60 protein-coding genes (1 of these 60 running past the window's edge) are annotated in these 55473 nt (G+C 66.1%); 34 read left to right on the top strand and 26 right to left on the bottom strand.

Going from position 1 to position 55473, the window contains the following annotated elements:
- Positions 1–80 precede the first annotated feature (80 nt).
- The 7 genes from F468_RS0102130 to F468_RS0102100 all read right to left on the bottom strand — a co-directional run bounded on the left by F468_RS0102130 (position 81) and on the right by F468_RS0102100 (position 7068).
- Positions 81–473 (bottom strand): hypothetical protein, encoded by a 393-nt coding sequence (locus F468_RS0102130; protein ID WP_018175232.1) that lies wholly within the window; start codon positions 471–473, stop codon positions 81–83.
- A gap of 229 nt (positions 474–702) precedes the next feature.
- On the bottom strand, positions 703–1395 hold the full coding sequence (locus tag F468_RS0102125) for a hypothetical protein (protein ID WP_018994543.1): 693 nt from the start codon (positions 1393–1395) through the stop codon (positions 703–705).
- Between the two features lie 19 nt (positions 1396–1414).
- The gene (locus tag F468_RS0102120) at positions 1415–3550 is read right to left on the bottom strand and encodes an adenosylcobalamin-dependent ribonucleoside-diphosphate reductase (protein ID WP_026296488.1); all 2136 of its coding nucleotides are present in this window, start codon (positions 3548–3550) and stop codon (positions 1415–1417) included.
- 108 nt (positions 3551–3658) lie between these two features.
- Positions 3659–4378, bottom strand: a complete 720-nt coding sequence (locus tag F468_RS0102115) for a 2OG-Fe(II) oxygenase (RefSeq protein WP_026296487.1) — start codon at positions 4376–4378, stop codon at positions 3659–3661.
- 118 nt (positions 4379–4496) lie between these two features.
- Positions 4497–5276 carry a molybdopterin-binding protein gene (locus F468_RS0102110; RefSeq protein ID WP_018994540.1) on the bottom strand — a complete coding sequence of 260 codons (780 nt, stop codon included), beginning with the start codon at positions 5274–5276 and terminating at the stop codon, positions 4497–4499.
- A gap of 6 nt (positions 5277–5282) precedes the next feature.
- Entirely contained in the window at positions 5283–6377 is a 1095-nt protein-coding gene (hemH, locus tag F468_RS0102105) for a ferrochelatase (protein ID WP_018994539.1), read from the bottom strand.
- Positions 6378–6486: 109 nt separating this feature from the next.
- Positions 6487–7068, bottom strand: a complete 582-nt coding sequence (locus tag F468_RS0102100) for an HNH endonuclease (protein ID WP_018139016.1) — start codon at positions 7066–7068, stop codon at positions 6487–6489.
- Between the two features lie 390 nt (positions 7069–7458).
- Here F468_RS0102100 and F468_RS0102095 point away from each other — a divergent pair, with 390 nt between their 5' ends.
- The 8 genes from F468_RS0102095 (at position 7459) to F468_RS0102060 (ending at position 20490) form a co-directional block, all read left to right on the top strand.
- Positions 7459–8592 carry an NAD(P) transhydrogenase subunit alpha gene (locus F468_RS0102095; protein WP_018649190.1) on the top strand — a complete coding sequence of 378 codons (1134 nt, stop codon included), beginning with the start codon at positions 7459–7461 and terminating at the stop codon, positions 8590–8592.
- Entirely contained in the window at positions 8589–8900 is a 312-nt protein-coding gene (locus F468_RS0102090) for an NAD(P) transhydrogenase subunit alpha (RefSeq protein WP_012981664.1), read from the top strand. The genes F468_RS0102095 and F468_RS0102090 overlap by 4 nt, the downstream gene beginning before the upstream one ends.
- Positions 8897–10285 carry an NAD(P)(+) transhydrogenase (Re/Si-specific) subunit beta gene (locus F468_RS0102085; protein ID WP_018139014.1) on the top strand — a complete coding sequence of 463 codons (1389 nt, stop codon included), beginning with the start codon at positions 8897–8899 and terminating at the stop codon, positions 10283–10285. The genes F468_RS0102090 and F468_RS0102085 overlap by 4 nt, the downstream gene beginning before the upstream one ends.
- A 377-nt stretch (positions 10286–10662) precedes the next feature.
- The gene (locus F468_RS0102080; RefSeq protein ID WP_018994538.1) at positions 10663–12858 is read left to right on the top strand and encodes a primosomal protein N'; all 2196 of its coding nucleotides are present in this window, start codon (positions 10663–10665) and stop codon (positions 12856–12858) included.
- A 75-nt stretch (positions 12859–12933) separates the two neighbouring features.
- The gene (argS, locus tag F468_RS0102075) at positions 12934–14697 is read left to right on the top strand and encodes an arginine--tRNA ligase (RefSeq protein ID WP_018993443.1); all 1764 of its coding nucleotides are present in this window, start codon (positions 12934–12936) and stop codon (positions 14695–14697) included.
- Positions 14698–14700: 3 nt separating this feature from the next.
- Positions 14701–15285, top strand: coding sequence for an SPOR domain-containing protein (locus tag F468_RS0102070; RefSeq protein WP_018139011.1), 585 nt, complete (start codon positions 14701–14703; stop codon positions 15283–15285).
- The gene (gene hrpA, locus F468_RS0102065; protein ID WP_018994537.1) at positions 15285–19208 is read left to right on the top strand and encodes an ATP-dependent RNA helicase HrpA; all 3924 of its coding nucleotides are present in this window, start codon (positions 15285–15287) and stop codon (positions 19206–19208) included. Before F468_RS0102070 ends, hrpA begins: the two co-directional genes overlap by 1 nt.
- Before the next feature lie 25 nt (positions 19209–19233).
- Positions 19234–20490, top strand: a complete 1257-nt coding sequence (locus tag F468_RS0102060; RefSeq protein ID WP_018994536.1) for an FAD-dependent oxidoreductase — start codon at positions 19234–19236, stop codon at positions 20488–20490.
- A gap of 117 nt (positions 20491–20607) precedes the next feature.
- Here F468_RS0102060 and F468_RS0102055 read toward each other — a convergent pair whose 3' ends face one another.
- The 3 genes from F468_RS0102055 to F468_RS0102045 are packed head-to-tail and all read right to left on the bottom strand — an operon-like array spanning position 20608 to position 23010.
- Positions 20608–21930: a HAMP domain-containing sensor histidine kinase gene (locus F468_RS0102055; protein ID WP_018139008.1), complete on the bottom strand. Its 1323-nt coding sequence runs from the start codon at positions 21928–21930 to the stop codon at positions 20608–20610.
- Between the two features lie 40 nt (positions 21931–21970).
- Entirely contained in the window at positions 21971–22687 is a 717-nt protein-coding gene (locus F468_RS0102050) for a response regulator transcription factor (RefSeq protein WP_018139007.1), read from the bottom strand.
- Positions 22684–23010: a PepSY domain-containing protein gene (locus F468_RS0102045; protein WP_018139006.1), complete on the bottom strand. Its 327-nt coding sequence runs from the start codon at positions 23008–23010 to the stop codon at positions 22684–22686. Before F468_RS0102045 ends, F468_RS0102050 begins: the two co-directional genes overlap by 4 nt.
- A gap of 96 nt (positions 23011–23106) precedes the next feature.
- On the opposite strand from F468_RS0102045, the gene F468_RS0102040 reads away from it, so the two are divergent.
- Both F468_RS0102040 and F468_RS0102035 read left to right on the top strand, forming a co-directional pair.
- A complete protein-coding gene (locus F468_RS0102040) occupies positions 23107–23421 on the top strand; it encodes a DUF2288 domain-containing protein (protein ID WP_018139005.1) in 315 nt (104 codons plus the stop codon).
- A gap of 7 nt (positions 23422–23428) precedes the next feature.
- Positions 23429–23824 (top strand): DUF3775 domain-containing protein, encoded by a 396-nt coding sequence (locus F468_RS0102035; RefSeq protein WP_018139004.1) that lies wholly within the window; start codon positions 23429–23431, stop codon positions 23822–23824.
- Positions 23825–23853: 29 nt separating this feature from the next.
- Here F468_RS0102035 and F468_RS0102030 read toward each other — a convergent pair whose 3' ends face one another.
- Positions 23854–24165 carry a PilZ domain-containing protein gene (locus tag F468_RS0102030; protein WP_018139003.1) on the bottom strand — a complete coding sequence of 104 codons (312 nt, stop codon included), beginning with the start codon at positions 24163–24165 and terminating at the stop codon, positions 23854–23856.
- Positions 24166–24393: 228 nt separating this feature from the next.
- Here F468_RS0102030 and F468_RS0102025 point away from each other — a divergent pair, with 228 nt between their 5' ends.
- Together F468_RS0102025 and F468_RS0102020 are read left to right on the top strand one after the other, a co-directional pair.
- The gene (locus F468_RS0102025) at positions 24394–24708 is read left to right on the top strand and encodes a c-type cytochrome (protein WP_018139002.1); all 315 of its coding nucleotides are present in this window, start codon (positions 24394–24396) and stop codon (positions 24706–24708) included.
- A gap of 18 nt (positions 24709–24726) precedes the next feature.
- Positions 24727–26022 (top strand): NAD(P)/FAD-dependent oxidoreductase, encoded by a 1296-nt coding sequence (locus F468_RS0102020; RefSeq protein WP_018139001.1) that lies wholly within the window; start codon positions 24727–24729, stop codon positions 26020–26022.
- A 78-nt stretch (positions 26023–26100) separates the two neighbouring features.
- Here the strand turns inward: F468_RS0102020 and F468_RS0102015 are convergent, their stop codons facing one another.
- The gene (locus F468_RS0102015) at positions 26101–26301 is read right to left on the bottom strand and encodes a YdcH family protein (RefSeq protein ID WP_017926214.1); all 201 of its coding nucleotides are present in this window, start codon (positions 26299–26301) and stop codon (positions 26101–26103) included.
- An 89-nt stretch (positions 26302–26390) separates the two neighbouring features.
- On the opposite strand from F468_RS0102015, the gene F468_RS0102010 reads away from it, so the two are divergent.
- Positions 26391–27161: a carboxylesterase gene (locus F468_RS0102010; RefSeq protein WP_018139000.1), complete on the top strand. Its 771-nt coding sequence runs from the start codon at positions 26391–26393 to the stop codon at positions 27159–27161.
- A gap of 102 nt (positions 27162–27263) precedes the next feature.
- On the opposite strand, the gene F468_RS0102005 is transcribed toward F468_RS0102010, so the two are convergent.
- Positions 27264–28004 (bottom strand): ferredoxin--NADP reductase, encoded by a 741-nt coding sequence (locus tag F468_RS0102005; RefSeq protein WP_018994535.1) that lies wholly within the window; start codon positions 28002–28004, stop codon positions 27264–27266.
- 149 nt (positions 28005–28153) lie between these two features.
- Here F468_RS0102005 and F468_RS0102000 point away from each other — a divergent pair, with 149 nt between their 5' ends.
- Together F468_RS0102000 and F468_RS0101995 are read left to right on the top strand one after the other, a co-directional pair.
- A complete protein-coding gene (locus F468_RS0102000) occupies positions 28154–28735 on the top strand; it encodes a thioredoxin family protein (RefSeq protein ID WP_018138998.1) in 582 nt (193 codons plus the stop codon).
- 81 nt (positions 28736–28816) lie between these two features.
- The gene (locus F468_RS0101995; RefSeq protein ID WP_018138997.1) at positions 28817–29347 is read left to right on the top strand and encodes a hypothetical protein; all 531 of its coding nucleotides are present in this window, start codon (positions 28817–28819) and stop codon (positions 29345–29347) included.
- Positions 29348–29553: 206 nt separating this feature from the next.
- Here the strand turns inward: F468_RS0101995 and F468_RS0101990 are convergent, their stop codons facing one another.
- Entirely contained in the window at positions 29554–29910 is a 357-nt protein-coding gene (locus F468_RS0101990; protein ID WP_018175182.1) for a hypothetical protein, read from the bottom strand.
- Between the two features lie 86 nt (positions 29911–29996).
- Between F468_RS0101990 and F468_RS0101985 the strand changes: the two genes are divergently transcribed.
- Positions 29997–30203 carry a hypothetical protein gene (locus F468_RS0101985; RefSeq protein WP_018649187.1) on the top strand — a complete coding sequence of 69 codons (207 nt, stop codon included), beginning with the start codon at positions 29997–29999 and terminating at the stop codon, positions 30201–30203.
- Positions 30204–30291: 88 nt separating this feature from the next.
- Here the strand turns inward: F468_RS0101985 and F468_RS0101980 are convergent, their stop codons facing one another.
- From F468_RS0101980 to nadA, 3 genes are read right to left on the bottom strand one after another with little or no spacing between them, the layout of a single operon-like run.
- On the bottom strand, positions 30292–30633 hold the full coding sequence (locus F468_RS0101980; RefSeq protein ID WP_018994534.1) for a DUF86 domain-containing protein: 342 nt from the start codon (positions 30631–30633) through the stop codon (positions 30292–30294).
- A gap of 4 nt (positions 30634–30637) precedes the next feature.
- A complete protein-coding gene (locus F468_RS0101975; RefSeq protein WP_026296405.1) occupies positions 30638–30949 on the bottom strand; it encodes a nucleotidyltransferase family protein in 312 nt (103 codons plus the stop codon).
- A gap of 44 nt (positions 30950–30993) precedes the next feature.
- On the bottom strand, positions 30994–32076 hold the full coding sequence (gene nadA, locus F468_RS0101970; RefSeq protein ID WP_018993434.1) for a quinolinate synthase NadA: 1083 nt from the start codon (positions 32074–32076) through the stop codon (positions 30994–30996).
- A 135-nt stretch (positions 32077–32211) separates the two neighbouring features.
- Here nadA and F468_RS0101965 point away from each other — a divergent pair, with 135 nt between their 5' ends.
- Entirely contained in the window at positions 32212–32643 is a 432-nt protein-coding gene (locus F468_RS0101965) for a hypothetical protein (protein WP_018175180.1), read from the top strand.
- On the top strand, positions 32640–33179 hold the full coding sequence (locus F468_RS0101960) for a protein disulfide oxidoreductase (protein ID WP_018994533.1): 540 nt from the start codon (positions 32640–32642) through the stop codon (positions 33177–33179). The genes F468_RS0101965 and F468_RS0101960 overlap by 4 nt, the downstream gene beginning before the upstream one ends.
- Positions 33180–33276: 97 nt before the next feature.
- On the opposite strand, the gene F468_RS0101955 is transcribed toward F468_RS0101960, so the two are convergent.
- The 4 genes from F468_RS0101955 to F468_RS0101940 form a co-directional block, all read right to left on the bottom strand.
- A complete protein-coding gene (locus F468_RS0101955) occupies positions 33277–33576 on the bottom strand; it encodes a HigA family addiction module antitoxin (protein ID WP_012981638.1) in 300 nt (99 codons plus the stop codon).
- A 24-nt stretch (positions 33577–33600) separates the two neighbouring features.
- On the bottom strand, positions 33601–33879 hold the full coding sequence (locus F468_RS0101950) for a type II toxin-antitoxin system RelE/ParE family toxin (RefSeq protein ID WP_012981637.1): 279 nt from the start codon (positions 33877–33879) through the stop codon (positions 33601–33603).
- A 139-nt stretch (positions 33880–34018) separates the two neighbouring features.
- The gene (locus tag F468_RS0101945) at positions 34019–34885 is read right to left on the bottom strand and encodes an SUMF1/EgtB/PvdO family nonheme iron enzyme (RefSeq protein WP_026296486.1); all 867 of its coding nucleotides are present in this window, start codon (positions 34883–34885) and stop codon (positions 34019–34021) included.
- Between the two features lie 171 nt (positions 34886–35056).
- The gene (locus tag F468_RS0101940; protein ID WP_018994531.1) at positions 35057–35464 is read right to left on the bottom strand and encodes a type IV pilin protein; all 408 of its coding nucleotides are present in this window, start codon (positions 35462–35464) and stop codon (positions 35057–35059) included.
- A 216-nt stretch (positions 35465–35680) separates the two neighbouring features.
- Between F468_RS0101940 and F468_RS0101935 the strand changes: the two genes are divergently transcribed.
- The 13 genes from F468_RS0101935 (at position 35681) to F468_RS0101880 (ending at position 47654) form a co-directional block, all read left to right on the top strand.
- Entirely contained in the window at positions 35681–36181 is a 501-nt protein-coding gene (locus F468_RS0101935) for a GspH/FimT family pseudopilin (protein WP_018994530.1), read from the top strand.
- Positions 36178–36951, top strand: coding sequence for a PilW family protein (locus F468_RS0101930; protein ID WP_255349411.1), 774 nt, complete (start codon positions 36178–36180; stop codon positions 36949–36951). The genes F468_RS0101935 and F468_RS0101930 overlap by 4 nt, the downstream gene beginning before the upstream one ends.
- Before the next feature lie 18 nt (positions 36952–36969).
- Positions 36970–38205: a pilus assembly PilX N-terminal domain-containing protein gene (locus F468_RS0101925; protein WP_018994528.1), complete on the top strand. Its 1236-nt coding sequence runs from the start codon at positions 36970–36972 to the stop codon at positions 38203–38205.
- Positions 38202–39092, top strand: a complete 891-nt coding sequence (locus F468_RS14625; protein WP_018994527.1) for a prepilin-type N-terminal cleavage/methylation domain-containing protein — start codon at positions 38202–38204, stop codon at positions 39090–39092. Before F468_RS0101925 ends, F468_RS14625 begins: the two co-directional genes overlap by 4 nt.
- A 139-nt stretch (positions 39093–39231) precedes the next feature.
- A complete protein-coding gene (locus F468_RS14620; RefSeq protein WP_231373168.1) occupies positions 39232–40074 on the top strand; it encodes a hypothetical protein in 843 nt (280 codons plus the stop codon).
- 142 nt (positions 40075–40216) lie between these two features.
- Positions 40217–40741: a GspH/FimT family pseudopilin gene (locus F468_RS0101915; protein WP_018994525.1), complete on the top strand. Its 525-nt coding sequence runs from the start codon at positions 40217–40219 to the stop codon at positions 40739–40741.
- Between the two features lie 92 nt (positions 40742–40833).
- Complete coding sequence (locus tag F468_RS0101910) at positions 40834–41352, top strand: GspH/FimT family pseudopilin (RefSeq protein WP_018994524.1); 519 nt, start codon at positions 40834–40836, stop codon at positions 41350–41352.
- A gap of 9 nt (positions 41353–41361) precedes the next feature.
- Entirely contained in the window at positions 41362–41832 is a 471-nt protein-coding gene (gene pilV, locus F468_RS0101905) for a type IV pilus modification protein PilV (protein ID WP_038048868.1), read from the top strand.
- Positions 41829–42863, top strand: a complete 1035-nt coding sequence (locus F468_RS0101900; protein WP_018862866.1) for a PilW family protein — start codon at positions 41829–41831, stop codon at positions 42861–42863. The genes pilV and F468_RS0101900 overlap by 4 nt, the downstream gene beginning before the upstream one ends.
- 2 nt (positions 42864–42865) lie before the next feature.
- Positions 42866–43363, top strand: coding sequence for a PilX N-terminal domain-containing pilus assembly protein (locus F468_RS0101895; RefSeq protein WP_018649173.1), 498 nt, complete (start codon positions 42866–42868; stop codon positions 43361–43363).
- Between the two features lie 31 nt (positions 43364–43394).
- Positions 43395–46919 carry a pilus assembly protein gene (locus F468_RS0101890; RefSeq protein ID WP_231373167.1) on the top strand — a complete coding sequence of 1175 codons (3525 nt, stop codon included), beginning with the start codon at positions 43395–43397 and terminating at the stop codon, positions 46917–46919.
- A gap of 13 nt (positions 46920–46932) precedes the next feature.
- Entirely contained in the window at positions 46933–47244 is a 312-nt protein-coding gene (locus F468_RS0101885; protein WP_018649171.1) for a hypothetical protein, read from the top strand.
- Positions 47241–47654 carry a type IV pilin protein gene (locus tag F468_RS0101880; RefSeq protein WP_018649170.1) on the top strand — a complete coding sequence of 138 codons (414 nt, stop codon included), beginning with the start codon at positions 47241–47243 and terminating at the stop codon, positions 47652–47654. The genes F468_RS0101885 and F468_RS0101880 overlap by 4 nt, the downstream gene beginning before the upstream one ends.
- A gap of 123 nt (positions 47655–47777) precedes the next feature.
- On the opposite strand, the gene typA is transcribed toward F468_RS0101880, so the two are convergent.
- The 3 genes from typA to speA form a co-directional block, all read right to left on the bottom strand.
- Positions 47778–49598 (bottom strand): translational GTPase TypA, encoded by a 1821-nt coding sequence (gene typA / locus F468_RS0101875; RefSeq protein ID WP_018175170.1) that lies wholly within the window; start codon positions 49596–49598, stop codon positions 47778–47780.
- Positions 49599–50015: 417 nt separating this feature from the next.
- Complete coding sequence (locus F468_RS0101870) at positions 50016–50264, bottom strand: YcgL domain-containing protein (RefSeq protein WP_018138978.1); 249 nt, start codon at positions 50262–50264, stop codon at positions 50016–50018.
- Between the two features lie 4 nt (positions 50265–50268).
- On the bottom strand, positions 50269–52173 hold the full coding sequence (gene speA, locus F468_RS0101865; protein WP_018994521.1) for a biosynthetic arginine decarboxylase: 1905 nt from the start codon (positions 52171–52173) through the stop codon (positions 50269–50271).
- Between the two features lie 314 nt (positions 52174–52487).
- Between speA and speE the strand changes: the two genes are divergently transcribed.
- From speE to F468_RS0101850, 3 genes are all read left to right on the top strand, one after another.
- Positions 52488–53339 carry a polyamine aminopropyltransferase gene (gene speE / locus F468_RS0101860; RefSeq protein ID WP_018994520.1) on the top strand — a complete coding sequence of 284 codons (852 nt, stop codon included), beginning with the start codon at positions 52488–52490 and terminating at the stop codon, positions 53337–53339.
- Positions 53340–53656: 317 nt separating this feature from the next.
- Positions 53657–53884, top strand: a complete 228-nt coding sequence (locus F468_RS0101855) for a ParD-like family protein (RefSeq protein ID WP_012981615.1) — start codon at positions 53657–53659, stop codon at positions 53882–53884.
- Positions 53884–54168, top strand: a complete 285-nt coding sequence (locus F468_RS0101850; RefSeq protein WP_018994519.1) for a type II toxin-antitoxin system RelE/ParE family toxin — start codon at positions 53884–53886, stop codon at positions 54166–54168. The genes F468_RS0101855 and F468_RS0101850 overlap by 1 nt, the downstream gene beginning before the upstream one ends.
- A gap of 288 nt (positions 54169–54456) precedes the next feature.
- Here F468_RS0101850 and fetB read toward each other — a convergent pair whose 3' ends face one another.
- The gene (gene fetB / locus F468_RS0101845) at positions 54457–55263 is read right to left on the bottom strand and encodes an iron export ABC transporter permease subunit FetB (protein ID WP_012981613.1); all 807 of its coding nucleotides are present in this window, start codon (positions 55261–55263) and stop codon (positions 54457–54459) included.
- On the bottom strand, positions 55254–55473 hold the 3' portion of the coding sequence (locus F468_RS0101840; RefSeq protein ID WP_018994518.1) for an ATP-binding cassette domain-containing protein. 401 nt of this gene lie beyond the right edge of the window; the window shows 220 of its 621 coding nt (coding positions 402–621); its start codon lies beyond the right edge, outside the window — the gene reads right to left on this strand; its stop codon occupies positions 55254–55256. Before F468_RS0101840 ends, fetB begins: the two co-directional genes overlap by 10 nt.

Below are 55473 nucleotides of genomic sequence, written 5' to 3'. Positions count from 1 at the left end.
CCTGGCCTGCCGGCAAACGCCACGCAGCTGAATCGGACAGGAGGGCGCCGGCGCGCCACAGATGGAGAGATCGATGCGGATCAGGGCCAGTAGCAGGGCTCGCCGCACTCGATCTCGTGTTCCACCCCGTCGTCACCGTCGAAATAGGTGATCGTGATGTCGTTCGACAGGTAATCGCGGTTGGGAAAACGGGACTGAAAGCGCACCACATTGGGTGACTCGCCATCCAGGTTGTACACGTATTCGTGATACCAGCCGTCCCATTTCAGATCCGTTCGCGCCCCCGGGGCGAGATTAAAGGAACGCTCGGTGTAGCTGGAGAGTTCCAGCACCGAGCCCTGGATCGACTCGCTGGAGCGATTGTCGACCTCAACCACCGAGGAATCGGCCGCGGCGATCGCGCCGACGCCCAACATCGCCGCACCCACGGCAACCGCCGCACCCCACTTCGCCTTCCGCCCCACATTATTCATGCGCTGTCCTCGTTGCCTGAAATGTGCCCCCACGAACCGAGACTGGGCGACCAGGACCGTTGCACCCCTGCCGCCGCGTCTGCACCCGAATCGGGGATCCCGGACCCTGTGTATCACCCGGCCGTGGGTGGGCGCAAAACGCGGCATCACGACGGGCTAACGTCCGCCGTAGGCGGCCGCCCCCCAACGACCGATAACGCGCCGGGTAATCCTTACCCAGGAACCATGCTCAGCACTTCGAGTAGCCGCAGTCGCGACAGGTGGGGCAGCCGTCGATGATCTCGAGATGGCCATCGCACTGCGGGCAAGGGGTGGCTGTGGCCACCAGGTACGGGGCTTCCAGGATGCCGGAGGCTTTCGGGGTCCGGTCGCGGTAGTTGGCGACCAGTTCGCGTAGCGGGCGGGGGTGGCCGTCGGGATCCAGGAAGCCGCGGCGCTGGAGGATGCGCTGCAGGGCGTGGGCGATCGCGGCGACCTCGGAGGGGTGGTACAGCGGTTTGCCGTATTCGTTCTCGCCGCAGCGAACCGGGCCGCGGTCCCAGGTGACTTTGCGCAGGTCGCGCAGGGCGCGGGCGGCGTAGCCGCCACGGGCCGCCAGCGACAGGCTGCGCATGGTCGCGGAGATCCACTGGTAGGACTCGGAGTGCTGCCCGGTGGGCAGGAAGAATTCGATCGGGCGCTCGATGGTCACGCGCTCGCCGCTGACCGTGCCGGAGACGGCGACGAAGCTGACCACCAGATAGACCGTCTGCGGCCCGTCCTGGGTCCAGTAGCGCACCTTCTCGGTGACCGACTCGAGTTCGCCCTCGGGGCGCGACGGGATGCGCTTGCCCAGCGGGTGGTCGTCACCGCTAGACGCGCCCTCGCCCTGCGGGGTGTCCGAGCGGCGAAAGGCGATGATGGGCTGGTCGATCCGGTGCATCGTGTCCTCCCCGGCGGCGTCAGACGTCGTCGTAGTAGCCCTCGTCCAGCGCGGCGAAGAGATTGGCGGCGGTGTGGATCTGGCCTTCGTACTCGACCTCTTCGTCACCGCGCAGGGTCAGCTCCCGGCCATCCGCCAGGGCGAAGGTATACCAGGTACTGCGCAGGCGTTCGGGGTCCATCAGCACGCCCATCTGCGCCTGCGGGTTGGGCCGGTAGGTGGTGCAGCCCTTGAGGCCAGCGCGCCAGGCCTGCAGGTAGACCTGCTGGAAGTCCTCGAACGGGATATCGGTCGGGACGTTGAGCGTCTTGGAAATGGCCGAGTCCACCCAAGGTTGCGCGGCGGCCTGCATGCGGATGTGGGCGTCCACACTGACCTGGTCCGCAGTGATCGCGTGGGCGGGCAGATCCCACGGTCCCGCCTCGGCATCGACCCAGGCGCGGTAGGCCAGCAGCTCAAACGAGTAGCAGTCCACGGCCTCGCGGGTGCGCCGCCCGGGGCGGCGGATGTTGCGCGTGGTGTGATGGAGAAAGGTCGGTTCGATGCCGTTGCTCGCGTTGTTGGCGACCGAGAAGCTGATGGTCCCGGTGGGCGCGATGGAGGTGGCGTGGGTAAAGCGCGCGCCTTCCTCGGCCAGCGCCGCAACCAGCGCCGGGTCCTCCTCGGCGATGCGCTGCATGTAGGGGCTGAAGCGGGCATGCAGCTCCCGACCCTTCAGCACGTCGCCCACCTGATAGCCGGCCTCGGCCAGCGCCGGCTGACGCCGGAGCATGTCCGCGGTCAGCGTGAAGTCCTCGTCCATGATCGGCGCCGGCCCCTTCTCGCGCGCCAGCTCCAGCCCGGCCCGCCAGCTCTCCAGCGCCAGGCGGCGACAGACCTCTGCGGTGAAGTCGGCGGCCGACTCCGAGCCGTAGGTCTCCCCCAGCATCGCCAGGGCGGACCCGAGCCCGAGGATGCCCATGCCGTGGCGGCGCTTGCGCAGCATCTCGGCGCGCTGTTCCGGCAGAGGCAGCCCGGAGATGTCCGCGACGTTGTCCAGCATGCGCGTGAACACGCGCACCACCCGCTCGAAACGCGCCCAGTCGAAGGCGGCGTCTGCGGTGAACGGCGCGGAGACGAACCGCGTCAGGTTCACCGACCCCAGCAGACAGGCCCCGTCCGGTGGCAGCGGCTGCTCCCCGCAGGGGTTGGTGGCGCGGATTACCTCGTCGAACCAGGCGTTGTTCTGGCGGTTGACCTGGTCGATCAGGATGACGCCGGGCTCGCCGACGTCATAGGTGCTGCGCATCAACGTGTCCCACAGCTCGCGGGCACGCACGCGGCGGTAGATACGGCAGGCGACCCGGCCCTGGTCGTCCACGCGGTAGCCGTCCTCGACCACCGGCCAGTCGCGATAGACAAGCTCGGAGGCGGCCACCGCGTCCTGTTCCACGGGCAACAGCGGGAAGGCCAGCGCCCATTCGTCGTCGCGCTCGACCGCCTCCAGGAAGGCATCGCGCACCAGCACGGACAGGTTGAACTGGGTCAGCCGCCCCTTGCGGCGCTTGGCGAGGATGAAGCGTTCGATATCGGGATGGCCGATATCCAGCGTCGCCATCTGTGCCCCGCGGCGACCTCCGGCCGCGCCGATGGTGCGGCAGGTCTGGTCGAAGATCTGCATGAACGCGACCGGACCGTTGGTCGGCGCGCCCGCACCCGCGACCAGCGCACCCTTCGGGCGCAGGGTGCTGAAGTCATAGCCGATGCCGGCCCCGGCCTTGAGCGTCAGCCCGGCAGCCGTATTGGCATCGAGGATGGCCTGCAGCGAATCCCGGATCGTGCGCGAGACGGTGCAGTTGATCAGTGTGGTCTGCGGCTTGTACGCCTCGGCCCCGGCATTGGCCAGTATCCGCCCGGCCGGGATGGCGCCGTTGTCCAGCGCCCAGCGGAACTCGCGCTCGATCGACGCGCGCTTGTCCGGCGCCTCGACCGCGGCGAGGGCCCCGGCGACACGGTCGAACATCGCCCCGACCGAGGCATCCACCGGCTCGCCCCGGGCGTCACGCAGCTGATAGCGCTCGGCCCAGATCGAAGCCGACGAGGGCTGCAGGGGCACGTCGGGCGACGTGTCTCGTGAGGTGCGATCGTTGTCCTGCCATTGCCGGATCTTGCCCATATTGGCCCGCCGCATTGCGCTCGACCGAAGGGCGCGGAGCGCCCTTCCCCGATCATGGGCGCCGTCGCCGCAGGCTGCAAGAACGCGCCGCGGCCGGTGTCAGAAGCGTCAGAAGCGGTCGAGCCCGGCGAGCGGGTTGGCAAGCTCGCGCACACGCATCCAGGAGGCGATGCTGGCGCGCCAGCGGCGGGTGGGCAGCACTGCGTGCGGCACGGTCTGGCTGAGGAACATCACCAGGGTACCGGCCGTCGGCTGAATGCGCTGGCATTCGCGGTCCGCATCGTCGTAGATCGCGAGCTGGCCGCCGTCCTGCTCGCGCCAGTCGCGGTTCAGATAGAACACCAGCGACAGCCGGCGGCAATTGCCAGCCTGGAAGGCATCTACATGGCGCTCGTAGTGGGTCCCGGGCGGGTACAGGGCAAAGTGCGATTCGGTCTCGAACAGCCCCGGGATCAACGACCGGCTCACCTGCAGACGGATCTCATCCAGGCGTGCCATGAACGCCTGCTGCGCCGGGCTGGCGCCATCCAGCCAGTGGATCCAGTCGCCGCGGGTGGATCGGTCGCGATGGCGCTCGCCACCCCGACCGATCCGCGCCTGCGCCAGCTGCGCGGCATCACGCAGGGCATAGACCTCGTCGTGCAGCGCATCGACCGTCTCCGCAGGCAGGAAGTCAGGCCAGACGCACCGCTGATCGTGCACCAGCGCATCCAGCCAGCCCTCCGGCTCGCAGGCTTCGGGCACTCGGGATTCGATTACACCCGGCGCACGCGCCGGAAGCGTCTCGACAGGGTCCGACCACATGGGGTCAGGAACAGGCAGGTTCACGGGCGGGGTCTTCCATTCGGGCCGCGAACGCGGCACGCAGGCAAGTGCCTGCCCAATGCAATATACCGGGAAAGCAGGGGCGCGCAAGCCCCCCACTGGACCGCGCGACACTACCCTGTCAGTGGCTCAGAAAGCCCCCGGAAATTAGCTGCTGGCGCAGCGCGGCCAGCCCCTCGGTGACGCGGGCGCGGGGGCCGCGCAGACCCAGCTCGACCTGCGGGGCCTGGCGGTCCATCCGTGGCAGACAGGAGATGCGCAAATCGGGGAATGCCGCCTCCATGGCCTCGAGCACCGGGACCAGGCGGCTCTCGGTCATGTTCTCGAGCACCAGCACCTCCTCGACCGAGCCGGCGGCGGCATCGCGCCCGGGGAAACGCTGGTCCAGCACCCAGCGCACCATCGGTTCGGCCATGACCGGGAATCCCGGCACGCAGTGATGCCGCTGGCAGCTGAGCCCCGGGATGCCGTTGACCGGATTCGGGATCAGGCTGGCCCCTTCCGGCAATTCGGCCATGCGCACGCGATGCGGCCAGGCCTCTGCGCCAAAGCGTTCCTCGAGGATAGTCATGAAATCCGGGTGCGGCCGCAGGGGAAGCCCAAGCGCCTCGGCGAGGCAGGCGCGGGTGCGATCATCCGGCGTGGCCCCGATCCCGCCAAAGCTGAAGACCTCCGCCCCGGTTGCCAGCGTCTCGCGAAAGGTCTGCGTCAGGCGGCCGGCGTGGTCCCCGACAATACGGATCCAGGCCAGCTCTAGCCCCTTCTCCGCCAGGGCCGCGGTGAGGTGTTCCTGGTGCCGGTCACGGCGCTTCCCGCTGAGCAGCTCGTCGCCGATGATCACGGCGCCGATCTCGGTCTCGCCGGGTTCGCCGACTCGCCCGGGCGCGGTGGTCTCGTCCATCGCGGCCTACTGCTGCGCGCCCAGGGCCAGCGCCCGTTCGCGGGCGGCGGCGCGTGCCTCGGGGGCATTGTCCGGATCGTCCAGCCACGGGGCGATGTGCTGGCGGGCCAGTCCGGCCAGGAAGTCGAGGTGGTCGGACCGGTCGTTCAGCGCCGGGATGTAGTGGAAGCGTTCGCCACCGGCCTTGAGGAAGATCTCGCGGTTCTCGTCGCCGATCTCCTCGATGGTTTCCAGGCAGTCGGCCGAGAAACCGGGGCAGATCACGTCCACCGTGCGCACGCCCTCCCTGGGCAGCGCCTTCATCGTCTTGTCGGTATAGGGCTTCAGCCACTCCTCGCGGCCGAAACGCGACTGGAAGGTCACCTGCCACTGGTCGTCGTTCAGACCCAGCCTTGCAGCCAGTTTCTGGCCGGTGGCATGGCACAGGCAGTGGTACGGGTCACCCTTGAGCAGATAGCGCTTCGGGATGCCGTGGAACGACATCACCAGGCGGTCCGCCCGGCCGTGCGCATTCCAGTGCTCGCGCACGCTGCTGGCCAGTGCTTCGATATAGCCGGGCTCGGCGTCGTAGGCGGCGACGAACTGAAGATCCGGGACCCAGCGCCAGCCCTTCAGTACGTCGGCCACCGCGTCGAAGGTGGAGCCGGTGGTGCTCCCGGAATATTGCGGGTACAGGGGCAACACGATCACGCGGCGAACGCCCTGGCGGCGCAGCTCGTCCAGGCCCGCCTCGATGGAGGGGTTGCCGTAGCGCATCCCCAGCGCGACCGGTACCTCCTCGCCGACCTGTTCGGCCAGACGCTTGCGCACGCCCTCGGCCTGGCGCCGCGAGATGGCCAGCAGCGGTGAGCCGTCGTCGGTCCAGACGGTGGCGTACTTGGCGGCCGAACGCTTCGGGCGGATATTGAGGATGATGCCGTTGAGAATGAGCCACCACAGCGGGCGCGGGAACTCGACCACGCGCGGGTCCCAGAGGAATTCCTTCAGATAGCGCTTGAGCGCCGGGGCGGTGGGCTCGTCCGGCGTACCGAGGTTGGTCAGCAGTACGCCCGCTTTGCGCGGCTGGCCGTGGCGGTAATCCGCTTCTCCGAAGTACTTCATGGTGCTCCCTGCGGCAATAGAGGGTGGATGACTCCTGTCGGAGTCACGCCAGTTGCGTTGGTTCCCTGCCAAGGATAGCGCGAGCCGCGCACGAGGCGCGCGGGTGCGATCAGCCGAGGCGGCCGCGCAGGGGGCTGGTCCGGGGGAAATGCGCCAGCAGGAACTCCATCTGGTCGGCCAGCACCCGCTTGCCTTTCAGATAGATGTACTCCGCGTGGGTGGGCGTGAATGGAATCGCCAGCAGCTGCATGTCGGCCTGCTCGGGGGTGCGCCCGGCCTTGTGGTTGTTGCAGCGTTTGCAGGCGGTGACCACGTTGTTCCAGGTATCCGCCCCGTTCTGGCTGATCGGGGTGACGTGGTCGCGCGAGAGATCACGCTCACAGAAGTGCTGGCCGCAGTACAGGCACAGATGTGCGTCGCGGCGAAACAGAGTGGTGTTGTTGAGCGGCGGGATGTAGTGATTGAAGCGGGACTGGCGGGTGCCGAAGGTGGCGATGATCGAGTTGACCTCGACCCGGGACTGCAGCCCGGTACGGGCGTTGATGCCGCCGCGCACGCGATACAGCAGACTCCCGCAGGCGTAGGCGACCTGCTCGGTGTAATAGAGGCGCACGGCCTGTTCCAGGCCGATCCATTCCAGTGGCATGCCCGCAGCGTCCGTACGCAGGACCTGATGCTCGGTCGGCAACATGACCTCGTCCCGTCTCCAAGGAAACACGGATTTGCTCACGCGGAATTTGAGCAGGCCCGACGCCCCGGGCGTGAGCAAATCCATGTCCCCTTCGCCGAGTCGACCGCTGGCGCGGCGCGGGATCGCACGAAACTTGCTTGACAATAAACAGGCCGGGCGTTCAACGCAATTACAAGGGCATAAATACCGGTTTGAGCCGCCGGCGGTGGCCCGGAATTCGCGACAAATGGGTGGGCTGTTTAAGCGCGAAGGCGATTCCGCTACACTTGCTGGCCGTTTTTTCCGCCGAATGGGCCACAAAAGCCTTATTCGGCGTCCTTATTACCACCCGCGAGCGCGGCCGAACGTCCCGGAGGGATTGCGGGAACGCTTGGCCCGGGGAGAGAGCGCATGGCAATCAAATTATCCGTTCCCAAGGAGAGTGCCAGCGGCGAGCGCCGCGTGGCCCTGGATCCGACGGTGGCGGCCAAGTTCGCCCAGTTGGGCGTCACCGTGCAACTGGAGAAAGGGGCTGGCACCAACGCCCATTTCCCGGATGACTCTTACGAGTCGGCTACCGTAGTCGACACCGAAGCGGCCTACGGCCAGTCGGACCTGATGGTCCGCGTGGCGCCGCCGACGGTGGAAGAGGTCAATCAACTGCCGGAGGGCTCGACCGTCGTCAGCCTGTTCCACGCCCACCGCAACCCGGACGTGGTCAAGGCGATGCAGGAACGCAAGATCCTGAGCTTCGCGATGGAACTGATCCCGCGCATCTCGCGCGCGCAGAGCATGGACGTGCTGTCCTCGCAGGCGGCCGTGGTCGGCTACAAAGGCGCGATCATGGGCTCGGATCTGTCCTGCCGCTTCTTCCCGATGCTGACCACCGCGGCCGGCACCATCCGCCCGGCCAAGGTTATCGTGATCGGCGCCGGCGTGGCCGGGCTGCAGGCGATCGCCACGGCCAAACGCCTGGGCGCGATGGTCGAGGCCTACGACGTGCGCTCCGCGACCAAGGAGCAGGTCGAATCGCTGGGCGCGAAGTTCCTGGATCTGGGCGTCTCCGCCGAGGGCGAAGGCGGCTATGCCCGCGAACTGACCGCGGAAGAGAAGAAGCAGCAGCAGGACGCCCTGGGCGAATACATCGCCAAGGCGGACGTGCTGATCACCACCGCCGCGATCCCGGGCCGCGAGTCCCCGAAGCTGATCCCGAAGGACATGGTCGAGGGCATGAAGCCAGGCGCGGTGATCGTGGATCTCGCAGCCGAGGGCGGCGGCAACTGCGAGCTGTCCAAGCCGGGCAAGACCAGCAAGCACAAGGGCGTGGTCATTCACGCGCCGCTGAACGTGCCTTCGCAGGTCCCGCTGCACGCCTCCGAGATGTATGCCAAGAACCTGCTCAATTTCCTCACGCCGATGATCGCCGAGGGCGGCGAATTCAAGCCGGACTGGGAAGACGAGGTCATCGCCAAGAGCGTGCTGACCCGCGACGGCGAGATCGTGCACGAGGCCACCCGTGAGGCCCTGAAGGGAGCGCAATCATGATCATCGAAGGCTTTATCGCGCTGTACATCTTCATGCTCGCGGCCTTCACCGGCTACGAGATCATCTCCAAGGTGCCGGTCATCCTGCACACCCCGCTGATGTCCGGTTCCAACTTCGTCCACGGCATCGTGCTGGTCGGGACCATGGTCGCGCTGGGCCATGCCCAGACGCCGCTGGAACAGGCCATCGGCTTTGTCGCCGTAATCTTGGCCGCGGGCAACGCCGTAGGTGGCTATGTCGTCACCGAACGCATGCTGGAGATGTTCACGACCAGCAAGAAGGACGACAAGAAGGGAGATAAGGCATGAGTCTGATCATCAACCTCGCCTACTTCGCGGCGGCGGTGCTGTTCATCGTCGGCCTCAAGCAGATGTCTTCCCCGACCACCGCGCGTCCGGGGATCATCTGGGCCGGCGTGGGCATGGTGATCGCCACGCTCGTGACCTTCGTGCACCCGGAGATCTCCGGCGGCGTGAACTACACCCTGATCATCCTGGGTATCGCCATTGGTGGTGCGCTGGCCTGGTGGAGCGGCAAGAAGGTCGCGATGACCGACATGCCGCAGATGATCGCGCTGTACAACGGCATGGGCGGCGGCGCCGCGGCCGGTATCGGTGCGATCTACCTGCTGCAGGCCACCCCGGAAACCGTCACCAACACCGGTCTGGCGATCGCCGTGACCGGCTCGCTGATCGGCTCCGTGGCCTTCTCCGGCTCGCTGGTGGCCTACGCCAAGCTTGAAGGCCTGATGAAGAAGACCTTCACCTTCGGCGGCCAGCAGGTCGTGAACATCGCGATCTTCGCGATCACCGTGCTGCTGGGCTTCATGATGGCCACCAGTGGCGGCGAGATCGGCTCGTTCACTCTGCTGCTGTTCTTCGTGCTGTCGCTGGCCTTCGGCATACTGATGACCCTCCCGATCGGCGGCGCCGACATGCCGGTGGTCATCTCGCTGTACAACGCGCTGACCGGCCTCGCGGTCGGCCTTAAGGGGATCGTCCTCGACAACCCGGCCCTGATGATCGCCGGTATCGTGGTCGGTGCGGCCGGTACGCTGCTCACGCAGCTGATGGCCAAGGCGATGAACCGTCCGATCAAGAACATCCTGTTCAGCCAGTTCGGCGGCTCCTCCGGGGGTGCCGAGGAAGAGATCGAAGGCACGATGAAGGAGATCCAGGCCAACGATGCCGGGATCATGATGGCCTACGCCGAGAAGGTCATTATCGTGCCGGGCTACGGCATGGCCGTCGCGCAGGCGCAGCACAAGATCTGGGAGTTCACCCAGCTGCTGCAGAAGCGTGGTGTGGACGTGAAGTTCGCGATCCACCCGGTCGCGGGCCGCATGCCCGGGCACATGAACGTGTTGCTGGCCGAGGCCGGCGTGCCCTACGACATCATCTTCGATCTTGACGAGATCAACGAGGAGTTCAAGACCGCGGATGTCGCAATGGTGATCGGCGCGAACGACGTCGTGAACCCGGTGGCTCGGACCAATCCGGAGTCGCCGATCTACGGCATGCCGATCCTGAACGCCGACCAGGCCCAGAACGTCATCTGCGTGAAGCGCGGCAAGGGCGCGGGGTTCTCGGGCATCGAGAACCACCTGTTCTATGCCGACAACAACCAGATGCTGTACGGCGACGGCCAGAAGGTGGCCGCCGAACTGGTGGCCTCGGTCAAGGCCCTCGGCTAGGCCCGGACCGGGCCTGGCGCCCGGTCCTCGCTTGCGAGCCCGGCCCCCGTTTTCGGCGGCCGGGCTTTTTTGTGCGCAGCCCTCCGGCAGATCAATACCGGACCAACACCTGTACACGACCTGTACAGGATACCCACAGGCGGATACAAACGATGGCAGTTAGGTGACACAACAGCCAACCGATATCACCAATACCTCACAAGCTGTTGATCTAAATACACAAAAACACTTTGGTCGCTTTTTGGCCATTCTGATACGAACCAAGCAGCAACAGGCGTTTAGCGCGTTTCACCCCATTTCCTCCACAGAGTTATCCACAGGTTTTGTGGATAACGGTCACACTCTTGCGCCCCTGCGGACTGGCGTAGACTAGTCGCATGCCCGAGAACGGAATTGCCCAGGTCGTACTCGACCGACCGCTGGACCGCCTGTTCGACTACCGGATCCCCGACGACACCGATCTGAGGCCCGGGCAACGGGTCCGTGTACCCTTCGGGCGTGGCGAGGCGATCGGCATCGTCGTCGCACTCGCGAACCAAAGCGACGTGCCCGAGAACAAGCTGCGCGAGGCACTGCCCTCCCCCGATCCGGGGCCGATCCTAACGCCGACGGTTCTGGAACTCCTGCGCTTTGGTGCCCGCTACTATCACCACCCGCTGGGCGAGGCCCTCCTCGGCGCGCTGCCACCCGCCCTGCGGCGGGGCCACCTTCTACCCACCCTGACCCCTGAACCCCTCTGGCGGCTCACCCCGGCTGGCCACACAGCGCTGGCGGAAGGGCAGGTACGGGGCCGCCGCCAGCTCGCCATCCTTCGTGCCCTGCCCGCGCTCGGGGCCGCGCTGGACCGGACGACGCTGTCCACCACGGCCGCCCTGCAGATCACCGCCAAGGACCTGCGACAGCTGGAGGCACGCGGCTGGCTGGAACAGACCCGTGCCAATCCACGCGCCCCAGCGCCCCCCACCGGCATCGGCTACACCCTGACCCCCGAGCAGGAGACGGCCATCGCGGCGGTGTCGCCGGACGATCCCCGCCCGATGCTGCTGGAGGGCGTCACTGGCAGCGGCAAGACCGAGGTCTATCTGCGCATGGCCGCCGATGCGGTCGCGCGTGGCCGTCAGGTCCTGTTCCTGATCCCGGAAATCGCGCTGACGCCGCAACTTGCAGGGCGCATCCAGCAGCGCTTTCCGGGACAGGTGGCACTGCTGCACTCCGGCCTGGCCGAGGGCGAGCGCCTGCGCGCCTGGGAGGCCGCCCGCCAGGGCGAGCGCCGCATCGTCGTCGGGACCCGTTCGGCCCTGTTCGTCCCGCTACCCGAGCCGGGCCTGATCATCGTCGACGAGGAACACGACAGCGCCTTCAAGCAGCAGGACGGTTTTCGCTACAGCGCGCGGGATCTGGCAGTCAAGCGGGGGCAACTGGAACGCACCCCGGTCGTGCTGGGCTCGGCGACGCCCACCCTGGAGACCCTGCACGCCGCGCGCCAGGGCCGCTACACCCATGTACATCTGCGCACCCGCCCAGATGGCACGCAGCCACCTGGCGTGGAGACGATCGACACCCGCGTGCACAGCCCGGACGAGGGCCTGACCGCTCCACTGCTGGATGCGATGCAGCAGACCCTGGCCGAGGGCCAGCAGTGCTTTGTCCTGCTCAACCGGCGCGGCTTTGCCCGGGTGCTGACCTGTGAGGGTTGCGGCTGGGTCGCCGACTGCCCGGACTGCGATGCCCACCTGACCGTGCATGCCCATGATCGCCGCGCGATCTGCCACCTGTGCGGGCACCAGGAGCCCCGCGCCGAACACTGCCCGGAATGCGGCGAGACCCTGGCCCACCGCGGGCTGGGCACCCAGCGCCTGGAACAGGCGCTGGCTCGGCACTTCCCGCAGACACCAATCATCCGTCTCGACCGCGACAGCGTGCGTCACAAGGGGGCCCTGGAGGCCGCACTGGATCGCATCCGGCAGCTGGATGCCGCAATCGTCGTCGGCACCCAGATGCTGGCCAAGGGGCACGATTTCCCGCGCGTCGGACTGGTCGGCGTGGTCGACGTTGATCAGGGGCTGTTCAGCGTGGACCTGCGTGCCACCGAGCACACCCTGCAACTGATCGTGCAGGCCGCCGGTCGCGCGGGCCGGGGCGACGGGGGCGGGCGGGTACTGCTGCAGACCGGCCACCCCGATCACCCCCTGATGCGGGGGCTGGATGCCGGTAACTACCCGGCGATGCTGGAGCCGCTGCTGGCCGAACGCGAGGCGGCCGGGCTGCCGCCGTACGGGCACCTGGCCCTGGTCCGCGTCGAGGCCGCCGAGGCCGCGGCGGCGCATCGCCACGCGGAGACCATCGCGGGACACCTGCTCGCGACGCGGCACGGGGACCTGCGCGTGCTGGGTCCGGCGCCCGCCCCGCGCCACCGCGTGAACCGGCGTTTCCGCGAGCAGATCCTGCTGCGCGCGGCCGAGCGCCAGGCCCTGCACCGGACGCTCGCGCAGGCGCGGCATTCCTGGCAGACCGAGGATCTGCCGCGCGGGGTTCGCATCGCGATCGACGTGGACCCGGTCTCGCTCGCCTGAAACCCGCACAGAACAGGCATCGGGCCGGCATTCTGGTTAGAATGCCGGGCTTTTGAGACGACGGACTCGGTTCCCTTGAAAGACGCCCTTACCCAGGCCCTCGCGGCCGCCCTGGAGACCCTGGTGGCCGATGGCCGCGTACCCGCCGATCACGGTGTCGAGGTGCAGGTGACGCGTGCCCGCGACCGCGAACACGGCGACTTTGCCAGCAACCTGGCGATGCAGCTCGCGCGCCCGGCGAAGACCAAGCCCCGTGACCTGGCCGAGGCCCTGTGCGCCGCGATGCCGGCCGTGCCCGGCCTGGCCGGCACCGAGATCGCCGGCCCCGGCTTCATCAACTTCCGCCTGGCCGCGGATGCCCGCACCCAGGTGCTGGGCCGCATTGCCACCCAGGGTGCCGACTTTGGCCGCTCGAGCGTAGGCAACGGGCGCCCGGTGCAGGTGGAGTTCGTCTCCGCCAACCCCACCGGCCCGCTGCATGTCGGCCACGGGCGCGGCGCGGCCTTCGGCGCCACCGTCGCCGACCTGCTGGACTTCTGCGGCTTCGACGTCACCCGCGAGTACTACGTGAACGACGCCGGGCGGCAGATGAACATCCTCGCCGCCAGCGTCTGGCTGCGCTACCTGGAACAGCACGGCGTACAGGTCCCGTTCCCGGCCAACGGCTACCAGGGCGACTACATCTATCCGGTCGCCAAGGCCCTGACCGCACAGATCGGCGACCAGGCCGTGCATCCGGCCGAGGCCGTGACCCGCGACCTGCCGCCGGACGAGCCGGCCGGTGGCGACAAGGAGGTCTATATCGACGCGGTGATCGCCCGCGCCCGCGAACTGCTGGGCGTGGCGCTGTACCGCACGGTGTTCGACTGCGGCCTGAACGCGATCCTTGAAGACATCCGCGACGACCTGCGCGAGTTCGGGGTCGAATACCAGTGCTGGTTCTCCGAACGCAGCCTGGCCGACTCCGGTGCAATCGATGCCGCGGTGCAGGACCTCGAGGCGCATGGCGCGCTCTATGAAAAGGACGGGGCCCTGTGGTTCCGCTCCTCCGACTACGGCGACGACAAGGACCGCGTGGTGCGCCGCGAGAACGGCGACTACACCTACTTCGCCTCCGACATCGCCTACCACCGCGAGAAGTTCCAGCGCGGCTTCGAGCGCGTGATCAACATCTGGGGCGCCGACCACCATGGCTACGTCCCGCGCGTGCGTGCCGCCCTGCAGGCCCTGGGCCTGGAGGCCGATCGCCTAGACGTGCTGCTGGTACAGTTCGCGATCCTCTACCGCGGGGGCGAACGCCTGCCGATGTCCACCCGCGCCGGGCAGTTCGTCACCCTGCGCGAGCTGCGCGACGAGGTCGGGTCGGATGCCGCGCGCTTCTTCTATGTACAGCGGCGCTGCGACCAGCACCTGGACTTCGACCTGGACCTGGCCAAGTCGCAGTCCAACGACAACCCGATGTATTACATCCAGTACGCCCACGCGCGCATCGCCAGCGTGCTGCGTACCGCCGCCGAGCGCGGCCATACCGCCAGCGCGCTGGACGACGCCGGGCTGTCCGCACGCCTGACCGAGCCGCAGGAAGACGACCTGCTGGATCGGCTCGACCGCTTCCCCGAGGTGATCGCGGCAGCCGCCGAGACCTGCGAGCCGCACCAGATCGCCCAGTACCTGCGCGAGCTGGCCGCCGGCTTCCACACCTACTACAACGCCGTGCCGTTCCTGAATGCAGAGGACGCCAACGTCATCGGCGCGCGCCTGGCGCTGCTGACCGGCATCAAACAGGTGCTGCACAATGGGCTGCGCCTGCTCGGCGTCACCGCCCCCGAACGGATGTAGCCCATGGCCCAGGCCCGCCGCAAGCGCCGCAAGACGACCCCCGCCCGCGCCTCGCGACCGATCCCGGGCTGGGTCTGGATGTTCGCCGGCCTGCTGATCGGGCTCGGGATCGCCGCCGTGCTCTATCTCCAGGGGGCCGATCGTTCACCCGACATCGGTGCCCTGTTCGGCGAACCGGAGCCCCCGGCCGAGCGCGCACCGGCAGCGGAGCCGGAGCGCCTGCCCACCGATGACGAGCCGCGGTTTCGCTACTACGAGCTGCTGCCCGAAGACGAGGTTCGCGTCCCCCGGGGCGAACGCGAAGTCCCGCAGGATCAGGTGGTCCCGCCCCCGGCCTCCCCGGCCGAGGGCGATCCTGTGATCCTGCAGATCGGCTCGTTCCGGCGGTTCGAACAGGCCGACGAGATGAAGGCCCGCATCTCTCTGCTGGGCCTGAGCCCGCAGGTGCACGAGGTCGAGATCGAGGGCGACACCTGGCACCGCGTCTTTGTCGGCCCCTTCACCCAGGAGGACGACGTCAACCGCGCCCTGGACCGCCTGCGCTCGGAGAACATCGAGGCCCTGCGCCTGCGTCATCGGGACGGTTGATGGCCGCGGCCGGCCCGGACCTGGACGCACTGGCGAGGACCGTAGAGGCCCTGCCGCAGGGCAGCGAACGCCGCGAACTGGGCGAACTGCTGCGCCGGGCCCGCCAGCGGCACAAGCGCGGCCAGCCCTGCGACCGGCTCGTCTCCACCCTGACCGAACGCCTTGCACACGCCGAACAGGGCGCCGCCGAACGCGAACGCCTGCGCCCGCAGCCCGTCTATGCCGGCGACCTGCCGATCCATGCCGAGCGCGAACGGATTGTCGCCGCGATCCGCGAACACCCGGTGCTGGTGCTGTGCGGCGAGACCGGCTCCGGCAAGACCACCCAGCTGCCCAAGCTGTGCCTGGAGGCCGGGCGCGGCGAGGCCGGGCTGATCGGCCACACCCAGCCGCGCCGTATCGCGGCCCGCTCGGTCGCCAGCCGCATCGCCGAGGAGCTGGGCACCACGCTCGGAGGCGACAAGACTTCCACCGTCGGCTTCAAGGTACGCTTCTCCGACCAAACCGGGCCGAACAACTGGGTCAAGCTGATGACCGACGGCATGCTGCTGGCGGAGCTGGCGCATGACCCGGAACTGCGCGCCTACGACACCCTGATCGTCGACGAGGCGCACGAACGCAGCCTGAACATCGATTTCCTGATGGGCGTGCTCAAGCGCCTGTCGAAGAAGCGCCCGGAGCTGCGCATCATCATCACCTCCGCGACGCTGGACCCGGAGCGGCTGTCCGCGTTCTTCGACGACGCCCCGATCCTGACCGTGGCCGGACGCACCTATCCGGTGGAGCTGCGCTACCGCCCGATCGAGCCGGAAGAGACTGGCGAGGACGAGAACACCGGACGCGGCGAACGCGACCTGTTCGACGGCATCCGCGACGCGGTCGCCGAATGCGAGCGTGCCGGCCCCGGCGACATCCTGGTGTTCCTGCCCGGCGAGCGCGAGATCCGCGACGCCCACAAGGCCCTGCGCGGCCAGGTGCGCGCGGACACCGAGGTCCTGGCGCTGTACGCGCGCCTATCCGCCCGCGAGCAGTCGCGGGTCTTTCAGTCCCACGCCGGGCGGCGCATCGTGCTGGCCACCAACGTCGCCGAGACCGCACTGACGGTCCCCGGCATCCGCTTCGTGATCGACTCGGGGCTGGCCCGCGTCTCGCGCTACTCCTGGCGCTCGCGGGTGCAGCGCCTGAGCCTGGAGCCGATCTCGCAGGCCGCCTGCGACCAGCGCGCCGGGCGCTGCGGACGGCTCGGCCCCGGCATCTGCATCCGGCTGTTCGCGGAGGACGACTACAACCTGCGCCCCCCGTTCACCGACCCGGAGATCCAGCGCTCCAACCTCGCCTCGGTGATCCTGCAGATGGCCGCGCTGAAGCTCGGCCAGCCGCGCCAGTTCCCGTTCGTGGACCCGCCCGACCCGCGCCTGGTCAAGGACGGCTACCGCCTGCTGGAGGAGCTGGGCGCGGTGGATGCGCGCGGGCGCATCACCCCGCGCGGCCGCCAGCTGGCGCGCATGCCCATCGACCCGCGCCACGGCGCGATGCTGCTGGCCGGGGCCGATCACGGCTGCGTGACCGAGACCGCGACCATCGCCGCCTTCCTGTCGCTGCAGGACCCGCGCGAGCGCCCGGCCGAGGCCACGCAGGCCGCGGACCAGGCCCATCGCGAGTTTCAGGTCGAGGGCTCCGACTTCATGGGCATGCTGAGGCTGTGGGAGGCCTGGCACACCGCACGCGAGGACCTTGGCTCGAATGCGCTGAAACGCTGGTGTCGCGAGCACTTCCTGAACTTCCTGCGCATGCGCGAGTGGCAGGAGCTGCGCGTGCAGCTCCTGCGCCAGGCCCGCGAGATGGACCTGAAGCCGAACCACCAGCCCGCCGACGCCGAGCCCGTGCACTGCGCGCTGCTGACCGGACTGGTCAGCCAGATCGGACAGAAGACCGAGCGCGGCGACTATCTAGGCGCACGCAACCGCCGCTTCCAGATCCATCCCGGGTCGGTCCTGGCGAAGAAGAAACCAGCCTGGGTGATGAGCGCGGAGATCGCCGAGACCACGCGCGTCTACGCCCGCGACAATGCCCGTATCGAGCCCGACTGGATCCTGGGCGCGGCCCCACATCTGCTCAAGCACCACATCTTCGAGCCGCACTTCCAGCGCCGCAGCGGGCGCGTCGGGGCCTTCGACCGCATCACCCTGTATGGCCTGGTCGTCGCCCCTAAAAAGCCGGTGGACTTCGCGAAGCACGACCCGGCCGAGGCGCGGCGCATCCTGATCCGCGAGGGCCTGGTCGGCGGCGAGCTGCGCACCCGCTCGAAGGGGGTACAGGCCAACCGCGAGGCGGTGGCCGAGATCGCCGAGCAGGAGGCGCGCGGGCGCCGGCGCGACCTGCTGGTGGAAGAGGATCGCCTGTTCGACTTCTATGATGCCCGCCTGCCGGCGGAGATCACCGACGGCACGAGCTTCGAGACCTGGGCACGCAAGACCGAGACGAAGGACCCGGACGCCCTGCGGATCGACCGCGCGGAGCTGCTGAACGAACCGGACACCGCACTCCCACAAGGGGCCTACCCTGACCACCTGGAGGTCGAGGGCCTGCGCCTGCCGCTGGCCTACCGCTTCGAACCGGGCCAGCCGGACGACGGCGTGACCGTGACCATCCCGATCGCGGCGCTGAACGCGGTACCCGACTGGCTGGGCGACTGGCTGGTACCGGGGCTGCTGGAGGAGCGCGTGACCGGTCTCTTGAAGAGCCTGCCCAAGGGCCTGCGCCGCCAGTTCGTGCCCGCGCCGGACTTCGCGCAGGCCGCGCTCGCGCGCATCGAGCACCGCCAGGGCCCGCTGATCCCGGCCTTGGCCGAGGCCCTGCGCGCGATGACCGGTACCGAGATCCCGCTGGATGCCTGGCGCCCGGAGAACCTGGAGCCACACCTGGTGATGCGCTTCCGCATTCTCGACCCGGAAGGCAACGAGCAGGCCAGCGGCCGCGACCTGGCCGCGCTGAAGCGCCGGCTGGGCGACAGCGCCGAAGCCCACTTCGACGCCAGCCGCCCGGACGAGATCACCCGCGAGGGGATCACCGAATGGGACTTCGGCGCGCTGCCGGAGAGCGTCGAATTCGACCACCAGGGGGCGCAGCTGCGCGCCTTCCCGATCCTGGTCGATCGCGGCGATGCCGTCTCGCTGGAGCTGGAACCGGACCCGGCGCGGGCCGCGCGGGCCCACCGCGCGGGCCTGCGCCGGCTGTTCCTGCTGGGCGCGCGCAAGACCGCCCGCGACCTGCGCCGCCAGCTCCCGGAGATCGAACGCGCCTGCCTGAACTACTCGACACTCGGCAGCTGCGAGGCCCTGCGCGACCAGATCCTTGAGGCCGCGGCCGACCGCGTGTTCCTGGCCGATCCCTGGCCACGCGATGCCGAAGCCTTTCAAGAACGCCTGGAGGGTCGCCTGCCCGAGTTCTCGCCCACGGTGATGGAGCTCTCGCACCTTGCCGCCGAGATCCTGCGCCACTGGCACGACCTGCGCACCCGGCTGCAGGGGGATCTGCCGCTTTCCTGGATCGAGGCCGCACGCGACATCCGCGGGCAGCTCGAGGCCCTGGTCCCGGCCGATTTCCTGCTGCGCACCCCGCATGACGTGCTGCCCGAGCTGCCGCGCTACCTGCAGGCAATCGACAAGCGCCTGGAACGCCTGACCCAGGCGCCGGACAAGGACCGCGCCCGTCGTGTGGCGGTCGAGCCGCTGTGGCAGCAGGCCCAGGAGCTGATCGCGCGGGCGCCGGACCACCCGGACGTGCTCGCGTTTCGCTACCGCATCGAGGAGTTTCGCGTCTCGCAGTTCGCCCAGGAACTGGGCACGCGCGAGAAGGTGTCGCCGAAACGGCTGGAACGCGAATACGCGGACGTGATCCAACGACTGGCAAGTGGTACATGAGCGTTCTTGATAAGGGAAGCAGCGGATGCGCGTAGTCGTGATCGGGGCCGGCGTCATCGGTGTGACCACCGCCTGGTACCTGCAGGAGGCCGGGGCCGAGGTCGTGCTGGTGGACGCCGCCCCCACCCCCGCCACCGGCTCCAGCCAGGCCAATGGCGGCATGCTGCATGCGAGCCACGCCGAACCCTGGAACACCCCCGGCGTCGGGCTGGACCTGCTGCGCTTTCTCGGCCGCACGGAGTCGCCGCTGCTGTTGCGCCCGCGCGCCCTGCCGGGGCTGGCCGGCTGGGGCCTGCGTTTTCTGTGGCACAGCCGCCGTTCGCTGTTCGAGCAGCACACCCGCCTGAATGCCCGCCTGGCCGCGTTCTCGCTCCGGGAGATCGACCGCCTGCAGCGGGAACTGGCGAGCGCGGGGCTGGACTTCGACTTTCGCCGCTGCGGCATCCTGAAGCTGTTCCAGGACCCGGCCAGCCAGGCCCACAACCGTGCCGCCAGCGAGGCGATGCGTGATGAGGATGTGCGCTTCGAGGACTGGGACGTGGAACGGATCATCGCCGAGGAGCCGGCATTGGCCCCGGTGCGCGACCGCCTGTGCGGCGGGCTGTTCTTCCCCGGGGATGCAATCGGCGACGCCGCCCGCTTCACCGAGCAACTGCTCGCGATCGGCCAGCGCCGGGGCATCCGCTATTACCCGAACGTCACCGTGCGGCGCCTGCGCACCCACCGTGGCCGCATCGATGCGGTGGAGACCTCCGAAGGGCCGATCGCGGCGGATGCCTGCGTGGTCGCCAACGGCTACCACGCCCCGGACCTGCTGCGTCCGCTGGGGCTGCATCTGCCCGTCGCCCCGGTGAAGGGCTATTCGCTGACCCTCCCGATGAACGCCGACTGCCAGCTGAACCTGCCGCTGATCGATGACGCCAACAAGGTGGTGATGACCCCGCTGGGGGAACGCCTGCGCCTGGCCGGCACCGCCGAATTCGCCGGCCGCGATCGCCATCTGAATACCAAGCGCGCGGCGAATGTCCTCGATCAGTGCCGGCGCACCCTGACCGGCCTGCCCGCGACCTTCGACCCGCAGACGATGGCACCCTGGACCGGGCTGCGCCCGATGAGCGCCCGTGGCACGCCGATCCTCGGCCCGACCGCCATCGAGGGCCTGCACCTGAATACCGGGTCCGGGCACCTGGGCTGGACGTTTGCCTGCGGCGCGGCAGCGCTGGTTCGTGCGGGGGTGCTGAACGAATCGCCGTCCCTTCCGATGGAAGACCTTAGGCTTTGATCTCGGCCCGGGGCGATGCGTTTCGCTGCGCTCAACACATCCTACAGCCCGCCCTGCCTATCGTAGGATGCGTTGAGCAACGCGAAACGCATCATGAGGCCATGCAGGCCACCCGGTTTAAGACGCCGGGAACACCATCCGGATGCGGGCACCATGCAGCTCCGGTGCCTGTTCGATATGCAGCTCGCCACCGTGGTCCTGCACCAGGGCCTGGATGATGCTGAGCCCCAGGCCCTGGCCGGCCTCGGCATCGCCGCGCACGTCGGCGCGCTCTCCCCGCTCCAGTACCCGGGCGCGATCCGCTGGCGCGATGCCGGGCCCATCGTCATCAATGGTCAGGGTGACGGCCTGCGGCGTGCAATGCGTCGAGATCCGCACCCGGCTGGTCGCATGGCGGATCGCGTTGTCCAGGGTGTTGCCCAGCAGTTCGAAAATCGCACCCGGCTCCATGCGCAGGGCACAGCCAGGGTCGAGCTCGCTGTCCAGGTCCACGCCCTGCTGGCTGGCGAGCCGTCCGAGCGCCTGGCAGGTACGCTCGATGATGGGGGCCAACGGCTCGGGCGCCTGGAACGGCGCCGGACCCAGGCGCTGCGCCTGACTGAGCTGGTGCTGCACCATGGCCTGCAGCCGGTCGACCTGGCGCCGCATGTCCTCGGGGTCGGGGTTCTGGCTCTCCAGGTTGAGACGCAGCGCGGAAATCGGGGTCTTCAGGCTGTGGGCCAGGTCAGCCAGGGCGTTCTGCTGGCGGTTCAGCCGCGCGCGCTCGAACTCGATCAGATCGTTGATGCTTCCGGTCAGGGCCTGCACCTCGGTCGGGTACGGGCCCTCCAGTCGCCCATGATCCCCGTGCCGCAGCGCCTCCAGGTCGCCCTGTACGCGGCGCAGCGGCCACAACCCCCAGAACCACAGCGCCAGCCCCAGGGCGACGATCAGCGAGAACGTCATCGTCATCAGCCCCTGCCAGAGGCTGGCGCGATACTGCTCCACCTGTTCCTCGAAGGCCTCTCGGTCCTCCAGCATCTGGAAGGTCAGCCCGACCTGGCCACCGTCCAGCTCCCACTGCACGGGGAGGCTGAAGGCGAAGAAGTCGTCCTCCGACCAGCCGCGCAGGGAGACCCCCACCGCGGACGGGGAGCGCCAGAGTGTGCGACCGTCGGGACCGAGGATGCGGGCATAGAGGCCACTGGCGGGCAGTTGCAGGCGGCTCTCGGGCAGCATATCGGGGACGCGGACCTCGTTGCGCCCGACGACCTCGACCAGCCCCATCAACAGCAGGACCTGGGCCTCCAGGCGTGTCTCGACGGCATCTGCCGCGTTGTCGCGAAAGGCGGCCTCCAGCACCCAGGCCGTCAGCAGGGAAAACACCAGCACGGTAGCCCCCGCGACCAGTGCCAGGCGCAGGGTCAGGCTGCTGCGGATCTGGCGCAGGGGGCGTCTCATGAGATGGCGGACGAAGGGGCGATGCAGCCTGTATGCGGCGTCATGAGTCCGAGGTGGAATCGGACGGGGTCGTGGCATCCGCCTCGCGCACGAAACGGTAGCCCCGACCGCGCAGGGTCTCGATCAGGCCCAGGCTGCCGTCCGGGTCCAGCTTGCGGCGCAGGCGGCCGATCAACACCTCGATCACGTTGCTCTCGCGATCCTCGTCGTGCTCGTAGAGGTAGTCCGCCAGCACCTCCTTGCTCAGCACGCGCCCCGGCTGGCGCACCAGCGTCAGCAGCAGGCGGTACTCGAAGGTGGTCAGCGAGACCGGCTCGTCGTTCAGGCGGACATCGTCGGTGGCGGTGTCGATCACCAGCGGCCCGAACAACAGCCGTTCGCGGCCGGCCTGCAGGCTGCGGCGAGCCAGGGCACGCAGGCGCGCGACCAGCTCCTGGATGTGAAATGGCTTGGTCAGGTAGTCATCGGCCCCGGCCTCGAGCCCTTCAACCTTGTCCTGCCAGCGGTCACGGGCCGTGAGGATCAGGATGGGCAGTTGTGGCTTGACCTCGCGGGCCTTGCGAATGACGTCGAGCCCGTCCATGCCCGGCAGCCCCAGGTCCACCACCGCGATATCGCAGTGGTACTCGGTCAGCAGGTACAGGCCGGTGTCGCCGTCCGAGGCGGTATCCACGCGACAGCCATTGTTCTCCATCTCTTCGGCGATCTGGCTGCGCAGAGCCAGGTCGTCCTCGATTACTACCACGCGCAGATTCATGGGTCGAGCTCCGTCCCTTCCTCGATCTTGATCGTTCGTACCTGCTGGTTGTCGGTCAGGATACGCACGATAAACACGCGATTCCCGTACTCGGTCAAATCTTCGCGTGCGGACAGGACTCGCCCCGGGTAGTTGGCCTCCACCCGCGACACCGCCTCGTCCAGGGTCCAGACGGCCGCGCGCGGGTCTTCGGTGATGAACTGGGCCTGCGCCGCGAAGGGCGCCACCAGGATCGCCAGCAGAAGCCCGAGCACACCCGCGCCGCCGATGACTCGGCGTCTCCGGCCACCGCCTTTGGCAACGGTCTCCGGTCCGGGGCGCATAGCGGTAGTCTCCGTGACGGTGTGGGCGAACAAACTCTTGCAGCTACAAGGCTATAGGCCTAGCCTGAACGTTATCTGAAACCGGATGTTCCCGTCATGACCCAAGCCCCTGCCCCCTCCGAACCCGAGGTACCCCTGGAGGAAGAAGCCGGCCCCCTGCGCTGGGACGAACTGATGCCGCATTTCGCCCGTGGTGTGGTGATTCGCGTGGCCCCCGAACTGGACCTGATCGAGGTGGCCCGCGCAATTCGCGACGATGCCACGCATCAGGTCAGCGAATGGCTGGCCAGTGATCAGGTCGCCCGTGCCACGGATGACGACGCACGGCGCTGGGCGGCGAACAACCCCGTCTTTACCGCCATCGTCGCCGCCCCCTGGGTACTCGCCCAGGAGCGCAGCACGGCGCACTGACCCGGCCATGGCCTCCCCCCTGGGCATCGAGGACGACACGCTGGCCCGCCTGATCCAGGCGGCGCGGGAGTTCCACGCCAAGGAGGAGGTCGTGTTCCCCGACTCGAACCCCGACACCTCGGACGATGACTGGGCCATGCAGGTCCTGGCGGACCACGCGGGCGATCTGACCCTGCGCGAGCTGGAGGACACAATGAGTGGGCTCGGGCCGGAATACCAGGCGGAGCTGCAAGCGCTCAGTGCGGTCGGCCGAGGCGACTACGCAGTCGAGGAATGGGAAAGCGCTCTGGAGGATGCCCGCGACGACTGGAGCCCGGACACAGCCCACCGCCTGGTTGCCAATCCGATGATCGCGGACGAATGGGAGGCCGGGCTGGAACAGATGCAGGCCGCCGATCAGTAAAAAGCGCTCCGGGCTCAGCCGGAGTCGAATTACACCCCCAGCGCGGCAGAATCGAACTGTACGGCGACCCCGTCTTCCATCACTCGCACCACCTGCGCCTGCACCCGCGGCGGTTCACCGCCATCCCCCAGCAGGCCGAACACCTGCAACATAAACTGATCGCCCGGACTCAGCCCCTTCAGGACATCAATCCCGGCCTGATCACGATCCTCCCAGGCCAGGAAGGCCCCACCGCCGGAGATATCGTTTGTGGTGAGCCGTACCTGGCTTCCATCACTGCATTCCGCCACCACCTCGACGGTCATCGGGATGCGCGGATGGCGCCGACGTTCCCCTGTCATGGCCTCTCTCCTGCTGCAGATGCCTTCTCAAGGCATCGAAAAGATGGATACGTTGTGCTATATCCCAGAACAATGATCGTTCCATCACACGATCAGGCGCAACTCCGGGCGAACACACCCGGAAGTGCATACCGGCCCGGCAACCGCACCGGGCAGTAGAAACAAGGCAGTACCGAGATAGCTGTCGCCATATAACAAAGTCACTTCACGACGGAGGAGTCCGTTCACATGAAGCAATCACGTTTGTTCGTGGCGGGGCTGGTGGCCTCGCTGGCGATGGCGGGTACCGCATCCCAGGCTATCGCCGACAATGACGAAATCACCCGTGGCCAGCTGATGGCCGCTTCCTGCAAGGCCTGCCACAACGCCGCCGGCGCCGAAAAGGGCGTGCCCGATCTGGGCCGAATCCCGCCGGAGGTAATCCAGAGCCAGATGCGCGCATTCCGCGATGGCGACCGTGACGCGACCATCATGGATCGTCACGCCAAGGGCTACACGGACGAAGAGATCGAAGCGATGTCGGTCTACTTCTCGCGCTTCTGATCACGGGGGATGACAACAATGCACAATTTTACTCGACGCCATTTCCTGAAGGCCTTCGGGATCACCAGCGCGGCCGCCCTGACCGGTATTGGCTGCGCCCCGCGTGCCGCCCGTAACGGCGCCAAGGCCCATGTGGTCGTGGTCGGGGGCGGCTCCGGCGGTGCCACCACGGCGCGCTACCTGAAACAGTTCTCTCCGGACATGATGGTCACGCTGATCGAACCCAACGCCACCTACGTCACCTGCTACGGCAGCAACTGGGTGATCGGCGGATTCGAGAGCATGGATGCAATCACGCACGGCTACGACAACCTGCGCGACCGTGACGGCATCGACGTGATCGAAGACAAGGTCGTTGGCGTGGACGCCGACAGCCGCACCGTCCGGCTCGAAAGCGGCGACAGCCTGCAGTACGACAAGCTGGTCATGTCGCCGGGAATCGACTTCAAGTACGACGACATGCCCGGCATCGAAGAGGCCGACGCGGAGACGATCCCGCACGCATGGAAGGCCGGCTCGCAGACCGAGCTGCTGCGCTCGCAGCTACTGGAGATGCCGAACGGTGGCGTGTTCGTCATGGTCGCGCCGCCGAACCCGTTCCGCTGCCCGCCGGGGCCGTACGAACGCGTCTCGCTGATCGCGCATTACCTGAAGGAGCACAAGCCGCGCTCCAAGATCATCGTGCTCGACGCCAAGGACAACTTCTCCAAGCAGGGCCTGTTCGAGGAAGGCTGGGAGATGCACTACGGCGACATGATCGAATGGCGTGCCGCGTCGGATGGTGGCCTGGTCGAGGAAATCGATGTCGGCGAGATGACCGCCCGGGCCGACAGTGGCTTCGAACGCGTACGCGCGGACGTGATGAACTTCATCCCGGCGCAGCGGGCCGGCCAGATCGCCCACGATGTCGGCCTGACCAACGACGAAGGCTGGGTCCCGGTCGACCAGCGAACCTTCAAGTCGGAGATGGACGACAACATCTACGTACTGGGGGACGCCAGCGTGGCGGGCGCCATGCCGAAGTCCGGCCACTCGGCCAACAACCAGGGCAAGATCGTCGCCGCGGCGATTGTGCGCGAGTTGATGGACCAGGAGCCGCTCGATCCCTCGTCGGCCAACACCTGCTACAGCCTGATCACCCCGGAACACGGGATCAGCGTGGCGGCCGTGTACAAGTACCAGGATGGTGCTCAAGCAGGCGTCGAAGGCTCTGGCGGTGTCAGCCCCTCGGGCGAGACCTCCAGCTTCCGCGCTCGCGAGGCCGCGTACACTCAGGCGTGGTACGCCGGGATCACCCAGGACATCTGGGGCTAGCCTCACTCACAGCCATGACGGCTGTAAACGACGGATGAAGACGGCGCCTGCGGGCGCCGTCTTCTTTTGTGGGGCGGCTCAGGCGTTCAAGTCAGGGATCAAGCGACTGCGCAGCCGCTGGATGGCGTCTTTCAGCTGCAGCTTGCGCTTCTTCAGCCGCTGGATCGCGAAGGCATCCGGTGCCGGTTGCTCGTGCATCACCGCGATCGCGGAATCCAGCGCCCGATGCTCGGACTCAAGCTCCGCCAGTCGTGCACGAATCTGACTCTCCGTCTCCAACAGCCCCTCCTCGCTTGTCTGTGCGGTCACGAGATACTTCCAGCTCGCGTATCATCGCAGACCCACCCCGCCCGGACCATCCCGCGCCCATGGCCATCCGCAACACCAGCCTGCCTATCGACACCCCCCGCGGCATACGCCTGAACGGCGTCCTGGTCGAACCGGATGACGGTCCGCTGCTGGGCCAGGCCTGCATCGCACACTGCTTCGCCTGTTCCAAGGACTTCCCCGCGACCGTGCGCCTGGCGCGCGCCCTGGCGGAAGAGGGCATCGCCACGCTGCGTTTCGACTTCGCCGGCCTGGGCGACTCCGAGGGCCGCTTTCGCGACAGCACGCTGGATACCTATTGCGAGGACCTGAACGCGGCCCTGGACGCATTGAAACAGGCGACCGGCGAGCCCACCGACCTCCTGATTGGCCACAGTTTCGGCGGGGCCATGGCCATCCACGTCGGCAGCCAGCGCGAAGAACTGGGCGGCATTGTCACCATCGCCGCACCCAGCCGGCCCGGCCATGTCGCGCACCTGTTTGGTGACATCGCTGACACCATCGAGCGCGAAGGCTTCGCCCGCGTCAATATTGGCGGCCGCCCGGTCGAGATCGGACGGGCATTCCTGGATTCGATCGAAGAGCCGACACTGGACAGTGCCCTGGAACGCATGACGCAGCCGCTGCTGCTGCTGCACGCCCCCGGCGATACGGTGGTGAGCGTCGATCACGCCCGCCGGATCTTCCAGCAGGCCCACCACCCCAAGAGCTTCGTCGCCCTGCACCAGACCGACCACCTGCTCTCGCGCCCGGAGCACACCCGGTATGTCGCCGGGTTGATCCACGCCTGGGCCGCCAACCTGCTCGATTAGCCCCAGCGCACGCCGAACTGTAGGAGGCCAGCCCTCTGGCCGATCGGACGCCGGAAAAAACCATCGGCCAGAGGGCTGGCCTCCTACACCATGACCCAGGGCCTACCAGTAATTCTCGGTGGTGATCTGCCCCGGCTTGCGGCGGCGGTTCTTCTCCAGCCCGCGCTCGCGGAGGATGGTGGCGGTGTCCTTTACCATAGCCGGGTTGCCGCACAGCATCACCTGCGAGTGCTCCGGCGCGATCTCGAGCCCGGCGTGATGCTCCAGGCGGCCCTCGGCAATCGCCGCGGGGACGCGGCCCTCGAGCCCGCCCGGGCAGGGTTCGCGGCTAACGAACGGGATGTACTGAAACTGTTTCGGGGCGCGTTCCTGGAACTGCCGGATCGTATCCTGGTAGGTCAGTTCGTCCGCCTTGCGCACGGCGTGGATCAGCCGGATGTTCTCGAAGCGTTCCCAGGGGGTGTCGGTCTTCAGCATCGACAGGAAGGGCCCCAGCGCGGTGCCGGTGGACAGCAACCACAGGTCGCGACTGTCCGGCAGCTCGTCCAGGGTGAAGAACCCCGTGGCGCGCGGCATCAGCTCGACCGTGTCCCCGGGCTCCAGCTGCACCAGCCGGTTCGACAAGGGGCCCTCCGGCACCGTGATCAGGTAGAAATCCAGAGGGGTCTCGTCCGGCGCGTTCACATAGGAATAGGGGCGTGCGACCGGCTCGCCGTCGATCTCCAGGCGCAGCCGGTTGAACTGCCCGGCCTTGAACGGCTCCACATCCGCCTCTACCCGCAGCGAGAAGAGGCGATCCGTCCACTGTTTGCACTCCTGCACGGTCCCCGTGACCCAGCCCATATTTCCGACTCCATGACTCAAGTATTATCCAGACTGGTGCCGCGCCCGGATGGTTTCAAGCTGTCCTTCAGACGATGCGGATTAATCCGCCCCGCCCCAATCCGTATAATCGGCGCCCGAATCCCCAATCAAAGCTTAACGGAGCAACCATGGCCCGCACCCCCTCGCAGATGATCGAACTGGGCACCGAGGCCCCGAACTTCTCCCTGCCGGACGCCATCTCCGGCGACACCATCAGCCTCGACAGCTTCCCCGACGCGAAAGGCTACATGATTGCCTTCATCTGCAATCACTGCCCGTTCGTGCAACTGATCCGCCACGAGTTCGCGCGCTACGGCCGCGAATACTCGGACAAGGGCATTGCGGTGATCGCAATCAACTCCAACGACATCCAGGCGGTACCGGACGACGCCCCGGACAAGATGCGCGACGACGCCCGTCGTTTCGGCTACAAGTTCCCCTACTGCCTGGACGAGGACCAGTCCGTGGCCAAGGCCTACCACGCCGCCTGCACCCCGGACCTGTACCTGTTCGATGCCGACCGCAAGCTGTACTACCGCGGCCAGTTCGACGAGACCCGCCCCGGCTCCGACACACCGGTCACCGGGCGTGACCTGCGCGCCGCCAGCGATGCCCTGCTGGCCGGCCAGCCGGCCCCCGAGCCGCAGCATCCAAGCCTCGGCTGCAACATCAAGTGGCGCCCGGGCAACGAGCCAGATTACTACGGCTGACGCACCTGCCGGAGCGGGCCGGCCCGCGCAGCGGCCGCGCCCGCCGTATACTGAACGCACACCCTGAACCATGGCCACCGCATGCCGCCCAGCAACGTGATCGACGGCCCGCGGGTCGCCACCTGGCGCTGTCCCTCCTGCCAGGAGGCCGTCCCGCGCCTGCTGCCCAATGGCGAGAGCAACCGCATCCCGATCCCGCCCGCGCGCATGGTCTTGCCGGACAATACCGTGCGTCAGGCCTGTGAACGCGTGCAGGGGTTGCGTGCGCCGGAGATCTGCTTTGCCTGCGGCCAGGCCTACCATGAGCTGCTGGGCACGCTGGTACGCCCGCCAGCCGAGTTGGGCGATGCCCGTGGCGAGCCCGGGCTCAATGACACCGGGATCATCGGGGCCCTGCTGCCGATCGCCGACCAGGGCACACAGATCCTGATCTTCAACGTGGTCGACCAGGAACTGCGCTGCACCGAGATCGAGCGCCTGGCCAGCTTCAACCCCGACCGCCTGACCTACCCCGGTTCGCGCGGCGCCATCGCTCCGCGCATCTGGGCCCTCTACGAAGACCACCTGGCCCAGCTGCACGCCCGCGCACCGGTCCCGTACCACCCCGAATAGCACTTGTCACCGCGAGGCGCGCAGCGCCGTGGCCATCTCTTGGAGCAGCATGAGTCCATGCCCTCTCGCCGTCATCCCGGAAACCGCGCCGCGGTTATCTAGGATCTCGTGCGCCAAGGCGATGGGAACCGCGGGAGACTCCGGCTCTACGCTGCGCTCCGGCCGGAATGACACGGGAAGCGCACTGACCGGAAAAAGACAGTGCCTCAGGCGTCGTCGTCAGCATCCACGCGCGCCAACATGCGCATACCGCCGACCATGCAGCGCAGCGCCTCCAGGGTCTGCAGATCGAAATCTGCCCCGGTCTCGCCGGGCAACTGCCAGTACTTTGGCCGGCAGGTCGCGGGGCGCTGTGACGGTATGGCGCGGGCCGCGGCCGTATCCAGCGCCACCAGCAGATCGGCCCAGGCCAGATCGGCGTCCGTCACCTCGGCCATCGCCTGCGCCGGGCGCACCTCGATCCAGTTCTCCAACTCGGCCGCCGCGGCCAGCTCCGCCACTCGCGCGGCGCGCCCGTCGGGGCGTTCCGCGGCCACCAGCAGCCGCGCACGACGCTTATACATCTCCGCCACCGGGCAGGTGCTTTTGAATGGTACCGCTGACCACCGTCAGGCTATAACGCAAATGATCGAAACGGAGAACGGACGGCATGGCCCACCTCGACTGGTCGCATTATCCGGTGAATGAACTCAAGCTCGTCTACAGCACGCTGCACGCGCAGCTTACGCTGGCGCCGGAGTTGATGGATTCCGAACTGATGGCCGACCTGCAGACCCACCTGCAACAGGCCGCGAAGGCCGACGGCGTGGACGTCTCCACCCACTCCCAGTGGGCCGCCTGGCTGAACGACCGCTGAGCCCCAAGGGCATCACTGCGCACAAGTGCCCGACTGGCCGGAGGGCTGGCCCTCTACAACGAGGCCCGCCACAGAAAAGCACTGATCACTACAACGCTTGCTGCATCTTCTCAAGGCGGCAGACCAAAGCGGGAAGGTGCTCATCTACCAGATTCCAGATCGTGTCGCTGTCGATACCCAGATACGCGTGAATCAACCGGTTTCGGGTCGCGACAATCATGCGCCAGGGGATATCCGGGTGCGCCTCCCGCGCTTCGGAAGGAATATGCCCGGCCGCCTCACCGATCAGTTCGAGGTTTCGAAGCACCGCATCGTAGACCAGCTCGTTCTGCACGAACGCATCACGATCAAGGCCATCCGTATAAGCCATGGCCTTGCGTGCAAATCGAATCATGTCGTCAAGGTAGAAGTGCCACTCGCGCGCTCCCATTGAGTCAGACACGAATCGCCTCGCGCTCGACGTACGGACGCAGCTCGGCGCGCAGGGCCTTTTCGGAGATCAGGTCCACCGGGTGTCCTAACAGGTCTTCAAGATAGAACTGAACGCCAAAATACTGCTGGGCTGAGGCCGGACCGTCGTAGCCGACAAGAATATCCACATCACTCTGCTCGCCGGCTTCGTCACGGGCCAGCGATCCGAACAACGCCAGCCCACGTACACCGAATTCACGCTCGAGATGGGCCCGATGCTCCCTTAGCGCCTGCAATACGGCAGCACGACTCAGGCTGCGAGATGGTTGGTCCATTGCCTCGTCCTGTTGTTGCACGGCGGTCTTACCCATTCAAATATTCAGGCGTCGCCGGCGGTGGCCTTGCGGTGTTCTGCGGCGAAGTCGAGCATGCGCTGCGTGGCCACCAGGGCCTTCTGGCGCGCGGCTTCGTCGACGAAGATCTCGTTCTTCGCCGGCTCCGCCGTATCTTCCAGCGTCTCGGCCAGCGAGACCAGGTCGTTCATGGCCATCCACGGGCAGTGGGCGCAACTGGTGCAGGTCGCGCTGTGGCCGCCGGTGGGCGCCTCGATCAGGGTCTTGCCCGGGGCCACCTGCTGCATCTTGTAGAAGATGCCCTTGTCCGTGGCAACGATGAATTCCTGTTCCGGGCGGTTCTTCACCGCCGCGATCAGCTGGCTGGTGGAGCCGACCACATCGGCCTGATGGATGACCTCGCGCGGGGACTCCGGATGCACCAGCACCGCGGCGCCGGGGTGGCGGCCGCGCAGGTCCTCCAGCGCCCAGGCGCGGAACTCGTCGTGCACCACGCAGGAGCCGTCCCACAGCACCATGTCGGCACCGGTGGTGCGGCGGATGTAGTCGCCCAGGTGTTTGTCCGGCGCCCACAGGACCTTCTTGCCCTGATCGCGCAGATGCTCGACCAGCGGCACGGCGATGCTCGAGGTAACGACGTAGTCGGCCTGTGCCTTTACGTCCACCGAGGTGTTGGAGTACACGACCACGGTGTGGTCCGGATACTGGGCACGGAACTTCGCGAACTCCTCTGCCGGACAGCCAAGATCCAGCGAACACTCGGCCTCCAGCGTCGGCATCAACACGCGTTTTTCGGGGCTCAGGATCTTGGCCGTCTCGCCCATGAAGCGCACCCCGGCCACCACCAGCGTCTCGGCCGGATGCTCCTTGCCGAAGCGGGCCATCTCCAGCGAATCGGACACGCAGCCGCCGGTCTCGTCCGCCAGACGCTGGAGGGACTCGTCCACGTAGTAGTGCGCCACCAGCACCGCGTTGCGCTCGATCAGCAGGCGCTTGATGCGACGCACCAGTTCGTCGCGCTGGGCATCGGTCAACGCATGCAGCGAGGCCGTCACGTGATCCGTGCGCGGAACCTGGAAGATCGGAATTTCGGCCACCGGTGCAGTCATGGGTCCTCAACACCCCGGCATACGGGGCAAATTATCGTTAGCTAATAGTACGACAGGCCCCAGGGCGCTGTCGTTCCTACACATTGTGGGGGCGTGCCCGCGCATCCCAACCCGGGCGCCTATAATGCCCACGCGATGGACGACCTCACCCGCCAATACAAGGCGCTGTCATTTGAAGAGCGCATGGACCTGGCCCTGTCCGCGGACTTGGAGGCGCACTGGCGCCCCCTGCTGGTCCGCGACCAGCACGCCCAGGTGAAGGCCTACTTCTCCCGGCGCATGGACCTGACGCCCGAGGAGGTCGCCCTGCTGCTGGCCGACCCCAACCAGACCGTGCGCCTGAACTGCGCCAAGCGCCCCGACCTGACACCGGAACAGGTCGAGGCCTGCGTGAACGACCGCGACCCGAACCTGCGCTACTTCGTCGCGCGCAATCCGCTTCTGACCGAAGCACAGCGGGAACAACTGATGGATGACGAAGACGAACTGGTGCGCATCGCGGTGCGCAAGGGCCCGAAAAAACGCGGGACCCGCGCCCGCCCCGGACAAGCCGAGATGATCCGTTGACCGAGACCCGTCCCGAAAAACCGAAACGCCCGAAGCCCTCCCGGCGCCGCCGCGCCCTGAGCTGGGGCATCCAGATCGGGATCGCTCTGGTGATCTTCCTGGCCGTGCGCGCCTGGATGGCGCGCGACATGGTCGAGGGCCCCGCACCCGAATTCGAGGCACAGCTGCTGGATGGCACGCCGGTAACGCTCGCGGATTACGCGGACGAGCCCATGCTGCTGCACTTCTGGGCCACCTGGTGCCCGATCTGTCGCCTGGAGGAAGGCGAGATCGTGCGCCTCTCGCAGAGTCACCCGGTGCTCACGGTCGCCATGCAGTCCGGCACGCCGGAGGAGGTGCTGGAGCACCTGAACGAACGCGAGCGCGAACTGGCCGTGGTCAACGACCCGCAGGGCGAACTCGCTTCGCAATACAACGTCCGCGGCGTACCCGCGACCTTCATCATCAACCCCGACGGCGAGATCGTCTTCCGCAAACAGGGCTACGCCCCGCCCCTGGAGTTGCGCCTGCGCCTCTGGCTCGCTCGTTGGCTGTAGGGAAAACTGAGCAGTCTCACGTCGAGACGGTGCAATTCGCTGCGCTCAGCGCACCCCACGCCGACCTCATATCCACCCACGCCCTCGCTGCCGCCACTCAAGCCGCCCGCGGCTCAATTTCACGACGCACGCGTTCCGAAAGTTCGAGTTGCGCCTGCCTCAGTTCATACTCGAGCTGGAGGTTCAGCCAGAAACGCTCGGAAGTGCCGAAATAACGCGCCAACCTCATGGCCGTGTCAGCCGAAATGCCACGACGCTCGCGCACAATGTCGTTCATGCGCGTCGTCGGAACATGCAATGCCCCAGCAAGCGCGTTCACACTGAGACCCAACGGGGCAAGAAACTCCTCGCGCAGGACCTCACCTGGATGGATGGGTCGCATACCGCTTGTGCTCATGGTCTAACCTCCTTCCGGAACCCTTCAGTGGTAATCGACGATCTCCACATCCTCGGGACCTTCGTCCGTCCACCGGAAACAGATGCGCCACTGGGCGTTGATTCGGATGCTGTGCTGCCCTTCGCGGTCGCCAGACAGGGCCTCCAGCCGGTTCCCCGGCGGAGAGCGCAAATCCTGCAGTGTCTCCGCCGCTTGAAGCTGAATCAGCTTGCGCTCCACGATTGTTCGGACGCTCGACCAACGCCGACTCCTGCCCGTTTCGAACAGCGCCCGGGTTTCCCTACACCGAAAGCTTCTGATCATGGAAACAGAATATAACGCTTAACGGTAAGCAGCAAACTAATGGTGCAGTTCGCTGCGCTCAGTGCACCCTACGCATCGCCACCCGACCGTAGGATGCGTTGAGCAAAGCGAAACGCATCGTGCTCAGGCAACCGAGCGCCTAATCATCCAACTCCCGCAGGACGCGGAAGCCGAGATTGGTGTCCATCTCGTCGATGTTGCGGCGGCGCCGGGCAGCGCTGCGGGTGTTTACGGCCGGGTCGAACCACGAGCCGCCCTTGACCACGACCCACTCGTTGTCCGGGTCGCGACGATAGACGCCATCGCGCGGCAGGCTGGCATGGTTGTCATGCCAGGGTGAGGAGGTGAACTCCTGCACGTTGCCGTGCATGTCGTACAGGCCCCACAGGTTCGGCTGGAAGCTGCCGACATCCAGCGGACGGGACAGCGGGAAACAAGCCGGGATGTACCACCTGCGGCGCTGGCGGCGCTCCTCATAGGGAAACAGGGAGTTGAAGTGCACGTCGCGGCAGCCCACCACCTCGCCGAAGGCAAAAGGCGTGCGCGTACCGGCCCGGCAGGCGTATTCCCACTCGGCCTCAGTAGGCAGACGATAGCGCTTGCCGGTCTCCTCGCTCAGCCAATCGAGATACTGCTGGATCGACGCGGGCTTGATGTTGAAGATCGGCGTTCGTGGTGTCCGCGGCCACACCAGCCAGTCCCAGGGCTCCCAGCCCGCCGCCTCGGCGAAGGCGTCCCACTCCTCGCGCGTAACGGCAAAGCGGCCCAGGGCAAAGGGCTTCTCCAGCACCACATAGCGCCGCGGCGATTCGTGCTCCTGATGCCCATACTCCGACGCGTCCGAACCGATCTCACCCTCACCCGGCGGGATCACCTGCAACTCGGGCGTCAGCGCACCCGAACGCGCCTCGTCACGGAACGTGACATCCAGCCGCGCCTTTCGCGCCGCCCGCTGCTGCAGATCCAAGAGATCCGCCTGCTCCATCGCCCGAACGCCCTTCGCCATCAGACCCTCTCACACAGAATTTTGGGCTAGCCGATAACCGAACGTGCGGTACCGCATTCAGTGTGTAGGCAACATCCGTCCACAGCCGTTCCCGGCATAGGCGCTAGGAGGATATCCACGCAACTAATCGAGGCATCTCAAGAAAATCAGGTCGCCACTAGGACCAGGAGCTCACCAGCATTCGGGGGGCTCACGCTCGGTCTCACCTTCGCTACGCACGACTTCGATCCTCATGGTTCCTGTTCCACAGGTCGAATCCGTTATCCCATCGACCTTCGTCGCCCGAACAATGAACTCATCACCGGATGCACTGGAAATCTCGATAGTCCATAGCCCTTCATCACTCACCGCCTCGAGGCCCAGATCCGATAGCTCGGCAGCAAACTCCCGGTTGTTGGCACGATGGCGCTCCTGACGGAGCATTACGTCCGTCAGCGCGTTGCGGGCATCTGCCCGCTCGGCCCGCATGACGTAGTTTTGATAGGCCGGAAACGCGATCGCGGCGAGAATGGCGATCACGACGACAACAATCATGAGTTCAATCAGGGTAAATCCCAAGACGAAGCGCTTTTTGCCCATGGCACTCTCCGGCGACTGCGAACCAGCGGGTTCACAACGAGCATATCACCGACAGGGACACCTGCCGCGACCGACGCGCGAACGGTCCTTTGGGCTCAGCGAACGGCTACACGCCCTGACCGCTGAGGCCCATACTATATGCACAGCAACCTATATTCCCGAGGCCCCAACCGGATGTCATCCGAACCACGCCAGCACCGAACCCGGCTGCGCCCGATGCGCGGCTTCACCTTGATCGAATTGATCGTGGTGGTCTCGGTGCTCGCGATCATAGCAACGCTTGCCGCGCCGAACTTGATGGCGCTGTTAGATAACCGGCGCCTCAACGGGGCGGCCGAAGCGATCCTGGCAGAGCTCCAGTTCGCCCGGTCAGAAGCCATCATGCGTTCGCGCGAGATCACACTCGAACTGGGCTCCAATGGCACCTGGCTGCTAACACGAGACGCCGACAACGCGCAGATCCGGGCACTCGACGCAGAGGACTACCCACGGATCGAGTTCACCTCCAATAACACATGGGACGAAGGCGTTCTGATGGACCCGGTACGCGGCCTGGCGCTGCGCGCCAACAGTGCAGATCAGGTGATCTCCCCGATGGCCAGCATTACCGTTACAGACCCCCGAGGCCGCGCACTCGAAGTTCGCCTGAATGCGCTGGGCAGAGCCTGGATTTGCCAGACCGGCGGCAGCGGACGTTACGGGGCTTGCACACAATGAGCACGCGAAATCTGCCTTCAAATATTTGCGCTTTCACACAACCGCGCAGACCTGGCCGTGGTCGCCAGAGCGGCGTGACCCTGGTCGAACTCATGATCGGACTAGTGGTCGGCCTTGTTGTCCTCCTGGCCCTCTCCACGATCTACATCGTGACTGTAAGCGCCAGCAACGAAACGCTCTCGTCTGTTCGCCTTAACCAGGACATGCGCTCCTCCATGCTGATCATCTCGTCCGACCTGCGTCGCGCCGGGTACTGGAATCAGAACATGAATGCCTCCAACCCCTTTCCTGCTGGCACCGGCGGAGGGCTAGAACTTTCGGACTGCGCCAGTACTGCCCGTGATTGCAGCCGCCTGAACTACGCCTTCGACCGCAATCGCGACGGCTCTATCGCTAACGAAGAGTCCTACGGTTTCCGCTTCATCGACGGCTCCATCCAGATGCGCAACCCCTCGGCCGACCCCGACGAAGAAGAATGGGTAACACTCGTCGGCGGCTCAAACGATCCAGTCGAAATCACGGGCCTGCGATTCACCGCGATCGCCAACCCGGACGACGGTCCAGGCCAATTCCTCTGCCGGAACATCACTACTGGAGAAGCCAATTTCTCAGCCTGCTCCGCCGATGCATCCGACGCCGGCGAAACCGGCGAAACTGTACTCCAGAAGCGCCGAGTTCAAGTAATCATGGAAGGCCAGATGGGTAACCACAGAGCCACCCTGACCGAAACCGTGCGTGTCCGGAACGACCGGCGCGTCACCCTGCAATAGCCAGGAGCGCCATACGCCATGCCGATTACCACATCAAAAAGCTCGCCCTTCCACTCGGCTCCGCCGCAGCGCCAATCTGGCGCCATGGCTCTAGTCGTCGGGGTGATCCTGTTCTTTGGGGCGACTTTGATCGCGTTATATACAACCGACCCAGTCCGTACCGAGCAACAGGTGGCAGGTAACGAGTACCGGGCGTTTCAGGCACTAAACGCCGCTGAAGCGGGCCTAGGCCATGTTCAATCCTTTTTCATCTCGGGCGGGACCGATGACCTCTGCGGACCGCATTCGCTGGGTCCGAACGGTGACCGAGGAAGCTTCGCGGTCATTCGCATCGATAACGAACCTTGCGACTCGTACGAAGCGCCCTCCGACGTAGACGCCATTGGTTACAGGACCGTCAACATTGAGGTAGAAGGGCGCAGCGACGATGGTTCGGCCATCCGAAACCTGTCACAAAGCGTCTTCCTGATGGACTTCGGCGAAGGGGAGTCAGAAGGGACTCTCGCCCCGCTCAATTTTGCTGGACAGGTCGATTTCGAAGCGCCCAACAGTAACGCTTTCCGGGTGGACGGATCCGGCGGCCCAGCAATCTCGCTTCAGGATGCTGCCAACCGTGATGCTGTGATTAATGCAATCGCCGAAGTCGGTCGGGCCGACAACTATAGCGGCCCCATTTCAGATGGCGGCTTTGGCGAACCTTGGGACAGCCCCGCAATGCTCAATGAATTCGTCACCGCTATCGAAAGCACCCCCGGCGCGGGCGACGGGTCACAAGGACTCGACGGCATCAACGTCATTGATGGGGATTTCGAAATGAAGGGCAATGACAGCGGCTCTGGAATTCTGGTGGTGAAAGGAGGATTCACGACCACAGGAACGCCAAGCTTCGATGGACTCATTATCGTCCTCGGTGGTAGCTACACAATGACTGGGGGAGGCCAAGGCGGCGTAGGGGGAGGCCAAGACGGAGGCGACGCAAAAGGTGGGTCCGTTTTTGTAAGCAACCTCATCGAGAGCACCGTCAACGGTGAAACGCAGTACCAGTATGGTGAGACAAGCTTCGAAAGCTCAGGCGGCGGCAACGCACAGTTCACATTCAATTTTGATGCTCTCAATGCCGCGCGCGACTTACTAAGCGAGCAAGCAAGAGACCTCTGGCATCTAGAAGATCCCTCCGGACCATCAGGCCCTAATATTTATGGGGCTGGCATCCAGACGGGAATTATCGACGGCAGCTGGGTGGACTTCGAATGAAAAACAGTTATCGCATCGCGCTCGACCAATCGAAGCACGCCTTCCATCACCGGAACCAAGGTTTCGCCCTTCTTGAGGCGATGATCGCACTGGTCGTCTTCGCCGTCGGCTTGTTGGCAGTGGCGCAGTTCCATGGAACGCTACTCAAAACAAGCGCCGAAAGCAAAGCTTCCAGTGAAGCGCTGTACATAGCCCAACAGAAGGTCGACGAGCTGAGATCTGTGGGATGGGAGGAGCTCCAAAGTGGGAGTGAGACCGGCATTGAGGGCACTAACGATATTTTTGATATTGAGTGGGGCGTCGCCAAGGATGGCGGGGATCTCGCTCAGGTTTTCGTCAGAGTGAACGGCTCGGAGATTGAGGGGATTCAACTCTATACTGCCATTTCCCGAGTGGCGGATATCGCGCTATCTCAGAGCGATGGCGACGGGGTCACTGGTTCATATCCCGTGGACAGCGAAGGAGATCCAGAACTGCCGACCGACGCTGAGCTCGGCCGGACCGTAGACGGATTCGAAGTCCGGAGGGAGAACGGGGAGGTGAGCGAGATTATCGACCCTGACTCGGGCGATTTCCTGCAACTTCCGAATGGTGGCGCCCGAATCAGCGGGAACATCTTCTTCCTCGACACCGACTTTGAAGGGAGCTTGCCGCCGATACAGGTAACCGCTACAGGAAACTCACTCTGCCGCGTATTCCCCGGGCAGGGGCGCACCAACAGCACGTCTTTCGGGGACTACGAGGCACTGGGGTATTCCTGTCACGTTTCCAACGGCTGGCTGGGTAATATTGTCGCCTTTTCTATGGAACCCTCCGCCCAAGTCTGCATGGGCTCCCCGAACAACCGACCGCAGGCGGTTTCGGGCGGCGGGGGGGGGCGCCGTTGAGCGCCGTTACTTTGGCGCGCGCATCACCGAGAATGACGAGATCGTCGAGATTGGTATCACAGGAAGCCGCGAGGAGGACAAGGCCAGCATTGGCACAGTCTGCGAGCGCGACGAAGATTGTGAAGGCTCCGAGGTTGAAGTGTTCGTCCCCGGCGGGCATCACTTCCTGGTGACCCGAGAAGGAACCGATTGCAATGAGGCCATGACTCGCTTCAGCTCGGAACATGTCGCTCACGAGATGTACGACGCAGACAGCGCAGACAACCCCAATAACCCGTTCTACGACAACCCGGCTGGCCTGGTGTGCACCACTCGCCCCACCTGTGGCGCCGTAACCCAGACCCGCACCACCTTCCGCACCCGAATGAGCGGATTCCTCGACGCAGGTAGCAACGTCTCGACCGCTGATGCACGGATGTCGGGTGGCTCGCTCGAGTGCCAGACGTTCGGGCGGCTCGGGGGCGGGGATGGCAGCGGAGCCTACTGGTGTCCGGTCACCGACCCCATGCGCAGTTCCGCTCAGGGCGTCGTCGGCGCGGCCTCCGGATCCGGAGTCGAGGTAGACGAACTTTGGGGCTACCGAATTGAGCGCGGCGACCAGGGCGAGCTCATCGAAAAGCGTGCCGGGCGTTCGGCTTCCTCACTCAACATTGAAAAAACACTCGACTTCAACAGCTTCGGGTTCGCACTGGCTGCCCGCGGCAGTGGTGACGATGACGATGATGATAATGACGGCGACCCGCCCCCATCCGGATCGGAATGCACGACCGTCGTGCAGGGCAACCTCCGGAACTCGAACCAGAACGTTTCTGTCGCTCTGCCCACTTCAGGGGGTACTTGCTCCCAGACCGGCAATACCTATTCCTGCTTCATTGAAGCCGCAGAAGGGGAGACGTTCGAACTGGAGGCGTCGGGGCCGGGTAATCAACTGAGCGATTTCCGGGGAGAAACGAACTGCGACACGATCAACTATAGCTTCTAGCATCATGGGAAGGGTTGAGTCACGAGAACAGGGCGCGCGCGGATGATACGGGCTTCGGGAAACGTGGCGCGTTCACATCGCTGGCAATAATTTACGCGCGCCTTTAGAGTCATGGCTCAACCAACTCAGGGAGGAGTCTGGTATGCGCAAGGATGCGCTCGGGCTGACGCTCGTGGAATTGATGGTGACGCTGGTGGCGTTTGCGGTGCTGATCGGCATCGCGGCACCCGCTTTCGGTAATCTGGTCGAGCAAAATCGCGTGACCAGCGCGACGAATTCCTTTCTGGCCACCCTGCACCTTGCGCGTAGCGAGGCGATCCGTCGCGGCTCGCCGGTCACGCTGTGCACGTCCCAGGATGGCGCCACCTGTTCGGCGGCAATCGACTGGGACGGCGGCTGGCTCCTTTATCAGAACGCCGCACTGGCCACACAGCCGCCAGGGCCTGATGCGATCGTGCGCGTGGGGCAGGAAGCCCCGCGTGTGGAAATCGCTGGCAACACCCCCACCCGTCACTACATCAGTTTCGACGCATTGGGGCAGTCGCAGCAGCTCTCCGGTGCCTGGCTAATGGGGACCGTCAGTGTCTGCGCGGGCGAAGGCTCGGGGCGGGCGATCGTGCTGTCGAATACCGGGCGACCGCGAGTGGGCGAAGCAACATGCGGCTGAGATGATAAAGACACCGTCCATTGCCGTATTTGGACCGCCGGTTAGAACAGGACTACTCGCGGCCCTTCCCATCATCTAGAAATGAGCCCGTCATGGAAGACTTGGCTATCCGACAAACCCGGCGAAAGGGATTTTCGCTGGTGGAGCTGATGATCACGATTACCGCGCTGGTGATCCTGATCAGCCTCGCCATCCCGCACTTCTCCACCCACGTGGAGAACCACCGCACCTCGGCGACCACCAACGAACTCGTCAATGCCCTGAATCTCGCCCGCAGCGAGGCAGTCCGCCGCGGGCGGCCCGCAGCCGTATGCCCGGATGGCAACGACTGGGAGGGTGGCTGGGAGGCACGGGTGTTTGCCGTGGACGAAGACCCGAACGACTGTAGCCAGGGCACGGCCATGCGGCAATGGTCAGGCCCGGCCAGCCCCATTCGGCTCGCGGCCAATGGCTCACTCGCCTTCGACGCCCTGGGTGCCCAGTCCAGTCCGGAACCGAACGATGCCGCTATTCGCGTCTGGCCGCAAGGCTGCAACGGCGAGCGCGCGCGTTCGCTGCATGTCGAGCCGGGCGGGCGCGTATCGACACAGCCCGACAGCTGCCCGGAATAGGCCACGTCGATGCCATCACATTCACTCCCCGTTGTCCGTTTGGCCCGCGCCCGTGGCGTCACCCTGATCGAGGTACTCGTCGCCCTGGTGGTGCTCTCCATTGGCGTCATTGGGCTGGCGGCCCTTCAGGCGCAGGCGCTTCAGATGAACCAGGGTGCCTACATGCGTGCACAGGCGACCAACCTTGCCTACGACATCGCCGATCGCATGCGCACAAACCGGGCGGCCGCCCTGGATGGCACCTATGACACGAGCTTCCAGTCACCACCCGATTGCGAGGCCCCGGGAACGGGGCCCGACCTGGCAAGCGCCGACCTGACGCAATGGCGGATGGCGCTGGCCTGTGCCCTTCCGGAAGGACAAGGCCGCATCGAACGCAACGGTGATGTTTTCACCATCACCATTCGCTGGGACAACCGGCGCCTGGTGGAGGACGGCGAAGAGCCCTTTGAAGAGTTCGTCACGAGGACCGGGATATGAATGCCGGCCCCTCATTTGGCCCGACCAGGAACCGTGTGCGCGGCTTCACCCTGGTGGAGCTGATGGTCGCGATGGTGCTCGGACTGTTGATCGTGGGCGGGGTCATCGCCCTGTTCGTCTCCACCCAGCAGACCTCGCGCACACAGGAGGCCATGTCGCGCGTGCAGGAAACAGGGCGCTTTGTCATCGAACGCATCGCTCGCGACGCACGGGAGGCCGGGCACCAGGGCTGCCGTGGCGGCAATATCAACAACCTGCTCGACACGGCTAGCACGGATTTCGACCCCTGGTCGCACACGGTCGAATCTGCATTCCTGCCCCCGCAGCCACCCAGCGACCATCTTCGTGGTGACGTCCTGACCCTGCATGGCATGACCTCGATCGGGTCGGTTGCCGTCGCGGTGCCCAATACCACCGCGCCGATCAACACGGTGGACCCGGTCAATGTCTCCCAGGGCGAGATCGTGCTGGTCGCGGACGAGGCCGGCACCACCTGCGAGCTGTTCCAGAACGCCCCAGCCCAGCCCGGCGTGCTCAGCCGTGCGACCGGCGCGAACATCTCGCCAGGCAACGTGGGCGGAGACCTCACGGACTTCTCCGGGCCCGCCACCCTCTCGATCTCCCGGCTCGAAACCATCACCTATTACATCGGCGAATCCTCCGCCAGCCCCGGTGTGACCAGCCTGTTCCGCCGCAGCACGGCGGATACCGATAGCAACGGCAACCCGGTGCGCCGCGAGATCGCCGAGGGGGTGTATGATATGCGGCTGGAATTTGGGCAGGACACCAACGACAACCAGCAGGTCGACCGCTTCGTGGCCGCGGGCAATACCACCAGCTGGAGCGAAAGCGACTGGGCCCGGGTCGCCGCGGTGCGCGTCCACCTTCTCGTCTACAACGGGCTGGACAACAACGTGGTGGATCAGCCCCGCAGCGGACTGCTGTTCGCGAACGAGTTGTTCGATGCGCCGGACCGGCGTCTGTACCAGGTGTTCACTACCACCGTCGCCACGCGCAACCGGCTGGAATGACCATGAACGTGACACCTCGAAGCGCTTCCCGTCGGCATCGGCAGCAGGGCTCGGCCCTGATCGTCGGTCTGGTACTGCTGCTGGTGATCACGCTGGTCGCCGTCACCGGCATGCGCAACACCATTCTGCAGGAGCGGATGACCGGCAACATGCTGGACCGCAACCTGGCGTTTCAGGCCGCCGAGGCTGCCCTGCGGCATGGCCAGATGAATCTTGATCCGGGTGCAGCGGCGGAGCCCGTGGACGCACCAGCCGATCCTCTCGCCTGGGAAGAACGACTCGCCAACGGCGGCGGAACAGCCTATGCCCCGCCGGACGCAGAGGGCTTCGGGCTGTACGCGATGCCGCGCTACTACATCGAGGCCGTGCCAGTTCCCCCGGTGGATGCACTCGCCGCAGACGAAGCCCTGCCCAACCAGGATCTCTACCGGATCACGGTGCGCGCGCAGGGCGGATCACCCGAGGCTGTCGTGATCCTGCAGGCCACCTTCCGCCACTAACCCTCGGCCACCGCATGACGCAAGGATGCCCATGACGCCAGGAATCTCCACGCCGCGAGCCGCGACCCGCCACACCCTGGTTACAGCTGCGCTGGGCGTCGCGCTAGCCAGTATGCCGGCGATCGTGACGGCACAGGTCGCCAACAAGCCGCTGTTCCTCACCGGGCCAGGCCTGCCGCCCAACGTACTGCTGATTCTCGACAACTCGGACAGCATGCAGGAGGGCCTGAGCCAGGGCCGGGTCGCGATGGACTGGGATCAGTGTGCCCCGGGCGAGGACCTGGAACCCGACACGTGCCCGGCCGGTGCCCGCTACGAAGACAGCAAGGGCAGCATCGTCAAACGTGTAGGACAAAACCTGATCAACGAGTATCGAGGGCGCATCAACCTGGGACTGATGGCCTATCAGCAACATCCGCCCAGCAACGCCCGCAACGACGTCTTCATCAGCGCGGTAGACGACCCAGCCGATCTGGGCACCGTGCTCTGGCGTCTGGTCCACCGCCCGCATGACGTGCGCTACGCCCCCACGCCGAATCCCGATTTCTACGATCCGGACCACGAGGGCCCATGGGATTCGGATACCAAGCGCTTCCGCGAGCCCCACCCCACGCGCGACGATGTCTGGGTCTTTTATAACGTGGCCGTGCCCGGCTATCAGTGGATCACGGCGGAGGATGGGGCGACCGGCTTTCCCGAACACGACGAGACCTGGTTCTGCGAATACACCGGAAACTTCGCCGAGGACGACCTGTTTCCGTTCGACTGCTACCGCGATGTCGCCACGGGTTTCGGCGGGCAGCCCGTTTATTCGAACCAGATCCCGCTGAACCTGCTCGGCACCCTGACCGACAGCATGCGCCAGCGCGGTGTTACGCACTGGGGCGAACACATGATCTTTTCCCAGCTCAATCAACCGGAATGGCGCGCCAACCATTCACCGGGCCTCGGCTATCTGCATGTACCCATCGGCGGGTTCGACGCCGACGGCAACGTGGACCCCGACCACTGGGAAGCGATCGAACGCAAGCTGGAGCCTCAACGCCACGACTGGTCACCCGGCGATGGCAATGTGCTGGTGGACCCGGACTGGCCACTGATTGCCGCCGGGCTCACGCCACTCGAGGGGACGATGCGCACCGCGCGTGACTACTTCCTCGGACAAACCGAGCACTTCGGCAGTGATCAGGGGAATCTCGATACGCCCGAGATCCCGCGCAGTTGCGATGTCAACGCCGCGGTCTGGGTCACCGACGGCCTCCCTTCGGTGCAGGCCGACGGTACCGAACTGGGCGACGACCCGGCCACCGCAATCCGCCAGGCGTCCGACGCGATCGAGGACTTCCACGCCACAACCGACGTGGACACCTACATCGTGGGCTTCGCGCTGCCGCCCGGAATCGGGGAACTGGACGACGACATGCCGGAGAACCCGCTGAACCTTCTGGCCGAATCCGGGGGCACCGGCTCCGCCTTTGACGCGGCCAGCGAGGACGGCCTGCAGGACGCCATGTCGCGTATCTTCGAGGGCGTAATCGCGGAGGCGACCGGCAGCTCCGCTGCCGTGGCGGCCAACTCCACCAGCCTGCAGGCCGGGTCCGCGATCTTCCAGGCCGGTTTTGACTCCAGCGACTGGTCGGGAGAGTTGCGGGCCTTTCGGCTGACCAGCCCCGCCCTGGATGGCGGCGAACTGATCGAATCGAGCCCAGCCTGGGATGCCGAGGCCCAGCTGCCATCACCTGCGGGGCGCAACCTGCTGACCTGGGCACCCAGCGAAGAACCGGATGATTTCTCGCCGACCTGGAGCCAGGGCGAAACCGTCGCCTTCGAATTCTCGGCACTCACTGATACCCAGCAGGAAGCCCTGGGCGGAGACGGGACGGGCCCGCAGCTTCTCGACTGGCTGCGTGGCGTGTCGGATAACGAGGGGTTTGACGCAGACCAGTTCCGCCCCCGGCAGCGCCTTCTGGGCGATATCGTGAACTCACGCCCGCTGTTCGTGCATGCGCAGGACTTCGGGTATGGGCACCTTGAGGGCATCGGCGAATCCTACAGTGACGCGCTCGATTCCTGGAGGGCCCAGGCCCCGCTGGTGGCCGTCAACGCGAACGACGGCAAGTTCCATGCGTTCGACGGCCGACTCCCCTGTCAGGACAACCTCCCCGAACCCATTGGTGGCTGCTCCTCGGAAGGCGGACACGAGGTCTTCGCGCTCGTCCCCAACGCCGTCTATGGCGACTTCCAGGACCTCTCCAGACCCGATTACGACCGGCGCTATGTGCTGGATGGCTCACCCCGGTTCGGTCACGTGCATGACGGAACCGGCTGGCGGCGCATCGTGGTGGCCTCGCAGGGGGCGGGTGGAACCGCCGTGTTCGCGCTGGATATCGACCGGCAGGAAGTTCTGTGGGAGATCGACCACCGTCACGAGGCATTCGAGTCCTCTCTCGGCCGGGTCATCGGCGACCCCGTGCTCGGGCGCGCCGCCAGCGGGCAATGGATCACCGCGATTCCGAACGGCTACGGCAGCGAGAACGGCCAGGCTTCAATCCTGATTCTCGACACCCTGAGCGGCGAACAGCTGTTCGAATGGATACCGAACCACCCGGACAACACCGCAGACAACGGCATGTTCAGCCCCGTACCCGTCGACACCAGCGGCGACCGCAAGATCGACCGCATCTACGCCGGGGATCTGAATGGCAACCTCTGGCGTCTGGATCTGGGTGGAAACGGTCCCGCGCAGTGGGGTGCCCCGGGGTTCCTCACTACCGGCAACCAGACTACACCGCTATTCCAGGCCCGTGATGCGAGCGGCACCCGTCAACCGATCACGGCGCGTCCAGCGGTCGCGCGCGACGACAGTGGGCACGTGAACCTGTTCTTTGGCACCGGCCAGTATTTCGAGGTCGACGACAACAACCCCGACAACAGCTCCACGCAGAGCCTGTACGGGGTACGAGATCGCGACGAGAGAATCGTCGAGCGCGCCGATCTGCTGGTCCAGGCGATCCGGCACGAGGTCCAGGCATTCGGCTTTGATCTGCGCGTTACCAGCGATCACACCATGGAGGACAGCCACGCCGGCTGGGTGATGGATCTTGTCTCGCCGCTGTTCGGTTTTCAGGGCGAACGGGTGGTGGAAGATGCCCTGATCCGGCACGGCGACCGCGTCGTCTTTGCCACCCTGATCCCCGAGCCCAGCAGCGATCCCTGCGACCCCGGTGGCGGGACCGGCTGGATCATGGAGTTCGATGCCTTCAGCGGCGGCCGGCTGGAGCGATCGCCCTGGGACCTCAGCGGCGAAGGCTTTGGCGAAGAAAGCTTCGTGGAAGTCCCGGTCGAGAACGAGGATGGCACCGTGGAATCGATCGCCCTGCCCGCCCACGGAATCCGCTCGCCAGTCGGCATTCCCTCGCGGCCAACGGTGGTCGAGGACCAGCAACGGCGGGATCGCGAATACAAACTGCCCGTCGGCTCCGGAGGAGAGGTCTGGCAGATGCCGGACGAGGAACGCCCGGGCTTCACCTGGCGCAGCTGGCGTCAGCTCCGCTAACAGGAGATACAGGATGAACAAACCGGGAACAACCTTCCCCGCGATGGGCCGCCGACGGGCGATCGGCGTGCTGGTTGCGTTGGGTCTGACCCCGACCTTCGCGATGGCCTACGTCGAGCAGGAACGCACGGTTGAAGGCGTGCTGGAACGCAGCCTTCCGGAACAGAAGCAGGTCGTCATCAATGGCGAACGACTGCGCCTGCATTCGCGTCTACCGCATCCGAAGCATCGTCGCACTCATGGCGACACGAGTCCGGCGGTCGGCGACCGGGTACGGGCCACAATCGCTAACGGCCGAGTCGTGCAGCTGGAGCGAAAGCCATGACCCCCAAAGTACCTCGGGGCGGTCTCGGGTTCACCCTCATCGAGGTAATGGTGGTGGTCGCCGTCGTGGGCATCCTCGCAGCGATTGCCTACCCCTCCTACCAGAACCATGTGACCAACACCTGGCGGGGCAATGCCGCCGGCTGCCTGACCGAGGCCGCACAGTCGATGGAGCGGCGCTACACCCGTGAAATGAGCTACGAGGGCGACCTGCCCAGTCGCGGCTGCATGACCGAAAGCGGCATGCCGGATCGGTACAGTTTCCGTCTGGCCGAGGTCGACCGGGCCTCGTTCCGGCTCGAGGCCGTACCCCAGGGGGTCCAGGCCAGCCGTGACACCCGGTGCGGCACCCTTACCCTGAACGAGCGCGGCGAACGCGGTGCCAACGGTACCGCGTCCGATTGCTGGTGAAATCGACGGGCCAGCCCGAACAAGCCCCGGCGATCCGATGCCCAAACAAAAGCGCCCGGCGGGTAAACCCGGCCGGGCGCCTGTTATTGCCTTGCCCCTTGTAGGAGGCGCTGGCGTTGACCGTTACGCCGAGGCGGCGCGGGCGGCCTTCTTGCGTTCGTGCTCGAGCAGGAACTTCTTGCGGATGCGGATGTTTTCCGGCGTGACCTCGACGAGTTCATCGTCGTCGATGAACTCGATGGCCTGCTCCAGCGTCATGCGGATCGGCGGGGTCAGCTGGATGTTCTCGTCCGTGCCGGCGGCGCGGATGTTGGTCAGCTGTTTGGCCTTGAGCGCGTTGACGACCAGGTCGTTCTCGCGCGAGTGCAGGCCGATCACCATGCCCTCGTAGACCTCGTCGCCGGGGCCGATGAACAGCTTGCCGCGATCCTGCAGGTTGAACAGGGCAAAGCCCAGCGCCTTGCCAGCGGCGTTGGCGATCAGCACGCCGTTCTGGCGCGAGGCGACCGCACCCGGCTGGTAGGGGCCGTAGTGGTCAAAGATGTGGTGCAGGATGCCGGTGCCGGAGGTCGCGGTCATGAACTCGGTCTGGAAGCCGATCAGCCCGCGCGACGGGATGATGAAGTCCAGGCGCACGCGGCCCTTGCCGTCCGGGACCATGTTGGTCATGTCGCCCCGGCGTTCGCCGAGCTTTTCCATGATCGTGCCTTGGTGCTGTTCCTCGACGTCGACGGTGACGGCCTCGTAGGGCTCCTGCTTAACGCCGTCCACTTCCTTGATGACCACTTCCGGGCGCGAGACGCCCAGCTCGTAGCCTTCGCGGCGCATGTTCTCGATCAGGATGCCCAGGTGCAGTTCGCCACGCCCGGAGACCTTGAACTTGTCAGCGTCGTCGGTCTCTTCCACGCGCAACGCGACGTTGTGCTTGAGCTCTTCCAGCAGGCGGTCGCGCAGCACACGCGAGGTCACGTACTTGCCTTCGCGCCCGGCGAACGGCGAGGTGTTGACCTGGAAGGTCATGGTCACCGTCGGCTCGTCCACGGTCAGCGGTTCCATCGCCTCGACGTTATTCGGGTCGCACAGGGTGTCGGAGATGTACAGCTCGTCCATGCCGGTGAAGGTAATGATGTCGCCGGCGCGGGCCTCCGCGACCTCGACACGCTCCAGGCCATGGAAGCCCATGATCTGCAGCATGCGGCCATTACGCACCTTGCCCTCGCGGTCTACCACCTTGACCGGGGTGTTCGGCTTGATGCGCCCGCGCTTCACGCGGCCGATGCCGATCAGGCCCTGGTAGGAGTTGTAGTCCAGCGAGGAGACCTGCATCTGGAACGGGCCGTCGGCGTCGACGTTCGGCGGGGACACATGCTCGACGATCGTCTCCAGCAGACAGGTCATGTCGCCTTCGGTGACACTGGAATCCATGCCGGCGAAGCCGTTCAGGGCGGAGGCGAACACGATGGGGAAGTCCAACTGTTCGTCGGTCGCGCCGAGGCGATCGAACAGGTCGAACACCTGGTCCACGGCCCAGTCCGGGCGCGCGCCGGGGCGGTCGACCTTGTTGACCACCACGATCGGCTTGAAGCCCATCGCGAAGGCCTTCTGGGTCACGAAGCGGGTCTGCGGCATCGGGCCGTCGACCGCGTCCACCAGCAGCAGCACGGAGTCGACCATGGACAACACCCGCTCGACCTCGCCACCGAAGTCGGCGTGTCCGGGGGTGTCGACGATGTTGATGCGGTAGTCCTGCCATTCGATGGCCGTGTTCTTGGCCAGGATGGTGATCCCGCGTTCTTTCTCGATCGCGTTCGAATCCATGATCCGCTCGCCGTGGTCGCCGCGCGCATCAAGCGTGCCGGACTGGCGCAGGAGCTGGTCGACCAGCGTGGTCTTGCCATGATCAACGTGGGCGATGATGGCGATGTTGCGAAGCTTCTCGGTCATGGAATACGAACTCTGGATACTGGCAAAAGGGCCGACACTATACAGACTTATTCGTGACCGCGCTGCGACTTCCCTGTTTTGTGCGCAGGCTCCTTCGCCTTCACGCGCCGCCAGCGCAGCACATCGACCACCTGCCCTGCATCGGTAGCCGGCGCCCTCGGCCGCAACCGATTCACCTCGTTACCCCGCCCACAGTCACCCTGCCCCGGTCATCCCGGCCGCAGCGCAGCGAAGCGCCGGGATCTCCCGCGCCGGATCGGCCTCAAGGGTTGGGAATACCCCGACGCATGAGATCCCGGATAACCGCTTGGCGGTTTCCGGGATGACCGTGTGGAGGCTTCGAGGGTCCGGGATAGCCCGAGCAAGGGTCGGTTCGAGGGGGTTGGCGGCGCCATGTGCGGGCGACCGCGCGGGAGATCAGGTGCTGGGTTCGTCTTCCGGGGGCGGGAGCTGGAGGTGAAAGCCCTGCTCCTTGAGGTTGGCCAGGACCTTTTGCGGGTCTTCCTGGGCCAGGCTGCGCTCCGGGGTCAGTTCGAACTCCAGGGCGAACTCGAGGCGCCCGAGTGCACGGGTCAGGCCATCGGGGAGCTCGGAGAAGTCGTCCTTCTGCGGCAGGTAGACGTAGGTATCGGCGCGCCGGGTCGCGCGGTAGACATAGCACTGCATGGGTTCAGTCCTCGAGATAGGTGTAGCCGGTCAGGCCCTGTTCCAGCTCCGCCAGCAGCCGGCCCGCGGCCTCGCCACGCAGGCCGGCGGCGTCGATCTTGGCGCGGAAGGTGCGGCGCAGGTCATCCGGGGCAAAGTGCACATAGGAGAGCAGTTCGTCGACGGTGTCGCCACGCTCCGGGTCGACCAGTCGGTACCCGCCCTCGGGCAGCAGCTCAACGTTCACGGTATCCGTGTCGCCGAACAGGTTGTGCAGATCCCCAAGGATCTCCTGGTAGGCGCCCACCAGGAAGATGCCGAGGTAGTACGGCTCGCGGTCGTTCCACGGGTGCAGGGCGAGCGTGGTATGCGTGCCCTCGCGCTCCACGTAGTGCTCGATGTGGCCATCGGAGTCGCAGGTCAGGTCCTGCAATACCGCGCGCCGGGTGGGCCGCTCGGCCAGCCGGTGCAGCGGCATGATCGGGAAGATCTGGTTGATCGCCCAGGTGTCCGGGATCGACTGGAACACGGAGAAGTTGCAGAAGACCTTGTCCGCCAGCTTGTCGGTCAGTTCCGCGTGGATCTCCGCCGGCAGGGCCTCGGGCCGCGCCAGCAGGCGCTGGCACAGGGCGAAGTAGATCGCCTCGGCGCGGGCACGGTCCGCCAGCGACAGCATCCCGCGGGCAAAGCGTGCCTGCACCTCGGACAGGCCGTAGGCGGCATCGTGGTAGATCTCGGAGGCCGGGCGCTCGCCGTCCTCCAGCAGGGCGCGCATGGCGGCGATCTCGGGCAGCTCGCCATTCTCGGCGGGCGGGACGTCGCCATCACCCGGGGCCGGCTCGCAGTCGATCACGTTGGTGATCAGCACCGCGTGGTGTGCGGTCAGGGCGCGGCCCGACTCGCTGAACACCTCCGGCATGACCAGGCCCTGCTCCTCGCAGATGCGCTTGAGCGGGCGCAGGATGTTCAGCGCGTACTCCTCCACCGAATAGTTGATGGAGCACTCGTTGCGCGAACGCGAGCCCTCGTAGTCGATTCCGAGACCGCCGCCGACATCCACCACCCGCAGGGCCGCACCGGCCTCGGTCAGCGCGGCGAAGTAGCTGGCCGCCTCGCCCATGCCATTCTGGATGTCGCGGATGTTCGCGATCTGCGAGCCCATGTGGAAGTGCAGCAGTTGCAGCCGGTCCAGCCAGCCAAGACCCCGCAGGCGCTCCAGGATGCCCAGCACATCCGCCGCGGACAGGCCGAACTTGGCCTTCTCGCCACCGGTGTTCTGCCACTTGCCCTTGCCGATTGAGGCCAGGCGCACGCGCAGGCCCAGCAGCGGCTCGACCTGCATGGCCTCGGCCTGGCGGATCACCTCCTCCAGCTCGGAGGGCTTTTCGATCACGATATACACGCGATGCCCGAGCTGGCGCCCGATCAGCGCCAGGCGCACGTATTCGCGGTCCTTGTAGCCATTGCAGATGATCGCCGCACCCGGGCGCGACTGCGCCAGCACGGCCATCAGCTCCGGCTTGCTGCCGGCCTCCAGCCCCACACGCGGGGTCAGCCCCGCGGCATCCGGCTGATCGCCGGCCGCCAGGATCTGATCCACCACGCTGCGCTGCTGGTTGACCTTGATCGGGTAGATGGCGGTGAACGCACCTTCGTACTCCAGCTCGCGCGCGGCGGTGTCGAAGGCCCGCGCCAGGCGGCGCACCCGGCCGTCCAGCACATCCTGGAATCGCACCAGCACCGGCGGACCCACATGCTCCTCGCGCAGACGACCCGCCAGCTCGTACAGATCCACGCCGGGGTGATCCGGCCAGTCCGCACGGCGCATCGCCACGTGGCCTGCGGCGTTCACCTCGAAGAAGCCACCGTTCCAGTGATCGATACCGTAGGTGGCGCGGGCCTCATCCAGATTCCAGGGCGTGACGGTCATGGTATTCCCGGATTTTAAAAGCTAGGAAAGCCCCGTCATTGCGAGGAGCGAAGCGACGTGGCAATCGCCTTCATGATCCACCCGAACACCAGGGGCAAGCAGGGCACCCAAGCGCACTGCCCTCATTCAGGAGATTACTCGCTACGCTCACCCTTCGGGCCGGCCGGCGGCCGTTCAACGCAGCTTCGCTGCTTTTGTACGTCGTCGCCTACGGTTCCTCGCAATGACGAGAAGAGCGGAGTTGCCCGCAGGATACAGGGCACTATCATAGCGGCGCATCATACCGTCCACCGCACCGGCAAGGGGAGCCGCCAATGGCACTCGACAACAACTGGTTCAGCGAACCGCACGAAGACATGGCGCTGTCCCTGCGCATCAAGCAGAAGCTGCACGAGGAACAGACCCCGTACCAGAAGATCGAGATCTACGAGACCGAGGCCTTCGGCAACCTGATGGTGATCGACGACTGCGTGATGCTCACCGGCCGCGACACCTTTATCTACCACGAGATGATGTCGCACCCGGTGCTGTACTCGCACAGCGCCCCGAAGAACGTGGTCATCATCGGCGGCGGCGACTGCGGCACCCTGCGCGAAGTGCTCAAGCACGACGAGGTCGAGCACGCCGTACAGGTGGATATCGACGAGCGCGTCACCCGCCTGTCCGAGCAGTACTTCCCGGAGCTGTGCGACGCCAACGACGACCCGCGCGCCGAGCTGCTGTTCGACGACGGCGTGCAGTACCTGAAGGACGCCGCCCCCGGCTCCATCGACGTGATCATTGTCGACTCCACCGACCCGGTCGGCCCGGCCGAAGGCCTGTTCTCCACCGCGTTCTACAAGGACTGCGTGAAGGCCCTGGGCCCGGACGGCCTGCTGGTGCAGCAGAGCGAATCGCCGCTGCTGCACACCGACAGCATCATCCGCCCGATGCACGACAGCCTGCGCGCGGCGAATTTCATCGACGCCCTGACGATGCACTTCCCGCAGGCCACCTACCCCTCCGGCTGGTGGACCTGCACCATCGCCGCGAAGGACTGCCCGGTGTCATTCCTGCGCGAAGAGGCAGCCGAGGAGCTGCCGTTTGTCACGCACTACTACAACGCCGCGATCCACCGCGCCGCCGGTGCTACTCCGGAGTTCTTCCGTCGCAAGCTGTTCGCCTGATCGCGCGCCAGGCCCCTGGCGGGGCCCTTCAATAACCCGTCATTGCGAGGCCCCGCAGGGGCCGTGGCACAAAAGCGCGAAGCGCGTTGAACGGCCGCAGGCCGGCCCGAAGGGCGAGCGCAGCGAGTAATCTCCCAACGAAACCCCCGACGTCTGCCCCGGCCGGCGTCAGGGCGCCCACGGAGATCGCCACGGCGCTGCGCGCCTCGCGATGACGGGCACCACAAACGCCGCAGGGTGCACCAATCCGGGCGTTTTCTTGCTGGCAATTCGGGCGCGCGCTACCATTACTACATTTGTAGCAATAGGAGCAGGCCATGAGTTTGCCCGTCCGCATTGATGAAACGCTCTACCAGCAGGCCCGCGCCCACGCGAAGGCCGAGCACCGAACCATCGCCGGCCAGATCGAGTTCTGGGCCGAGGTCGGGCGTACCGCCATGGACAATCCCGACCTGCCCATCGACTTCATCTGTGAACTCCTGATCGCGCGTGCCGAGGGCCGGGAGCTGGCCACGCCGTTCACGCCCGAGGGCCAGCGCGACTGATGACCACGGACGTGGAGGTGCTGCAAAGCACCCGATTCCGACGGGCTTACAAGCGCCTGCACCCTGCCCAGAAGGCGGACGTGGACGACGCGGTCGCCGACATCATCCGCGACCCCGAGCTGGGTACCAGCAAGAAAGGGGATCTGGCGGGGGTCATGGTTTACAAGTTCAAATCACGCGGGCAACTGATGCTGCTCGCCTATGAGTACGATCCTCGCACGCGCCACCTGCTCCTGCTGGGGACACACGAGAACTTCTACCGGGACCTGAAACGCGATTCTTAATGCCGCCCGGACGTGTATCTGACCGATGCGGTTCGCTGCGCTCAGCGCATCCTACGGGGCTTCAATAACCCGTCATTGCGAGGCCCCGCAGGGGCCGTGGCACAAAAGCGCGAAGCGCGTTGAACGGCCGCCGGCCGGCCCGAAGGGCGAGCGCAGCGAGTAATCTCCCAACGAACCCCCCGACGCCTTCCCCGGCCGGCGTCAGGGCCGCCCACGGAGATCGCCACGGCGCTGCGCGCCTCGCGATGACGGGCACCACAAACGCCGCAGGGTGCATTGAGCTCGTGACTAGGCGTGGCGGCCGGCCTTGAGGCGGTCGAGGCGCAGGCGCTCGCGGGTGTCGAACAGGCGGCGGGAGGCGAACCAGACAGCGCCCAGGGTGCCGAAGCCGGTACCGGCGGTGATCAGGAACATGATCAGGATCTGGTACTTCACGGCCTCCACTGGCGGGGCGCCGGCCAGGATCTGGCCGGTCATCATGCCCGGCAGGCTGACGATGCCGGCGGCGGCCATGGCGTTGATGGTCGGCATCAGGCCGGAGCGCGCGGCCTCGCGGCGCATGGTCGTGACCGCCTCGCTCCAGGAGGCCCCCATTGCCAGCCGGCCCTCGATGGTGCGCCGCTCGCGCCAGACGGTCTGGGTCAGGCGGTCCAGCCCCAATGCAATACCGGTCATGGTGTTGCCGAGCAGCATGCCCAAAAGCGGGATCGCGTACTGCGGCTCCCACCAGGGGGTCGGACCGACCATGGTGGTCAGTGCCAGCACCGTGACTGCGAACGCCGAGATGAACATGGTGACGGTGCCGATCCCGTAGCCCCAGAGCCCGGCGAAGCGGCGCTGCTGGCGCGCCATCACCTCGTAGCCGGCCACCGCGAGCATGACCACGGCCATCAGCGCCACCCAGCCAAGCTGGGCGTGGTCGAACAGCGTCTGCAGGATCAGCCCGACCAGCAGCAGCTGGATCACGGTACGCGCCCCGGCGATCAGCAGGCTGCGCCCCAGGCCCATGCGCGCCCAGACGGTCACCCCGGCCAGCGCGACGACCAGCAGCGCCGCCAGACTCAGATCGAATGGGGAAAGCGAGATCAGCTCCATGCGGGGGCCTCCAGCTTGCCGTTGCTGATGGTCAGGATGCGTCCACCGAGGCGCTGGCGTTGCAGCGTGTCATGGCTGACCCAAAGGGCCGCCGCCTCTTCCTCCGCTAGATATGTGCGTACCGCGCGTTCGATGCGCCTAGTGTTTTCCAGATCAAGGTTGGCGGTGGGCTCGTCCAGCAGGAGGACACGCGGCTGGTTCAGCAATGCG

Origin of the sequence: Thioalkalivibrio sp. ALJ2, assembly GCF_000378325.1 — a bacterium.
Taxonomy (GTDB): Bacteria; Pseudomonadota; Gammaproteobacteria; order Ectothiorhodospirales; family Ectothiorhodospiraceae; genus Thioalkalivibrio.
This window is presented reverse-complemented; position numbering and strand designations above follow the sequence as displayed.

Coding starts and splice junctions, on each gene's coding strand:
- F468_RS0102130 (WP_018175232.1), bottom strand. CDS start 473: ATGAATAATGTGGGGCGGAAGGCGAAGTGGGGTGCGGCGGTTGCCGTG.
- F468_RS0102125 (WP_018994543.1), bottom strand. CDS start 1,395: ATGCACCGGATCGACCAGCCCATCATCGCCTTTCGCCGCTCGGACACC.
- F468_RS0102120 (WP_026296488.1), bottom strand. CDS start 3,550: ATGGGCAAGATCCGGCAATGGCAGGACAACGATCGCACCTCACGAGAC.
- F468_RS0102110 (WP_018994540.1), bottom strand. CDS start 5,276: ATGGACGAGACCACCGCGCCCGGGCGAGTCGGCGAACCCGGCGAGACC.
- hemH (WP_018994539.1), bottom strand. CDS start 6,377: ATGAAGTACTTCGGAGAAGCGGATTACCGCCACGGCCAGCCGCGCAAA.
- F468_RS0102100 (WP_018139016.1), bottom strand. CDS start 7,068: ATGTTGCCGACCGAGCATCAGGTCCTGCGTACGGACGCTGCGGGCATG.
- F468_RS0102095 (WP_018649190.1), top strand. CDS start 7,459: ATGGCAATCAAATTATCCGTTCCCAAGGAGAGTGCCAGCGGCGAGCGC.
- F468_RS0102090 (WP_012981664.1), top strand. CDS start 8,589: ATGATCATCGAAGGCTTTATCGCGCTGTACATCTTCATGCTCGCGGCC.
- F468_RS0102085 (WP_018139014.1), top strand. CDS start 8,897: ATGAGTCTGATCATCAACCTCGCCTACTTCGCGGCGGCGGTGCTGTTC.
- F468_RS0102080 (WP_018994538.1), top strand. CDS start 10,663: ATGCCCGAGAACGGAATTGCCCAGGTCGTACTCGACCGACCGCTGGAC.
- F468_RS0102070 (WP_018139011.1), top strand. CDS start 14,701: ATGGCCCAGGCCCGCCGCAAGCGCCGCAAGACGACCCCCGCCCGCGCC.
- hrpA (WP_018994537.1), top strand. CDS start 15,285: ATGGCCGCGGCCGGCCCGGACCTGGACGCACTGGCGAGGACCGTAGAG.
- F468_RS0102060 (WP_018994536.1), top strand. CDS start 19,234: ATGCGCGTAGTCGTGATCGGGGCCGGCGTCATCGGTGTGACCACCGCC.
- F468_RS0102055 (WP_018139008.1), bottom strand. CDS start 21,930: ATGAGACGCCCCCTGCGCCAGATCCGCAGCAGCCTGACCCTGCGCCTG.
- F468_RS0102050 (WP_018139007.1), bottom strand. CDS start 22,687: ATGAATCTGCGCGTGGTAGTAATCGAGGACGACCTGGCTCTGCGCAGC.
- F468_RS0102045 (WP_018139006.1), bottom strand. CDS start 23,010: ATGCGCCCCGGACCGGAGACCGTTGCCAAAGGCGGTGGCCGGAGACGC.
- F468_RS0102040 (WP_018139005.1), top strand. CDS start 23,107: ATGACCCAAGCCCCTGCCCCCTCCGAACCCGAGGTACCCCTGGAGGAA.
- F468_RS0102035 (WP_018139004.1), top strand. CDS start 23,429: ATGGCCTCCCCCCTGGGCATCGAGGACGACACGCTGGCCCGCCTGATC.
- F468_RS0102030 (WP_018139003.1), bottom strand. CDS start 24,165: ATGACAGGGGAACGTCGGCGCCATCCGCGCATCCCGATGACCGTCGAG.
- F468_RS0102025 (WP_018139002.1), top strand. CDS start 24,394: ATGAAGCAATCACGTTTGTTCGTGGCGGGGCTGGTGGCCTCGCTGGCG.
- F468_RS0102020 (WP_018139001.1), top strand. CDS start 24,727: ATGCACAATTTTACTCGACGCCATTTCCTGAAGGCCTTCGGGATCACC.
- F468_RS0102010 (WP_018139000.1), top strand. CDS start 26,391: ATGGCCATCCGCAACACCAGCCTGCCTATCGACACCCCCCGCGGCATA.
- F468_RS0102005 (WP_018994535.1), bottom strand. CDS start 28,004: ATGGGCTGGGTCACGGGGACCGTGCAGGAGTGCAAACAGTGGACGGAT.
- F468_RS0102000 (WP_018138998.1), top strand. CDS start 28,154: ATGGCCCGCACCCCCTCGCAGATGATCGAACTGGGCACCGAGGCCCCG.
- F468_RS0101995 (WP_018138997.1), top strand. CDS start 28,817: ATGCCGCCCAGCAACGTGATCGACGGCCCGCGGGTCGCCACCTGGCGC.
- F468_RS0101990 (WP_018175182.1), bottom strand. CDS start 29,910: ATGTATAAGCGTCGTGCGCGGCTGCTGGTGGCCGCGGAACGCCCCGAC.
- F468_RS0101985 (WP_018649187.1), top strand. CDS start 29,997: ATGGCCCACCTCGACTGGTCGCATTATCCGGTGAATGAACTCAAGCTC.
- F468_RS0101980 (WP_018994534.1), bottom strand. CDS start 30,633: ATGGGAGCGCGCGAGTGGCACTTCTACCTTGACGACATGATTCGATTT.
- F468_RS0101975 (WP_026296405.1), bottom strand. CDS start 30,949: ATGGACCAACCATCTCGCAGCCTGAGTCGTGCTGCCGTATTGCAGGCG.
- nadA (WP_018993434.1), bottom strand. CDS start 32,076: ATGACTGCACCGGTGGCCGAAATTCCGATCTTCCAGGTTCCGCGCACG.
- F468_RS0101965 (WP_018175180.1), top strand. CDS start 32,212: ATGGACGACCTCACCCGCCAATACAAGGCGCTGTCATTTGAAGAGCGC.
- F468_RS0101955 (WP_012981638.1), bottom strand. CDS start 33,576: ATGAGCACAAGCGGTATGCGACCCATCCATCCAGGTGAGGTCCTGCGC.
- F468_RS0101950 (WP_012981637.1), bottom strand. CDS start 33,879: ATGATCAGAAGCTTTCGGTGTAGGGAAACCCGGGCGCTGTTCGAAACG.
- F468_RS0101945 (WP_026296486.1), bottom strand. CDS start 34,885: ATGGCGAAGGGCGTTCGGGCGATGGAGCAGGCGGATCTCTTGGATCTG.
- F468_RS0101940 (WP_018994531.1), bottom strand. CDS start 35,464: ATGGGCAAAAAGCGCTTCGTCTTGGGATTTACCCTGATTGAACTCATG.
- F468_RS0101935 (WP_018994530.1), top strand. CDS start 35,681: ATGCGCGGCTTCACCTTGATCGAATTGATCGTGGTGGTCTCGGTGCTC.
- F468_RS0101930 (WP_255349411.1), top strand. CDS start 36,178: ATGAGCACGCGAAATCTGCCTTCAAATATTTGCGCTTTCACACAACCG.
- F468_RS0101925 (WP_018994528.1), top strand. CDS start 36,970: ATGCCGATTACCACATCAAAAAGCTCGCCCTTCCACTCGGCTCCGCCG.
- F468_RS14625 (WP_018994527.1), top strand. CDS start 38,202: ATGAAAAACAGTTATCGCATCGCGCTCGACCAATCGAAGCACGCCTTC.
- F468_RS0101915 (WP_018994525.1), top strand. CDS start 40,217: ATGCGCAAGGATGCGCTCGGGCTGACGCTCGTGGAATTGATGGTGACG.
- F468_RS0101910 (WP_018994524.1), top strand. CDS start 40,834: ATGGAAGACTTGGCTATCCGACAAACCCGGCGAAAGGGATTTTCGCTG.
- pilV (WP_038048868.1), top strand. CDS start 41,362: ATGCCATCACATTCACTCCCCGTTGTCCGTTTGGCCCGCGCCCGTGGC.
- F468_RS0101900 (WP_018862866.1), top strand. CDS start 41,829: ATGAATGCCGGCCCCTCATTTGGCCCGACCAGGAACCGTGTGCGCGGC.
- F468_RS0101895 (WP_018649173.1), top strand. CDS start 42,866: ATGAACGTGACACCTCGAAGCGCTTCCCGTCGGCATCGGCAGCAGGGC.
- F468_RS0101890 (WP_231373167.1), top strand. CDS start 43,395: ATGACGCCAGGAATCTCCACGCCGCGAGCCGCGACCCGCCACACCCTG.
- F468_RS0101885 (WP_018649171.1), top strand. CDS start 46,933: ATGAACAAACCGGGAACAACCTTCCCCGCGATGGGCCGCCGACGGGCG.
- F468_RS0101880 (WP_018649170.1), top strand. CDS start 47,241: ATGACCCCCAAAGTACCTCGGGGCGGTCTCGGGTTCACCCTCATCGAG.
- typA (WP_018175170.1), bottom strand. CDS start 49,598: ATGACCGAGAAGCTTCGCAACATCGCCATCATCGCCCACGTTGATCAT.
- F468_RS0101870 (WP_018138978.1), bottom strand. CDS start 50,264: ATGCAGTGCTATGTCTACCGCGCGACCCGGCGCGCCGATACCTACGTC.
- speA (WP_018994521.1), bottom strand. CDS start 52,173: ATGACCGTCACGCCCTGGAATCTGGATGAGGCCCGCGCCACCTACGGT.
- speE (WP_018994520.1), top strand. CDS start 52,488: ATGGCACTCGACAACAACTGGTTCAGCGAACCGCACGAAGACATGGCG.
- F468_RS0101855 (WP_012981615.1), top strand. CDS start 53,657: ATGAGTTTGCCCGTCCGCATTGATGAAACGCTCTACCAGCAGGCCCGC.
- F468_RS0101850 (WP_018994519.1), top strand. CDS start 53,884: ATGACCACGGACGTGGAGGTGCTGCAAAGCACCCGATTCCGACGGGCT.
- fetB (WP_012981613.1), bottom strand. CDS start 55,263: ATGGAGCTGATCTCGCTTTCCCCATTCGATCTGAGTCTGGCGGCGCTG.